The sequence below is a fragment of the Achromobacter sp. NFACC18-2 genome (assembly GCF_900108985.1).
GTDB lineage: Bacteria > Pseudomonadota > Gammaproteobacteria > Burkholderiales > Burkholderiaceae_B > Achromobacter.
Map to the genome: position 1 here is coordinate 172,524 of NZ_FNYM01000011.1, position 56,573 is coordinate 229,096.

51 protein-coding genes, 1 tRNA gene and 1 other RNA gene are annotated in these 56,573 nt (G+C 66.1%); 18 read left to right on the forward strand and 35 right to left on the reverse strand.

Translation table 11 applies throughout. The annotated features are described in order from the left end of the window. Positions 1-581: 581 nt before the first annotated feature. The 11 genes from BMW75_RS17965 to BMW75_RS18020 all read left to right on the forward strand — a co-directional run bounded on the left by BMW75_RS17965 (position 582) and on the right by BMW75_RS18020 (position 6,107). The gene (locus BMW75_RS17965) at positions 582-818 is read left to right on the forward strand and encodes a DUF7249 family protein (RefSeq protein WP_092581260.1); all 237 of its coding nucleotides are present in this window, start codon (positions 582-584) and stop codon (positions 816-818) included. Between the two features lie 90 nt (positions 819-908). Continuing rightward, a complete protein-coding gene (locus BMW75_RS17970) occupies positions 909-1,295 on the forward strand; it encodes a phage protein NinX family protein (protein ID WP_217646952.1) in 387 nt (128 codons plus the stop codon). Positions 1,296-1,535: 240 nt separating this feature from the next. After that, positions 1,536-1,832, forward strand: coding sequence for a hypothetical protein (locus tag BMW75_RS17975; protein WP_092581261.1), 297 nt, complete (start codon positions 1,536-1,538; stop codon positions 1,830-1,832). Further along, the gene (locus BMW75_RS17980; RefSeq protein ID WP_092581262.1) at positions 1,829-2,023 is read left to right on the forward strand and encodes a hypothetical protein; all 195 of its coding nucleotides are present in this window, start codon (positions 1,829-1,831) and stop codon (positions 2,021-2,023) included. The genes BMW75_RS17975 and BMW75_RS17980 overlap by 4 nt, the downstream gene beginning before the upstream one ends. 37 nt (positions 2,024-2,060) lie before the next feature. Then, on the forward strand, positions 2,061-2,372 hold the full coding sequence (locus tag BMW75_RS17985) for a hypothetical protein (RefSeq protein WP_217646953.1): 312 nt from the start codon (positions 2,061-2,063) through the stop codon (positions 2,370-2,372). 1 nt (position 2,373) lies between these two features. After that, on the forward strand, positions 2,374-2,598 hold the full coding sequence (locus BMW75_RS17990) for a hypothetical protein (RefSeq protein WP_092581264.1): 225 nt from the start codon (positions 2,374-2,376) through the stop codon (positions 2,596-2,598). 75 nt (positions 2,599-2,673) lie between these two features. Continuing rightward, the gene (locus tag BMW75_RS17995; RefSeq protein WP_092581265.1) at positions 2,674-3,027 is read left to right on the forward strand and encodes a hypothetical protein; all 354 of its coding nucleotides are present in this window, start codon (positions 2,674-2,676) and stop codon (positions 3,025-3,027) included. A 191-nt stretch (positions 3,028-3,218) separates the two neighbouring features. Next, positions 3,219-3,458, forward strand: coding sequence for a hypothetical protein (locus BMW75_RS18000; RefSeq protein ID WP_092581266.1), 240 nt, complete (start codon positions 3,219-3,221; stop codon positions 3,456-3,458). A 681-nt stretch (positions 3,459-4,139) separates the two neighbouring features. Beyond that, the gene (locus BMW75_RS29985; RefSeq protein ID WP_371467322.1) at positions 4,140-4,460 is read left to right on the forward strand and encodes a helix-turn-helix domain-containing protein; all 321 of its coding nucleotides are present in this window, start codon (positions 4,140-4,142) and stop codon (positions 4,458-4,460) included. Beyond that, on the forward strand, positions 4,396-4,725 hold the full coding sequence (locus BMW75_RS18015) for a hypothetical protein (protein WP_175493206.1): 330 nt from the start codon (positions 4,396-4,398) through the stop codon (positions 4,723-4,725). Before BMW75_RS29985 ends, BMW75_RS18015 begins: the two co-directional genes overlap by 65 nt. 131 nt (positions 4,726-4,856) lie before the next feature. After that, positions 4,857-6,107 carry a tyrosine-type recombinase/integrase gene (locus tag BMW75_RS18020; RefSeq protein WP_092581270.1) on the forward strand — a complete coding sequence of 417 codons (1,251 nt, stop codon included), beginning with the start codon at positions 4,857-4,859 and terminating at the stop codon, positions 6,105-6,107. 33 nt (positions 6,108-6,140) lie between these two features. Here BMW75_RS18020 and BMW75_RS18025 read toward each other — a convergent pair. From BMW75_RS18025 to mnmC, 6 genes are all read right to left on the reverse strand, one after another. Further along, positions 6,141-6,216 (reverse strand) — tRNA-Lys (locus BMW75_RS18025). A gap of 144 nt (positions 6,217-6,360) precedes the next feature. Then, entirely contained in the window at positions 6,361-7,158 is a 798-nt protein-coding gene (locus BMW75_RS18030) for a MetQ/NlpA family ABC transporter substrate-binding protein (protein WP_076518877.1), read from the reverse strand. 56 nt (positions 7,159-7,214) lie between these two features. After that, positions 7,215-7,868, reverse strand: coding sequence for a methionine ABC transporter permease (locus tag BMW75_RS18035; protein ID WP_076518876.1), 654 nt, complete (start codon positions 7,866-7,868; stop codon positions 7,215-7,217). Next, positions 7,825-8,913 (reverse strand): methionine ABC transporter ATP-binding protein, encoded by a 1,089-nt coding sequence (locus BMW75_RS18040; protein ID WP_092581271.1) that lies wholly within the window; start codon positions 8,911-8,913, stop codon positions 7,825-7,827. The genes BMW75_RS18035 and BMW75_RS18040 overlap by 44 nt, the downstream gene beginning before the upstream one ends. Before the next feature lie 186 nt (positions 8,914-9,099). Next, complete coding sequence (locus tag BMW75_RS18045) at positions 9,100-11,325, reverse strand: glycoside hydrolase family 31 protein (RefSeq protein WP_092581272.1); 2,226 nt, start codon at positions 11,323-11,325, stop codon at positions 9,100-9,102. Between the two features lie 279 nt (positions 11,326-11,604). Next, positions 11,605-13,443, reverse strand: coding sequence for a bifunctional tRNA (5-methylaminomethyl-2-thiouridine)(34)-methyltransferase MnmC2/FAD-dependent 5-carboxymethylaminomethyl-2-thiouridine(34) oxidoreductase MnmC1 (gene mnmC / locus BMW75_RS18050; RefSeq protein ID WP_092581273.1), 1,839 nt, complete (start codon positions 13,441-13,443; stop codon positions 11,605-11,607). A gap of 171 nt (positions 13,444-13,614) precedes the next feature. On the opposite strand from mnmC, the gene BMW75_RS18055 reads away from it, so the two are divergent. Next, on the forward strand, positions 13,615-14,490 hold the full coding sequence (locus BMW75_RS18055) for an inositol monophosphatase family protein (RefSeq protein ID WP_076518872.1): 876 nt from the start codon (positions 13,615-13,617) through the stop codon (positions 14,488-14,490). Positions 14,491-14,515: 25 nt separating this feature from the next. Here the strand turns inward: BMW75_RS18055 and BMW75_RS18060 are convergent, their stop codons facing one another. Continuing rightward, a complete protein-coding gene (locus tag BMW75_RS18060; RefSeq protein WP_175493218.1) occupies positions 14,516-16,228 on the reverse strand; it encodes an AMP-binding protein in 1,713 nt (570 codons plus the stop codon). Positions 16,229-16,305: 77 nt separating this feature from the next. Between BMW75_RS18060 and BMW75_RS18065 the strand changes: the two genes are divergently transcribed. After that, positions 16,306-17,502 (forward strand): M20 aminoacylase family protein, encoded by a 1,197-nt coding sequence (locus tag BMW75_RS18065; protein WP_092581275.1) that lies wholly within the window; start codon positions 16,306-16,308, stop codon positions 17,500-17,502. 4 nt (positions 17,503-17,506) lie between these two features. Here the strand turns inward: BMW75_RS18065 and BMW75_RS18070 are convergent, their stop codons facing one another. Next, positions 17,507-18,400 carry a LysR family transcriptional regulator gene (locus BMW75_RS18070; protein ID WP_076518869.1) on the reverse strand — a complete coding sequence of 298 codons (894 nt, stop codon included), beginning with the start codon at positions 18,398-18,400 and terminating at the stop codon, positions 17,507-17,509. A 114-nt stretch (positions 18,401-18,514) separates the two neighbouring features. Here BMW75_RS18070 and BMW75_RS18075 point away from each other — a divergent pair, with 114 nt between their 5' ends. The 3 genes from BMW75_RS18075 to mgtE all read left to right on the forward strand — a co-directional run bounded on the left by BMW75_RS18075 (position 18,515) and on the right by mgtE (position 21,600). Beyond that, entirely contained in the window at positions 18,515-19,609 is a 1,095-nt protein-coding gene (locus tag BMW75_RS18075; RefSeq protein WP_254792057.1) for a YeiH family protein, read from the forward strand. Positions 19,610-19,706: 97 nt separating this feature from the next. Next, positions 19,707-20,117 carry an acyl-CoA thioesterase gene (locus BMW75_RS18080; RefSeq protein WP_092581276.1) on the forward strand — a complete coding sequence of 137 codons (411 nt, stop codon included), beginning with the start codon at positions 19,707-19,709 and terminating at the stop codon, positions 20,115-20,117. A 10-nt stretch (positions 20,118-20,127) separates the two neighbouring features. Further along, the gene (gene mgtE / locus BMW75_RS18085; RefSeq protein WP_076518867.1) at positions 20,128-21,600 is read left to right on the forward strand and encodes a magnesium transporter; all 1,473 of its coding nucleotides are present in this window, start codon (positions 20,128-20,130) and stop codon (positions 21,598-21,600) included. 44 nt (positions 21,601-21,644) lie between these two features. Here the strand turns inward: mgtE and BMW75_RS18090 are convergent, their stop codons facing one another. The 9 genes from BMW75_RS18090 to BMW75_RS18130 all read right to left on the reverse strand — a co-directional run bounded on the left by BMW75_RS18090 (position 21,645) and on the right by BMW75_RS18130 (position 32,232). Next, entirely contained in the window at positions 21,645-22,256 is a 612-nt protein-coding gene (locus BMW75_RS18090; protein WP_076518866.1) for a gamma-glutamylcyclotransferase, read from the reverse strand. Between the two features lie 161 nt (positions 22,257-22,417). Beyond that, positions 22,418-22,876 (reverse strand): Lrp/AsnC family transcriptional regulator, encoded by a 459-nt coding sequence (locus BMW75_RS18095; RefSeq protein WP_076518865.1) that lies wholly within the window; start codon positions 22,874-22,876, stop codon positions 22,418-22,420. A gap of 17 nt (positions 22,877-22,893) precedes the next feature. Beyond that, positions 22,894-23,673 carry an SDR family oxidoreductase gene (locus tag BMW75_RS18100; RefSeq protein ID WP_076518864.1) on the reverse strand — a complete coding sequence of 260 codons (780 nt, stop codon included), beginning with the start codon at positions 23,671-23,673 and terminating at the stop codon, positions 22,894-22,896. 190 nt (positions 23,674-23,863) lie between these two features. Next, complete coding sequence (locus tag BMW75_RS18105) at positions 23,864-25,558, reverse strand: thiamine pyrophosphate-binding protein (RefSeq protein ID WP_076518863.1); 1,695 nt, start codon at positions 25,556-25,558, stop codon at positions 23,864-23,866. A 66-nt stretch (positions 25,559-25,624) separates the two neighbouring features. Further along, positions 25,625-26,611 carry a tripartite tricarboxylate transporter substrate binding protein gene (locus tag BMW75_RS18110; protein WP_083714250.1) on the reverse strand — a complete coding sequence of 329 codons (987 nt, stop codon included), beginning with the start codon at positions 26,609-26,611 and terminating at the stop codon, positions 25,625-25,627. Beyond that, positions 26,611-27,372 carry a GntR family transcriptional regulator gene (locus BMW75_RS18115; protein ID WP_092581278.1) on the reverse strand — a complete coding sequence of 254 codons (762 nt, stop codon included), beginning with the start codon at positions 27,370-27,372 and terminating at the stop codon, positions 26,611-26,613. The genes BMW75_RS18110 and BMW75_RS18115 overlap by 1 nt, the downstream gene beginning before the upstream one ends. 221 nt (positions 27,373-27,593) lie before the next feature. After that, entirely contained in the window at positions 27,594-28,313 is a 720-nt protein-coding gene (locus tag BMW75_RS18120; RefSeq protein ID WP_092581279.1) for a VOC family protein, read from the reverse strand. 18 nt (positions 28,314-28,331) lie between these two features. Continuing rightward, on the reverse strand, positions 28,332-31,067 hold the full coding sequence (gene secA, locus BMW75_RS18125; RefSeq protein WP_092581280.1) for a preprotein translocase subunit SecA: 2,736 nt from the start codon (positions 31,065-31,067) through the stop codon (positions 28,332-28,334). A 190-nt stretch (positions 31,068-31,257) separates the two neighbouring features. Next, positions 31,258-32,232, reverse strand: coding sequence for a M23 family metallopeptidase (locus tag BMW75_RS18130; protein ID WP_092581281.1), 975 nt, complete (start codon positions 32,230-32,232; stop codon positions 31,258-31,260). A 129-nt stretch (positions 32,233-32,361) separates the two neighbouring features. On the opposite strand from BMW75_RS18130, the gene BMW75_RS18135 reads away from it, so the two are divergent. Beyond that, the gene (locus BMW75_RS18135) at positions 32,362-32,769 is read left to right on the forward strand and encodes a DciA family protein (protein WP_083714249.1); all 408 of its coding nucleotides are present in this window, start codon (positions 32,362-32,364) and stop codon (positions 32,767-32,769) included. Positions 32,770-32,984: 215 nt separating this feature from the next. On the opposite strand, the gene lpxC is transcribed toward BMW75_RS18135, so the two are convergent. The 16 genes from lpxC to rnpB form a co-directional block, all read right to left on the reverse strand. Then, on the reverse strand, positions 32,985-33,908 hold the full coding sequence (gene lpxC / locus BMW75_RS18140) for a UDP-3-O-acyl-N-acetylglucosamine deacetylase (RefSeq protein ID WP_056320776.1): 924 nt from the start codon (positions 33,906-33,908) through the stop codon (positions 32,985-32,987). A 240-nt stretch (positions 33,909-34,148) separates the two neighbouring features. Continuing rightward, positions 34,149-35,333 (reverse strand): cell division protein FtsZ, encoded by a 1,185-nt coding sequence (ftsZ, locus tag BMW75_RS18145; RefSeq protein ID WP_076518858.1) that lies wholly within the window; start codon positions 35,331-35,333, stop codon positions 34,149-34,151. Between the two features lie 187 nt (positions 35,334-35,520). Continuing rightward, positions 35,521-36,747 (reverse strand): cell division protein FtsA, encoded by a 1,227-nt coding sequence (gene ftsA / locus BMW75_RS18150; RefSeq protein ID WP_006217473.1) that lies wholly within the window; start codon positions 36,745-36,747, stop codon positions 35,521-35,523. Between the two features lie 4 nt (positions 36,748-36,751). Beyond that, the gene (locus tag BMW75_RS18155; RefSeq protein WP_092581282.1) at positions 36,752-37,576 is read right to left on the reverse strand and encodes a cell division protein FtsQ/DivIB; all 825 of its coding nucleotides are present in this window, start codon (positions 37,574-37,576) and stop codon (positions 36,752-36,754) included. A 12-nt stretch (positions 37,577-37,588) separates the two neighbouring features. After that, entirely contained in the window at positions 37,589-38,539 is a 951-nt protein-coding gene (locus tag BMW75_RS18160; RefSeq protein ID WP_092581283.1) for a D-alanine--D-alanine ligase, read from the reverse strand. Beyond that, on the reverse strand, positions 38,536-39,942 hold the full coding sequence (gene murC / locus BMW75_RS18165) for a UDP-N-acetylmuramate--L-alanine ligase (RefSeq protein WP_076518855.1): 1,407 nt from the start codon (positions 39,940-39,942) through the stop codon (positions 38,536-38,538). Before murC ends, BMW75_RS18160 begins: the two co-directional genes overlap by 4 nt. Next, complete coding sequence (gene murG, locus BMW75_RS18170) at positions 39,939-41,015, reverse strand: undecaprenyldiphospho-muramoylpentapeptide beta-N-acetylglucosaminyltransferase (RefSeq protein WP_076518854.1); 1,077 nt, start codon at positions 41,013-41,015, stop codon at positions 39,939-39,941. Before murG ends, murC begins: the two co-directional genes overlap by 4 nt. Continuing rightward, positions 41,012-42,205 carry a putative lipid II flippase FtsW gene (gene ftsW, locus BMW75_RS18175; protein ID WP_076518853.1) on the reverse strand — a complete coding sequence of 398 codons (1,194 nt, stop codon included), beginning with the start codon at positions 42,203-42,205 and terminating at the stop codon, positions 41,012-41,014. The genes murG and ftsW overlap by 4 nt, the downstream gene beginning before the upstream one ends. 55 nt (positions 42,206-42,260) lie before the next feature. Continuing rightward, on the reverse strand, positions 42,261-43,793 hold the full coding sequence (gene murD, locus BMW75_RS18180; RefSeq protein WP_092581284.1) for a UDP-N-acetylmuramoyl-L-alanine--D-glutamate ligase: 1,533 nt from the start codon (positions 43,791-43,793) through the stop codon (positions 42,261-42,263). Beyond that, on the reverse strand, positions 43,790-44,959 hold the full coding sequence (gene mraY / locus BMW75_RS18185; RefSeq protein WP_076518851.1) for a phospho-N-acetylmuramoyl-pentapeptide-transferase: 1,170 nt from the start codon (positions 44,957-44,959) through the stop codon (positions 43,790-43,792). Before mraY ends, murD begins: the two co-directional genes overlap by 4 nt. After that, on the reverse strand, positions 44,949-47,804 hold the full coding sequence (gene murF / locus BMW75_RS18190) for a bifunctional UDP-N-acetylmuramoyl-L-alanyl-D-glutamate--2,6-diaminopimelate ligase MurE/UDP-N-acetylmuramoyl-tripeptide--D-alanyl-D-alanine ligase MurF (RefSeq protein ID WP_092581285.1): 2,856 nt from the start codon (positions 47,802-47,804) through the stop codon (positions 44,949-44,951). The genes mraY and murF overlap by 11 nt, the downstream gene beginning before the upstream one ends. Then, on the reverse strand, positions 47,801-49,531 hold the full coding sequence (locus tag BMW75_RS18195; protein ID WP_092581286.1) for a peptidoglycan D,D-transpeptidase FtsI family protein: 1,731 nt from the start codon (positions 49,529-49,531) through the stop codon (positions 47,801-47,803). Before BMW75_RS18195 ends, murF begins: the two co-directional genes overlap by 4 nt. Next, on the reverse strand, positions 49,528-49,818 hold the full coding sequence (gene ftsL / locus BMW75_RS18200) for a cell division protein FtsL (RefSeq protein WP_076518848.1): 291 nt from the start codon (positions 49,816-49,818) through the stop codon (positions 49,528-49,530). Before ftsL ends, BMW75_RS18195 begins: the two co-directional genes overlap by 4 nt. Continuing rightward, complete coding sequence (gene rsmH, locus BMW75_RS18205; protein WP_092581287.1) at positions 49,818-50,912, reverse strand: 16S rRNA (cytosine(1402)-N(4))-methyltransferase RsmH; 1,095 nt, start codon at positions 50,910-50,912, stop codon at positions 49,818-49,820. Before rsmH ends, ftsL begins: the two co-directional genes overlap by 1 nt. 7 nt (positions 50,913-50,919) lie before the next feature. Continuing rightward, entirely contained in the window at positions 50,920-51,348 is a 429-nt protein-coding gene (gene mraZ, locus BMW75_RS18210) for a division/cell wall cluster transcriptional repressor MraZ (protein WP_056322651.1), read from the reverse strand. A 353-nt stretch (positions 51,349-51,701) separates the two neighbouring features. Further along, an RNA gene (rnpB, locus tag BMW75_RS18215) (RNase P RNA component class A) lies at positions 51,702-52,107 on the reverse strand. Between the two features lie 126 nt (positions 52,108-52,233). Here rnpB and BMW75_RS18220 point away from each other — a divergent pair. Beyond that, a complete protein-coding gene (locus BMW75_RS18220) occupies positions 52,234-54,060 on the forward strand; it encodes an ATP-binding cassette domain-containing protein (RefSeq protein ID WP_092581288.1) in 1,827 nt (608 codons plus the stop codon). Between the two features lie 118 nt (positions 54,061-54,178). Here BMW75_RS18220 and pyrC read toward each other — a convergent pair whose 3' ends face one another. Together pyrC and BMW75_RS18230 are read right to left on the reverse strand one after the other, a co-directional pair. Beyond that, a complete protein-coding gene (pyrC, locus tag BMW75_RS18225) occupies positions 54,179-55,258 on the reverse strand; it encodes a dihydroorotase (RefSeq protein WP_092581299.1) in 1,080 nt (359 codons plus the stop codon). Next, positions 55,254-56,447, reverse strand: coding sequence for a M20 aminoacylase family protein (locus tag BMW75_RS18230; protein WP_076518845.1), 1,194 nt, complete (start codon positions 56,445-56,447; stop codon positions 55,254-55,256). The genes pyrC and BMW75_RS18230 overlap by 5 nt, the downstream gene beginning before the upstream one ends. Between the last annotated feature and the right edge of the window lie 126 nt (positions 56,448-56,573).

Consider the following 56,573-nt stretch of genomic DNA (forward strand, 5'->3'; position numbering starts at 1 on the left):
TGGTGATCGTGGGGCCGTCCTAGTGCGTCCTGACCCGTCCTATGCCTATCCCGGGATACGTGGTGAGCGTGGGGCGGCCTGTCGCCTTGCCGCCATCGGATTTAAAAAGTAGCTTGACAAAACCTAATCAACTCATGCTACTATTCGTCTCACTGATGCAGCGAACACCTTTAGCCAAACGGCACGGTTAGTACACTTCAGTACAGCAAGGCCCGATTGACCCGCTCTTTAACAACTCGAACTAGCATGCTTCACCTACGCTAACTCCGTGTACATACGCGGTTAGCGCCGGGTGTTTCCCTAGCCGCATTCAATGCGAGTGCTGCTAGGGAAGCGTCCGGATAGGTGGATTCTCAGGCGGCATTCATTGAGTGCTGCCCGTCAATCCAACCTGACAAGGAATTCTATGCAACCCGAATACATGCGCAGCTATCGCGCCCTGTTCATCAACGGCCAGCAAGTTGCCGTCGCGCCTCGTGGCACTAAGACACTAGGGGCGGCGCTGGATTGGTATCACTCCGGCGTCCGCACTGAGTGCGACGGCTCCGCCGTTTTTTCCCCGAACGCTTAAGGACAGCACCATGACTTCCCGCACCTACAACGGTCATAAGAACTGGAATCACTGGAACGTGTCGCTGTGGATCAACAACGACGAAGGCCTATATCACATGGCCCGCGACTACGTGCGCCGCTGCAAAACGAAGGACGAAGCTGCACAGCAAATGCTGGAAGCGCTCCGCGAATGTAGCGCGACCAAAACGCCGGACGACGCGCCGTACAGCTTTAGCTCCGTCCGGGCCGCTTTGCGCGACCTGTAGTAGCACGAGACACCCGCGAAAGAATCAGCTATAGCCCGCGCCACCGTGGGCTATGTCGGGCGCTGTTGCCCGTTCCACAAGGGAACACCTATGACGATTATCAAAACGACGGCCCTGACTGGTGCCGCGCTGGATTGGGCGGTGGCGCAGGCGGCCGGCGTATCGGTCGATATCTGCACCATGCCGGAGGCGGTCCACATCCTGCGCAACCCCTTGGGATCGGGCCGCTGGAGGCCGTCCGCCGACTGGTCGCAGGGCGGCCCGATCATCGAGCGCGAGGGCTTGAACGTTCAGGTGAATTTGGCGCAAGGGGGTTGGCATGCGATGCGTGCCCGTCCTACGCCCGGCCGTATTAAGGGCTTTAGTGGGCGATTCGGGGCCACGCCCCTTATTGCCGCCATGCGCTGCTACGTGGCGTCAAAGCTGGGCGATTCCGTGGACGTCCCGGACTCGCTGAGTACCAGGGCCACCGCATGACGCCCCTAGCCGTCCTAGTCCTCCCCGCCGCCGCGCTGGCCGTCATTGCCCTAGGCGCGGCCTGCCGCTGGATATCCACGCGCTACCGGGTCCACGCGATCCGGCGTAGCGCTCGCAAGGGTTGCCCGGTGTCCCGGGAAGTCCTGCGCATCGCGTCCCTCTGATAGCTACAGCTTTAGCCCTTGCCGCGTAGGCCGGGCTAAGTCGGTCGCTATTGACCGTTACCCGCAAGGAATCCCCATGCAAAAGACATTCAAGGTGGACACGGCGTCCGGCCCGGTGGAGGCCGCGCAGCACGCCACGTTCGCGCACTACATCCAGGGCGTGCAATTTCGCTTCGTCGTTACGCAAATGCCGGGCGAACACCTGCCCAGCGTGACGCATCGCGCCAGCGGGAAGCGCGTCACGTCCATAACGGTCGGTGACCTGTCCGCCGCCCTCAATGACCACAAGCTGGCCGGAAAGGCCGCGCTTGAGGCTGTTATCCGTCGCGCAGGCGAGGCCCGGGTCCGTAGCGTTTTGGCGGCAGCAGAATGACCCGCCGCACCGCAGGCCAACGCCTGGACGAATCCCGGCTCGAAGCCGCCCTATCCAACCTAGCCCGCCGCATCGAAGCGGGCGAAGAGTTCCCCGACGCGTGTTGGCTCGAATCGACGCGCAGCAACGTCCCTTACGAGGCGCTGCAAAACGCCTACGACCGCGCCTGCGAGGCCGGGACACTTCACTGACAGCACCAGCTAAAGCCCTCGCCGCGTAGGCGGGGCTTTGACGGGCGCTGTTGCCCTGTACCGCAAGGATCACCAATTGAACGCCGCACGCCGCAAGCAAATCGCCGCGATCCGCGAAGCCCTGGACGCGATTCGTCCGCAACTCGAAGCCGTCCGCGATGACGTGGAGACCGTCAAGGACGATGAGCAAGACGCCTTTGACAACATGCCCGAGTCGCTGCAAGAGGGCGAGCGCGGCCAGCGCTGTCAAGACGCCGTAGACCATCTGGAATCGGCCTATAGCGGTCTGGACGACCTCGTGTCGTCCCTAGATGACGTGCTGACGACGCTCGAAGACGCGGAGGCCTGACATGCGCACCATCGACATTACGCCGACGTGGGGCGAATGGGCGAACGTCTACGCCTCGTTTGCTGCAAGTGGTGAGCGCAAGGCCTGCGCCTCACTCCGCGCAGACCTCGCCAAGATGGCCGCCGCCGCACAGGCGCTGAACGAGATTCGCGCCGACCTCCCGGAACACCTGCAAGACCGCGTGGCCCGCTGCCTCGTCACGGAACTGGGCAAGCAAGGATTCTGACAACGCCAGCTAAAGCCCTTGCCGCGTAGGCCGGGCTTTGGCGGTCGCTGTTGACCGCATTACCGACGGACCACCATGACCCAAGACACCCCGGAAATCGCCAAGCTCCGCAAGGCCCTTGAAGCCGCGAAGGCAAAGAACGAGGCGCTTCGCCGCGAGCGTGATGACGCCATTGAAGGCCGCGACTTCGCACGTCGCTGCGCGAACGATTGGAAGCAGCAGGCAGCGCAGGAGCGCCGCGAAAGCAGTAGCGCTAAGGCGCTGCTCCGCAAGGCCCTGGACGGACGCAAGGAGGCCGAGGACGCGCTTGATAACGCGGAGACCGTACTGGATCTCATGCGACGCAACGTGCAGGACTGGAAGAACCTCTACGACTCCATGTGGGCCGAGCGCAACCGCCTGTACCTGCTGGTCCGCCGCGCCGCCTGACCGCATCCCTGGGCCACCGGCCCGTCGCAGTTCTCCCCATCCCTTTTTCGTCCCGCTTCACGTCGAAGCGGATTCACCCTGTCCGCAAGGAGCTTCTATGCAACTCGTTTTGCTCGCCGTCCTTTGGGGCGGCCTGGGTCTGGTCGCCCTCGCGGCGCTCTCTGGCCCTCGTGGCCTGTAAAGGAGGTCTCATGCCCAACACGCCCAATGAAACCGTCATCGAATCGGCCCGCGAAGCCGCCAAGATTGAATTCATGTACCGGGACGACGACCGCGCCCCGCTGCCCGTTGCGTCCGTCGAGAAGCGCGATGGTCGCTGGGTCGCCGTCATGCCGTTCGGGGGCTACACCTACCGCGTAGCCGATGAGGCGCAGGCCAATCTGTTCAAGGAGGTCTTCGACGCGCACGTCGCTGAATTGTGCGGGGGCTGACGGATGATTATCGTCCCGAACCTCAAGTGCCCCGCCAGCGGCCAGGACTTCTTCGCCTACACCGGGACCACGCGCCCCGACGTAGACGGCAGGACGGCCTGCCCCGTCTGCGGCAAGCCTGTGAAGCTCCGGCCCGACTCGTTGGGCCTCCGGCGTTTCATCCCTAACCACCACGCGCCGAGGCCCGTGATTGATTGACGAATCAAGTGTTGCCCCGAGACAACCCGGCTCGTCCGGGCTGTCTTCTTGTGACGGAATCGTCACACGCCCTCGTTGCCGCGATAAATGCCCGGAGGTTAAGGTCCAGGACTCTCTTAGTATTCATAGAGATACACGGAACTCCCCTCTATTCACCGTAATACACCACGACGTTCTCGCTTAAACTACTGTGTACATATCCAGTAGTTCTGCTGTAAGCTGTCCCTCATATGAAAGGGATAGTTTCAACCTATCACGCAGTTCACAAGGACCTTCCGGTGAGTCCCGAGACTCACCAGAGCGCCCCTGAAGTGGCGGTTGTCCCTCCCGACAAACATAGCGGAATTTGCCGAATGGCCTTATTGCCCCGTAGCACAAGACACTCACGTAGCGTCAGCCGTGGTATAACTCGCCCTCGCATGTCCCGACTAACTCTCATAAGGCTTCACCATGTCCGTTCCCGTGTCAAACACCGCCAAGATCATGCGCAAGAGATTTGGTGCATGGCTAAAGGAGGCCCGCGAAGCTGCTGGCCTGACGCAATTGGACCTAGCCGCAACGCTGGATTACGCATACCCAACGACAGTGAGTCAGATAGAACGCGGAGCTTCCGCGCTTCCAACTGGCGAACTTGCACGGTGGGCTGAAGCAATAAACGTCTCCCCTAAGAAACTGGCGGACAAGTATCTCTATTTCATCGAGCCATTCCTATACATGGCCCTTCACGGAAAAGACCCTTATGCAGTCGAAAATCTCCCCCGACCCGAACCCGTCCTCATGCGCCGTAAGGCACGAGGCGACTAAGCGCTTGCTTTCTGAGTTGAGCGGGGCCTACCCGGCCTACGAGGTCGATGATGGAACGGACGATGAGAGCGTCCCCTGGTTCGCACTGACGAACCCCCAGGACTATGCCCTGGTGTTCAACTGCCTGCCCACGGGGCTGCAAGTTGAGACCCTTCAGCGAGTGACGCTATTGGCGCAACGCTGGGAAGATTATTCGCAAGATGCCGTCATCGCGTGGTTCGACGCGGTGGCCGGAAACGCTGCGGCCCACTCGGTGCCGCAATAAGCAGACGCACCCGGGCGCTTCAGCGCACACCGGGACGCTGACCAGACAGCCGGGGACACCACTCGCGTGTCCCCTGGGCTTCCCCTTCACCGGGGCCAATCCTTTTCGCTCTACCCATTGGAGGCACACTCGTGACCGTCTTCAAACGCGCCAACTCGTCCGTTTGGCAATGCAAGTTCACCCTCGAAGGCGTGACAGTCCGGGAATCCACCGGCTGCACGTCGAAGATCGAGGCCCAGGCCTGGGAGGTCCAGCGCCGCGCCCAGGTTCAAAGCGACCTCGAAGCCAAACGCCTGGGTCACAAGCACATGACCCTCTACGGTCTCGCGGAGTCCTGGCTGTCGGTGTCCGAACTGACGCACCGCGACCACCGCAACAACGTCTCCCGCGTGCGCAAGCTGTTCGGGGATGAGCTGCGGCAGGTTCGGGGCCAGTGGCAGCTGACCGTAGGCTCCCGCTTCGGTATCCCGAAGGACCTCCCGGTCGAAGGACTGGTCCAGGAGCATCTGGTCCAACTGAAGTCCGCCCGGCTCCGCGAAGGCGTGTCTGCCGCCACCGTGAACCGTGAGATGTCGCTGGTCCAGACGCTGATGGGCTACGCCAAGTCGCTGTCCGTCGTGACGCCAAACCCGCCGCTGATCTTCTCGCACGGTCGGAACAAAGCCGCCTCGCTGAAGATGAAGGAGAAGAAGGGCAAGCTGCGCTGGCTCACGCCCCGCGAAGAACAGATGCTCTTGCTCAGTCTCGCGTCAGAAGCAGCGCGACGCGGGAACGATCGGTCGGCGGGCGATGCCCATGACCTCACCCTGTTCCTGCTGGATACCGGGGCGCGATACAACGAGGTCGCCGCGATTCGCTGGGCACAGATCGACCTCGAAGGCGGCACGATCTCCCTGTACCGCTCGAAGGTGCAGAACGAGTCCATGCTGCGCCTGCCCCAGCGGACCCTTTCGATGCTCAAGCGTCGCAAGGTCGCCATGGGTTCCGCGTACTCCTACGTCTTCCCGGCGATCAAGGGACGGCGATGGGCAGGCGTAGACGCGCCGCGAGGTCATGCGACCGCCGCGATCCAGAATCATATCGAGAAGTGCGGATTGAACGCGGACCCGCAGGCCGACAAGGTGACGCCACACACGTTCCGCGATACGTTCGCGGCGCGGCTGGTTCAATCGGGGGTTTCGCTGCTGAAGGTGTCGAAGCTGCTGGGTCACACGAATGTGCTGATGACCCAGAAGTACGCCCATTTGTCGCCGGAGGCGACTGGCGCAGAGGCTGCTGCGGTGCTGGATAAGCTGCACACCATTAAATGCCCGGAGGGTGACAACCCTATCGCGCCGGACACATTTCAGGACGCAGTAGCACAGGTCACACACGTCGATTAGTCGGTTTCGGCGGTGCTTCCCATAGGGAGAAATTGGTGGGTTGTGCGAGACTCGAACTCGCGACCAACGGATTAAAAGTCCGCTGCTCTACCGACTGAGCTAACAACCCGACCGAAGCCCGAAATTATGGCGGATTTGGAAGGGCTTGTCAAAAAATGACGGGCAATGGGTTGCCCGCCCCGCCCTGACCCAAAGAAATCGGCCGCCTTGCGGCGGCCGAACTCAACGCGGGCGGTGCAACCCTAGACCGGGATTACCAGGCCGCCACCACGGCGCCCTTGAACTTGGTCTGGATGAATTCCTTCACGGCCGGGCTGTGATAGATCGAGACCAGCTTGGCGAATTCGGGACGGTCCTTGTCCTTTTCACGCACGACCAGCACGTTGGCGTACGGCGAATCCGGCGATTCCTGGGCGATGGCGTCCTTCGTGGGGTTCAGGCCGGCTTCCAGCGCGAAGTTGGTGTTCACCGCCGAGGCGTCGGTGTCGTCCAGCGAACGCGGCAACTGGGCGGCGTCCAGCTCGATGAAGCGCAGCTTCTTGGGGTTCTCGATCACGTCGATCGGCGTGGCCTTCAGGCCGGCTTCCGGACGCAGCTTGATCAGCCCATTGGCCTGCAGCAGCAACAGGGCGCGGCCGCCGTTGGTCGGGTCGTTGGGCAGCGCGATGCGGGCGCCTTCCTTCAGCTCCGACAGCGACTTGATCTTCTTGCTGTAGATGCCGATCGGGAAGATCACGGTCTTGGCGATGCTGACCAGCTTGTAGCCCCGGTCGGCATTGGCGTTGTCCAGATAGGGCTGGTGCTGATAGCTGTTCAGGTCCAGGTCGCCCGCGGCCAGCGCCACATTGGGCTGCACGTAGTCGGAGAACTCGATGACCTGGATGTTCAGTCCCTGCTTGGCGGCCTCGGCCTTCACCACATCAAAGATCTGGGCGTGCGGACCGGCAGTGACGCCGACCTTCAGCGGCTTGTCCTGCGCCAGCGCGGGTTGGGCAAAAACGGCGGCGCCCAGGGCGAACGCGGCCAGCGACTTCAAAACCTTGATGCTCATGTTGCGATATCCCGAAATAACGGAAGTAGGAAAAGATGGAATCTGCGCCAGGACGATCAGCGATGCGACATGCGGCGCACGAAGCGGTCGCCGAGGCTCTGGATTGCCTGGACCAAAACGATCAGCACGATCACGACCGCGGCCATGACGTCCGACTGAAAGCGCTGGTAGCCGTAGCGGATCGCCAGGTCGCCCAGGCCGCCGCCGCCGATGGCGCCGGCCATGGCCGAATAGCCGATCAGGCTGACGACGGTGACGATGGTGGCCGCGATGAGGCCGGGCAAGGCTTCGGGCAGCAGCACCTTCATGATGATCTGCATCGGCGACGCGCCCATGGCGCGCGCCGCGGTGATCAGGCCCGGATCGACTTCGCGCATGGCGTTTTCGGCAATGCGGGCCATGAAGGGAATGGCGGCGACCGACAAGGGCACGATGGCGGCGGTGGTGCCGATGGAGGTCTGCGCCACCAGGCGGGTGAACGGAATGATCGCGACCATCAGGATCACGAACGGCACCGAGCGGGTGGCGTTGATGATCGCGCCCAGCACGTGATTCACGGGCTGGTTCTCGAGCATGTTGCCGCGCGCGGTCACGGTCAGCGTCACGCCCAGCGGAATGCCGACGATCACCGCGATGGCGCTGGCCACGCCCACCATCAGCAGGGTGTCAAGCAGCGACGTAATAAGCAGGTCGATCAGTTGCGGACTCATGAGCTATTTCTTCAACGGTAATGTCACGGGCGTTCAAGGCGGCGATCGCGTCCTTGAGCGCGGCGGGCGCGCCCTGGGCCAGCACGAACATCGTGCCCACGGCCACGCCCTGGATGTCTTCGACGCGCGCCTGCACCAGGCCGATGTCCAGGCCATACTGCCTGGACAGGTCGGACAGGAACGCGCCCGACGCGTCGGTGCCGGTCAGCGACAGGCGCAAGAGGCGCACGGCCTGGCCGGGATTGGCGGCGGCGAGCGCCTGGATGCGTTCCTTGACGGCGGCCAGCGTGGCGTCGGTCAGGTCGGAGGCCGTGGCCGCCGACACCATGTTGCGCGTCACGTCGTGGCGCGGCTGGGCGAACACTTCACGCGTGCTGCCGATTTCGACGACCTCGCCCTGCGACAGCACGGCGACGCGGTCGCAGACCTCGCGCACGACTTCCATCTGGTGCGTGATCATGACCACGGTCACGCCCGTCTTGCGGTTGATGTCGCGCAGCAGCGCCAGGATGTTGTGCGTGGTTTCCGGATCCAGCGCGGACGTCGCCTCGTCGCTCAAGAGGACGTCCGGATTGTTGGCCAGGGCGCGGGCGATGCCCACGCGCTGCTTCTGGCCGCCGCTGATCTGGCTGGGATAGCGGTCGCGCAGATGTTCCAGTCCCACCAGCGCCAGCAGGCGCTCGACGCGGGCGGGAATCTCAGCCTTGGACACGCCTGCGATTTCCAGCGGGAGAGCGACATTGCCGTACACGGTGCGGCGCGACAGCAGGTTGAAGCCCTGGAAGACCATGCCAATGCGGCGGCGCTGTTCGCGAAGCTGCGCTTCGCTCAGCCCGGTGAGGGCCTGGCCGCCGATGGAGATCTTGCCTTCGTTGGGGCGTTCCAGCAGGTTGATGCACTGGACCAGCGTGCTTTTGCCGGCCCCGCTGGGGCCGATGATGCCGAAGACCTCGCCCTGCTCAATGTGCAGGTTGATGCCGCGCAGCGCCTGGAATTCCCCGTGCGGCGTGGCGTAGGTCTTGGATAGGTTCTCGATGTGAATCATGGCAAGCGATTTTGTATCTTTTCTCTTCTAAAGAGAACGACCGTTTTTATCATTTTTAATAACTACAAGTTATATAAATTGCGGGTGCGGAACCGCGGCACGGCAAAGACACAAAGGGCAGCCGGGAAGGAAAGCCTTCCTGACTGCCCTTTTGTCGTAGACGGCCGGCCAGTGGCCGCACCGCGTTCAGCGTGCGCGCGAAATGCGGACTTCCGCTCCTCGCCGCTTCACTTCCAGGCCTTCGGACGGCGAAATCCGCAGTCCTTCCAGGCCCTTGATGTAGCTGGAGCCCTGCATCTGCATCACGCGGATCTTGTTGCGCATGACGACCGGGTTGTGCACCGGCATGCCGAACATCCAGACCTCGTCCAGGATGCGGGCCGAATTGAACTCGCCCGTATGCTGCGCGGCGGGGCCAAGACAGAGCATGTGCCCTTCGCGGCCGAAGACCGGGAACTGGCCCAGCTCGCAGTCGATGGTCCAGGTGGTGCCGCCTTCGTACCGATGGCCGGTGTTCAGATCCCACCACGCCTCGCCCTTGGGCAGGTACACGCGCACCTGGTTGCCCGGCTCGGTGATGGGCGCGACCAGCAGGGCCGGGCCCAGCAGGTATTGCAGGTCCCATTCGTGGGCATGCGGATCGTTCGGGAACGAGAGGGCCATGGACCGCTGGACCGGCAGGCCGGTGCGGGCCGAGTCCTCGATGGCGCCCAGCACATAAGGCACCAGGCGATAGCGCCACTGCATCCAGGTCTTGGCGTGCGTCAGCACGTCGTCGCCGAAATCCCAGGGCATCAGGCCGTCCACGCCCTGGAAGGCGAAGTTGGCCGAGAAGATGCCGGCCGTCAACCAGCGCAGGTACAGCTCGGACGTCATGCCCGAGCGGTCGCGCGCGGCCGAACCGATGTTGTGCACCTGAACCGGCACCCCGCTGGCGCCGATCGACAGGGACGTGCGCAGCGAGTGCCGCAGGCCTTCCCAGGTGTTGTCGACCTGCGGCCCCACCTGCCACGGCAGGCGCTGGGCGGCGGGGAAGAGGTCGGCGCTGGGCACCACGCCCTCGGGCGGCACCTTCAGCCCGGCCACCGCGTCGAACAGCGCGCGGCGCACGAGCAAGGGGTACATGGTGCGCAGGGCCGGCCCGGTCTCGCCGTTGCGGGCGGTCACACCATCGGGGATGGCGATCTGGGCATCGCACGCGGGCGCGTCCAGGCCGTCTTCCACCAGTTGGCGATGGCGCTCGACCCACAGGTTGTAGATGTCGCGATAGGTCAGGTCGAGCAGGCCGTAAGGCTGGCCGGAGGTGGCGGCATTGCCGTCGAACACCTGCGCCGAGCCGTCGTCCTTGGTCAGCAGCCAGCCGCGGTCTTCCAGTTCTTCAAAGAGCGGGCTGGTCTTGATGACGCCCGGAAAACCGGAGGCCGCCACATGCACGTTGTGCTTGTGAAAGAGGGCCAGCATCTGCTTGGCATCGGGAAACCGCTGGGCGTCCCATTCGAATACCGTCTTGTCCGCCTGGAAGCCCCACGCGGCCGGCTGGGCCAGCGTCACGGCGTCCACGGGAATCTGGTTTTCGCGCATGCGCGCCACCAGCGCGACCGTCTGCGTCGGCATCTCGCCGGCGGCCTGCTGCAACCACGCCCCCATCGCCCACAGCACCGGTTGCCCGGCGCGGCCGGTCAGCGCGCTGTATTGGTTCAGGATTTCAGTGGGTTCGCCCGCGAAGAGGAACAGGTCCAGGACGGCGTCGTCCACGGTCAGCACATAGGCGGAGTCGGCCGGCGCGACGCCCACCGAATGCTCCACGCGCCGCATCGTGTTGACGTAAAGCCCCCATCCGCGGGGGCTCCATGCCAATGGCAGGGCGCGATGCTCGGGATCGTCGGAAACCACCGATTCCTCGCGGCGGTTCAGGTCCCCGGGCGTCTCGCCCAGCCCGAAAACGCGCTCATGGGCGGCCAGCGTGAAGCCGGCCGTCCAGACGGCATCCTCGGCCTGGTCCAGCGCGTTGTGCCCGAAAGCGGGCGCATGCGCGGAAACCTCGGACTCGAAGACCAGGTCTTCGTGGCGGTACAGGGCCACGCGCACGGGATTGGTCAGGATCTCGAGGGCAACTTCGCCCTGGGTGATCCGCCAGCCGTCCCCGCTTTCGCGAGGCGCGAGGGCGGCTTCGCCCACCGCCTCCTGGCGCGCGAGCAGCATTTCGGCCACGGCGCGCGCACGCGCGCTGGGCTTGTCATCATTGAAGTGGTTCGCCTCGCCGCAGCGCAGGCGAAAAACTCCCGGCGCATGCGCCTCGACTACCAGGTGCAACCCATCGCCCGCGTCGAAATCGATGCGACTGGGGCGGGACGTCAGCAACTCGACGGAGTCGAGCTGGGTAGTATGGGCAAAGTCGAACTTGGGCGGCACAGAGCATCCCCCGGCTTAAGCCAAAAACCATCAAAAGACGCTATTTTGACGGATTTGAGCTTTGAAATAAACTCGATCCCTCTTTTGGACGGTCATTTCATCCAAAAAAGGGGCATAAAGCCCTTGGTCTGCGCCTGGCCGCGCCGACGCTGCCAATTCGCCGCCAAGTCCCCGAATTGCCGGCCCGAAGGTCAATTGCGGCCTATTGGCGTCAAATTCCGGCAATTTTTACAATTCTACGCTAGCCGGCCGCGGCGCCCGGCGCGCCATCAACTTTTTTCATCGTGGTGAAACAAGCTGGGCCAGATCGGTCTCCAGCGGCAGCGGTTCGCCCATCAGACGGGCCGCGATCAGGTCGCCCATCAGCGCCGACCAGGACAGGCCTCGCGAGGCGTACCCGGTTGCCAGCCACAGGCCGGGCGCGTGCGGCAGTTCGCCGACGGCCGGCAGACGGCCCGGCAGGACAGCGCGCCACCCCGCCCAGCCCGGCAAGCTGCCGGCGACCAGGGCGTCGTAGGCTGGAAAGTGACCGCCCAGCAAGCCTGCCGCCTTGTCCAACGTGACGCGCTGGCCCTCGGCGCCTACCTTGGCCTCGGCAGCCCCGTGCACATAGGTGCTGCCGACCACGCAACCCGCGCCGACGTCGGGCAGCAGATACCCTTCGCCACCCACGATGCAGCGCGGACCGCCGTCGAGCGCCGACGCGGGCACCAGCGTGACCTCGCCGGCCAGCGCATGCATCTGCGCAACGCGCGCAAGCGGGTCCAGCAGGCCGCTGGCCGCCAGCACGTCGCGCGCGCCGGCGGCGTTGGCCAGGATCACGGTATCGGCCCGGGCCAGTTCGGTCCCCGAGGCGTCCTGCACGCGCCAGCCCTGCCCCGCGGGCGACACGCGCTCCGCCCGGCCGGGCAGCACGGCCGCGCCGGACGCGGCCAGGAGCGCCTCGATCAACAAGCCGGGCTGCACCAGCATGCCCTGCGAAAAGAACACCCCGCCGCGCGCCACCGGCAGGCCGGCCAATGCGCTGGCCTCTTCGCGCGACACCTGGCGCACCCAATCCTCCGGAAACGCCAGTGCCGCCAGCGTGCCGGCCAGCGCCGCCGACCGCCCCGCGTCGCGCTCGACCTGGACCGTGCCGCACACCCGGGGCGCCGCCCCCGCCGGCAGACCCTGCCAACGGGCCCACGCCCGCTCGCTGCCCGCCCGCGACAGGCGAGCGCGCGCGTTGTCATCGCGCGCCAGCACCGGCGTGAGCGCCGCCGCCACGTGGCCCGCGTGCGCCGGCGCGCCCAGCATCCGGCCAGCGTCGATCACGGTGACGCGCCAGCCGCGGCCGGCCAGCGCCTGCGCAATGCCCGCGCCGGCCAGTCCCGCGCCCACGATCACCGCATGGCGCTCGGACGACACGGCGGCCGGCGCCACCGCGCGGCCCGCCTCCCGGACCTGCCCTACCGTCATGTGCCATTTGCCCCCGTAACCGGGCGCGCGCCGCACCTCGAACCCGGCATCATCCAGATTCCTGCGCAGTTCCCCGGTGCAGGCCCACGTGGCGACGGTGGCGCCCGGCGCCGCCAGCCCGGCCAGGGCGCGCAGCAGCGGCGGCGCCCACATCTGCGGATTGCGCTCGGGCGCAAAGCCGTCCAGGAAAAATGCGTCCACCCGCGCGCCCAGGCGTGGAGCCAGGACCTGCGCATCGCCAAAACCCAGCGTCAGCGTGACCGCGCCATTCTCGAATTCCAGCCGGTGCAGTCCCGGCAGCAGCGCCGGCCATTGCGCGGCCAGCGCGGGCGCCAGGCCGGACAGCGGCTCGGGCGCATGGCGCGCCAGCAGCGCGCCCACGTCGTCGCGCGAAAAAGGGTGCCGCTCCATCGCCACGACGTGCAGGGCCGCGGGCCGTTGCGGATCGTCGCGCCAGGCCTTCCAGAGCGCCAGGAAGTTCAGGCCCAATCCGAACCCGGTCTCGCAAACCGTGAACGACGCGCGCCCGCGCCAGCGCTCGGGCAGGCCGTTGCCGCGCAGGAACACGTGCTCGGCCTGGCCCATGGCCCCGGAGGGCGAGTGGTATACGTCCCCATAGACGGAACTGACCAGTTTTCCGTCGGCGTCGAATTCAAGCATTGCAGGAGTCAGGGGAACGTAAGACACAGCCTTCTAGTCCAATAGATACAAACATGGCGAAACGCGGATTATCCCGCCTCATCCCTTGTCGCGTTGGATGCGTACCACGCGGGGCGGCGGATTAGTCTGATTGCCACGGGTTTGACGCATACCTGGGCTTACACTGATTTCATGGATACCTACGATCAGCCCCAATCGCTGGCTTCGCCCATTGACCTGTGCGCCGCGATCGACGCGGCCGTCACCGCCGCGCATGCGGGTGCAGCCATCCTGCAATCCTACGCGCACCACCGCGCCGATCTCGTGATCGACCGCAAGGCGCGCAACGATCTCGTGTCCCAGGCGGACCGCGAGGCGGAAGCCTCGATCATCCAGGAACTGAAGGCCCGTACCCCCAAATTCGGCATCGTCGCCGAAGAAACGGGCGGCAAGGCGCAAGGCGCGGCCACCTGGTACATCGACCCGCTGGACGGCACCACCAATTTCCTGCACGACATCCCGCATTACGCCGTTTCGATCGCCCTGATCGCGCACGCGGGCACGTCGATGTCCGCTAACCAGACGCTGACGCAAGACACGCCCGTCATCGGCGTGGTCTACGACCCCAGCCGCGAAGAGCTGTTCACCGCGGTCTACGGCGTGGGCGCCTGGCTAAACGGCCGCCGCATCTCGTGCTCGCGCACACAGACGATCGAAGACGCCGTGCTGGCCACCGGCTTTCCGTTCCGCGATTTCTCCTTCGCAGCGCAATACATGCCCATGCTGCACGACGCGATCAACCGCGCGCGCGGGGTGCGCCGCATGGGCGCGGCCGCGCTGGACCTGGCCTGGACGGCCTGCGGCCGCTACGACGGCTACTGGGAAATGGGACTGGCGCCCTGGGACGTGGCCGCGGGCACCCTGATCCTGCGCGAGGCGGGCGGCGTGTGTTCGGACATGCACAAGCAGGATCCCTGGCCGATCGGCGGGCGCGTCGTGGCGGGCAATCCCGCCATCGAGCGCGCACTGCACGAGATGATCGCGCCGCACCTGGCCAAGCCAGGCTGAGGCCGCGCGGGCGGCCCCGGCCGGGCTAGGCGGACGTCTTGGCGGACGTCTTGTCGGAAGGGGCGGCCTGGGCGCCGGGCCGCAATTCCCGGCGCAGGATCTTGCCCACATTGCTCTTGGGCAATTCATCACGGAACTCCACGAAGCGCGGACGCTTGTAGCCGGTCAGCTTCTCCTTGCACCACTCCTGCACCTGCGCCTCGGTCAGCGACGGGTCCTGCTTCACGATGAACACCTTGACCGCTTCGCCGGAGTGCTCATCCGGCACACCGATCGCCGCACATTCCAGCACGCCGGGATGCTGCGCCACCGCCGCTTCGACCTCGTTCGGATAGACCTTGAAGCCGGACACCGCGATCATGTCCTTCTTGCGGTCCACGATGCGCGTGTAGCCCTGCTCGTCCATGATGCCGATATCGCCGGTGCGGAAGAACCCGTCGGCGGTCATCGAGTCGCGCGTCTCGTCGGGCTTCTGCCAATACCCCAGCATGACCTGCGGCCCGCGGATGCCGACTTCGCCGCGCTCGCCCAGCGGCACCTCAACGCCGGCATCGTCCAGGATCGCCACGTCGGTCGACGGCAGGGGCAGCCCGATCGAGCCGGAATACGCCGTCGCGTTGGTGGGATTCACGGTCGCGACCGGCGACGTTTCGGACAGGCCATACCCTTCGATCAGGGGCCGCCCGGTGATCTTCAGCCAGCGTTCGGCCACCTGCTGCTGCACGGCCATCCCGCCCCCGAGCGTCAGCCGCAGCCCGGAAAAGTCCAGGCGGGCAAAGTCCTCGTTGTGCGCCAGCGCGTTGAACAGCGTGTTGACGCCCGGAAATATGTTGACCGGCGTCTTGCGCCACGCATTGATCAGCGACGGCTGGTCGCGCGGGTTGATGATGAGCACGTTGCGCATCCCGGCGTGCATGGCATACAGGCCGCAGACCGTCATGGCGAACACGTGATAGAGCGGCAGCGCGCTGATGATGGTGAGCTGCTGGTCACCCAGGTCGTGGAGGACCGGCTGCGCCACCGCTTCGGTCTGCAGCACGTTGGCCACCAGGTTGCGGTGCGACAGCATGGCGCCCTTCGGCACGCCAGTGGTCCCGCCCGTGTATTGCAGCACCGCCACGTCGTCCATCGAGATGGCCGGGGGGTTGAACGGCAGGTTCGCGCCTTCGTGCAGCAGCTTGGTCAGCGGCCGGGCGCCGTCGATCTGCCATGGCGGAACGATCTTCTTGATGTAGCGCGCCACCAGGTTGACCAGCGGTGCCTTCAGGCCGCCGAGCAGGTCGCCCGGCCCGGTCACGACGATATGCTTCAGCGGGCCGCGGTTGGAGACCTGCTGCAGCGTGTGCGCAAAGTTCTCCAGGATGACGATGACCGACGCGCCGCTGTCCAGAACCTGCCGCTGCAGCTCGTCGGCGGTATAAAGCGGATTGACGTTCACGACCGTCATGCCCGCTCGCAGCGACCCCAGCATGCACACCAGATAGGCCGGCACGTTGGGCATCATCAGCGCCACCCGCGCGCCTTTATCCAGGCCCAGGCTTTGCAGCCAGCCCGCAAACGCGCGCGCATGGGCATCGAGCTGGCCATAGGTGATATCGCTGCCCATCGCGGTGCACGCGATGCGCGCCGCATTCCGCTTGCAGGCCCGGTCCAGCAAGTCGGTCAGCGAGGAATAATCCTCGGTGGAGATCTCCGCCGGAACGCCTTGGGGATAATGCGCAAGCCACGGACGCGTCATGGTATTTGTCTCCATTAAACTGGTTTTTGAATGATGATACCCTTTGTGCGTTCCCCCTATTTCACCCGAGTTCCCTCATGAAACTCCTAGAACCCATCGTTGCCTGGCACCAGGATATTTCCAAGATCCGACGCGACATCCACGCGCATCCCGAACTGGCCTTCGAAGAGTTCCGCACCGCCGACGTGGTCGCGGCCAAGCTCCAGGAATGGGGCATCGAAATCGATCGCGGATTGGGCGGCACGGGCGTCGTGGGCATCATCCGGGGCAACCAGCCCGGCGACCGCGCCGTCGGCCTGCGCGCGGACATGGACGCGCTGCCCATGCAGGAGGCCAACAGCTTCGAGCACGCCAGCAAGCATGACGGCAAAATGCACGCCTGCGGCCACGACGGCCACACCGCGATGCTGCTGGCCGCGGCGCAGTATCTGGCCCAGCACCGGGACTTCGCGGGCACCGTGTACGTGATCTTCCAGCCCGCCGAGGAAGGCGGCGGCGGCGCCAAGCGCATGATCGACGACGGGCTGTTCACGCGCTTCCCGATGGAAGCGGTGTTCGGCATGCACAACTGGCCCGGCATGAAGCCCGGCCAGTTCGGCCTGACGCCCGGCCCCATCATGGCGTCCAGCAACGAATTCTCGATCGTCATCAAGGGCAAGGGCACGCACGCCGGCATGCCCAACCTGGGCATCGACCCGGTCATGGCGGCGGTGCAGATGGCCCAATCGCTGCAGACCATCATCACGCGCAACCGCAACCCGCTCGACGCGGCCGTGCTCAGCATCACCCAGATCCACGCGGGCAGCGCCGACAATGTGGTGCCCAACCACGCGGAACTGCGCGGCACCGTGCGCACCTTCACGCTGGATGTGCTGGACCTGATCGAACGCCGTATGGAAGAAATCGCGCGCCACACCTGCGCGGCGATGGACTGCGAAGTGGAATTCAAGTTCCAGCGCAACTACCCGCCCACCATCAACCATGCGGACGAAGCGGCATTCTGCGCCGAGGTATTGCGCGACATCGTCGGCGAAGACAACGTCAACGCCAACGTGCAGCCGACCATGGGCGCCGAAGACTTCGCCTTCATGCTGCAGGAGCTGCCGGGCTGCTACGTCTGGATCGGCAACGGCACCGGCGAACACCGCGACAGCGGCCATGGCCTGGGCCCCTGCATGCTGCACAACGGCAGCTACGACTTCAACGACGATCTGCTGCCCCTGGGCGGCACCTACTGGGTGCAACTGGCGCTCAAGCGGCTGGCCAAGCCCTGATCGTCTACCCGCCGTCCTGCCCGCCGACCGCCAGGCACATCGCCAGGAAGCGTTCGGCGGCGCGGGCGGCGGCATCGGCGTGCGGCACCAGGATGCTCAGCGTCCGCGTAAGCGGCCTGGGCGACAGCCGCAGCGCCGCCAGCGCCCCGTCTTCGTGGCGCATCGACATCACCGACACAAAGCCCACGCCCAGTCCGGCGCGCACCGCCTGCTTCACGCCTTCCACCCCGGCCAGCTCCAGACCGACCGACGGCGCAAGCCCGGCGTCGGCGAACGCCCGCTCGACCAGCCTGCGCACGCCGGAACCGGGTTCGCGCATGACCAGCGGCGACGCCGCCAGGTCCCGCAGCGTCGCGCCCCCGCCGCCCGCCAGGGGATGGTCCGCCCGAACGACCGCCACCACTTCGTCTTGCCGCCACGCATGCACCGCGGTGTCGGCGGGCAATCCGGCGGGAACGTCCCCTTCGATGAACGCCATGTCCAGCGCGGGCAGGCGATTCACGATCTCGCGCGTGTTGCCGTCCGACAGGTGCAGGCTCACCGCCGGGTAGGCCTGGCGAAAATCCGCCACCAGCCGCGGCAGCAGATAGCTGGCGGGCGTGGTGCTGGCGCCCAGGCGCAGCGCGCCGGTTTCCAGGCCACGCCAGGATTCCCGCACGGCCTGCGCCTGCCGGTATACCTGGCGCAGTTGCCGCGCCTGCTCGGCCAGGCGTTCACCCGCCTCGGTCAGCGCGATGCCGTGCCCGCTGCGGCGGTACAGCGGTTCGCCGAACCATTCCTGCAAGGCGCGTAGCTGGCCCGACACCGCCGGCTGCGACAGATGCAGCGCCTGTGCGGTGCGGCTGATGTTGCCGGTGTCGGCGACTGCGGCGAAGGTGAGGAGTTGATCCGGCGTCATAGGCCTTCGATATCAGATTTTCTGATATTCAATATTTACATTGAAGATTTTTCAAATAATACGGCCGGATCTAATATTTCGTCTAGTTATGTAGTTATGCCGGAAAGGCCAGTAATGAACACCTCCACCACGTCCGCCGTCCCCCTCCCCGCCAGCCCGGCCGCCCCGGCCTCCGCTGCGCCCTCCCCCTCGGTCACGCCCTGGCGCGACAAGCTCAACGGCGTGCTGTTCGTAGGCTTGATGGCGGGCGCGGTGATGCAGCTTGCGGATCTGCCTTTCATCCGCCAGTTGGGTTTTTCGCCGCTCGTCGTGGGCATCGTCTGCGGCATGCTGTACGGGAATTTCCTGCGCGGCACCATGCCGGCCGACTGGGGCGTGGGCGTCAATTTCACGGCGCGCCGCCTGCTGCGGATCGCCGTCGCGTTCTATGGCCTGAACATCAGCATCCAGCAGATCGCGGCCGTGGGCCTGCCCGGCCTGGCGGTGTCGGTGGCGGTGGTGCTGGGGACCCTGCTGATCGGCACGGTGGTCGGCCAGCGCCTGCTGGGCCTGGACCGCGACACGGCCATGCTGACCGCCGCCGGCAGCGCGATCTGCGGCGCGGCCGCCGTGCTGGCGTTCGAACCCACGCTGCGCGCCGCGCCCCACAAGAGCGCCGTGGCCGTGGCGACCGTCGTGCTGTTCGGCACGCTGTCCATGTTCCTGTATCCGATCTTCTATCATGCGGGCTGGCTGAATTTCGACACCCAGGCGCTGGGCATCTATATTGGCGGCACCATCCACGAGGTGGCGCAGGTGGTGGGCGCGGCCAGCAACATCGACCCCGCCACCACCGAGGTCGCCACCATCGTCAAGATGACGCGCGTGGCCCTGCTCGTGCCCGTGCTGCTGGTGCTGGGCATGTACCTGCGCAGCGCCGCCACCCAGGCGGGCGGCCACGGCAAGAACGCCAAGCTCCCCATTCCCTGGTTCGCGGTCGGGTTCCTGGTGCTGGCCATCATCAACTCACTGAATGTCATTCCGGCCGATGTCGTCACGGCCATCCGCCGGCTCGACGTCTTCGCCCTGACCATGGCCATGACCGCGCTGGGCATCGAGACGCGCTTCGCCCAGATCCGCAAGGCCGGGCCGCGGGTGATGGCCCTGGGGCTGATCCTCTACGTCTGGCTGTTGGTTGGCGGCTACGGGATCGTGAAGCTGGCAAGCTGATCGCCCCGGCGTCCCGGGCGGCGCGCGTCCGTCGCGCACGCCGCCGTCTCGTTTTTCCTGCATAATCGGCTGGTTCCCTAGCATTGGAGTCGGCCGCATGACCTCCAGCACCAAAACCCCGTTCACGACTCTGCCTGCCCATCGCGACGCGGTGTTGCGCGTCATGCCGATGCCGGCCGACGCGAACATCCACGGGGACGTTTTTGGCGGCTGGATCATGTCCCAGGTGGACATCGCCGGATCCATCCCCGCTGCCCGCCGCGCGGCCGGCCGCGTGGCCACCGTGGCGGTCAATGCCTTCCAGTTCAAAGAGCCCGTGTTCGTGGGCGACCTGCTCAGTTTCTACGCCGCCATCACCAAGACCGGCACCACGTCGATCACGGTGTCCGTCGAGGTCTACGCGGAACGCCAGCGGCTGGACGCCGAAGTCGTCAAGGTCACCGAAGCCACGCTGACCTACGTCGCCACCGACGAAGCGCGGCGCAGCCGCCCTCTCCCCACTCTTTGAGCCGTATCGCATGACGCAGTCCGCCGCCGCGCAGAAACCGCCCGCGACGCCCCGCCGCCTCGACCCGGAAGACGCCCAGACCGCCCTCGCGGAAGTCCAGGAGCGCTTGCGCCGTCAGCAGCTCGTCGAGGACCTGGTGCACCGCCAGGAAGAAGGCGACGCCAAGGCGACGCTCGTCGAAGACCTGGTGCATCGCCAGCACGAGGCCGAGCTCAAGACGCTGGTCGACGGCCTGCACCCGGCCGATATCGCCTTCATCCTGGAGTCGCTGCCCAAGGACGAACGCCAAGCCATCTGGAAACTGGTCAGCCCCGAGCACGACGCGGACGTCCTGCTGGAAGTCGAAGACTGGGTCCGCGAGTCGCTGATCGAGGCGATGGACCGCCAGGACCTGGTGGCCGCGACCGAAAGCATGGACGCGGACGAGCTGGCGGACCTGGCGCCCGACCTGCCCCCGGACGTGGTGGCGGAAGTCCAGAAGGGCCTGACCGAAGAAGAACGCGCGCAGCTCTTGGAAGCCATGGGCTATCCGGAAGACAGCGTGGGCGCCATCATGGACTTCGAGATGGTGCGCGTGCGCGAGGACGTCACGCTCGAGGTCGTGCTGCGCTACCTGCGCCGGCTGCACGAACTGCCCGACCACACCGACCAGATCTTCGTCGTCGACCGCCAGGACAAACTGCAAGGCATCCTGCCGCTGTCGCGCCTGCTGGTCAGCGAGCCCGAAACCGAAGTGCGCGCGGTCATGGATTCGGACTTCCTGACGCTGAACCCGCTGGATTCGGACGCCGACGCCGCCGGCGCCTTCGAACGCTATGACCTGGTGTCCGCCCCCGTGATGGACGACCAGGGCCGCCTCATCGGCCGTGTCACCATCGCCGACGTGGTGGACGTGATGCGCGAAGACTCGCAGGAGCAGGCGCTGTCGCGCGCGGGCCTGCAGGAAGAGGACATCTTCGCCCCCGTCACCACGGCGCTGCGCAACCGCGCACCGTGGCTGCTGTTCAACCTCTGTACCGCCGCCACGGCCTCGTTCGTGGCCTCGCAGTTCGAGGGCACGGTCAGCCACATCGTCATCCTGGCCTTCCTGATGTCCATCGTGGCGGGCATCGGCGGCAACTCCGGCAACCAGACCATGACGCTCATCATCCGGGCGCTGGCCATGGGCCGCATCACCGGGCGCAACCTGTGGCAGCTCGTCAAGCGCGAGCTCTTCGTCACCTTGCTGGTGGGGTTGTGCGGCAGCGTGGTCGCCGCGCTGTTCGCGTGGGTGATATCGCGATCGGTGTCCATCGCGCTGGTCATGATGGCCGCGATGATCTGCAACATGCTGGTGGGCGCCTCGGTCGGCGTGCTGGTGCCCATGTTGCGGGCGCGTTTCGGCAAGGATCCGGCGATGGGCTCGTCGGTGCTGCTCACCTTTGCCACCGATTCGCTCGGGTTTTTCATCTTCCTGGGACTGGCCACGATCTTTCTGCTGTAGCCCGCCAGCCGGGCGCGGACCAGGGACGGCCCGGCGCCGCGCCCTCAGAACGCGTGGCCCAGCTTGCGGACCAGGTCTCCCAGGCGCCAATCGTCGATGCCATGCGCGCGCAACGCGCGCGCCGTTTCCACCACATAGTCCAGGCACGGGCCGGAATGCCCGACCGCATTGCGCACCGACGCCAGCAGGCGGTCGTCGCAGAGATCGGCCGCGTACTCGCGGCAGGCCCGGTTCAACAGGAACACCAGCCCGCGCACCGGCGCGGCCTCGGTGTGGCAGGTCAGCCAGCGCGGACAGTAGGCGCCCGTGACCATCTCCCGGCGCCACAACGCCTGGAAAACCTCGGGCACATCGCAGGCCGCGATCTGGAAGGCAACCCCGCGGCAGCAGCCGCCGCGGTCCAGCCCGAACACCAGGCCGGGATTGTCCGGCGACCCGCGATGGTCATGCGACCACAGGCACAGGGACCGGTGATAGCCCCGCACGGTGGCCAGCCGCCGCTCGCGCCACGCAAATCCGGGATGCCAGATCAGGGAACCGTAGGCGAACACCCACAGGTCATCGACGCCATTCCAGCCGGCCAGCAGATCATCCACCGACGCCGCTCGCCGCGATTTTTCCAATCCGCCGCAGCCGGCGGGCACTGCCAACGACATAGGGTCCTCTGATATCCCGATTCACTCCAAGACAGGAGTGAGCGATATCCTACGCCGCCGCCCAAGCAAAAGCATTGCCAGATTGGGCCCGCGCAACACGCAGAAAGAAAATTGCATCCGCGGCGGCACGGGCGCCAGGAAAAAATTTGCGCGCCCCGCGCCTACCCCGCGCCCAGCGGCAGTTCCGTGGTGCTTTTGATCACTTCCATCGAGAAACTGGCGCTGACGTCCAGCAGGTCCACCGCCCCGATCAGCCGGCGATAGAAGCGGTCATAGGCCGCCATGTCCTCGACCACGACCTTCAGCAGATAGTCGACGTCGCCGGCCATGCGGTGGAACTCCACCACATTGGGCAAGGCCATGACGGCGTTGATCAGGCTCTGGGTCCATTTCTCGTTGTGCTGGCTGGTGCGGATGGACACGAACACCGTCAGGTTCAGCCCGAGCGCGCGCGGATCCAGCAGGATGGCGTTGCGCGCGATGACGCCGTCGTCCTTGAGTTTCTGGATGCGGCGCCAGCAGGGCGTCACGGAAAGGTTCACCTGTTCGGCGACTTCGGCGACCGAACAGGTGGCGTCCTTCTGCAGCAGCGCCAGTATCTTGAGGTCCGTCTGGTCCATGGGATTCCCTGGCGCAATCAATAGGTCCCGGGGTAGCCGCCCCCGTCGATCAGCAGATTCTGCGCCGTCATGTAGCCCGCGTGCGCGGAACAGACGTAGGCGCACAGGGCGCCCAGCTCCTCGGGCTGGCCATAGCGGCCGGCGGGATTGCTGCGCGCCCGCTCGTCCCACAGCTGCTCGAACGTCTTGCCGCCCGGCTGCACCATGCCCTGGATGTGCCGGGTCTGCGCATCGGTCGCAAAGGCGCCTGGCAGCAGATTGTTGATGGTGACGTTGTGGCGCACGGTCTGGCGCGCCAGTCCGCCCACGAAGCCGATCAGGCCCGAGCGCGCGCCGTTGGACAGCCCCAGCTCGGCATGCGGCGCCTTCACGCTGCGCGACACGATATTGACGATACGGCCGAACCGCCGCTCGACCATGCCATCCACCACGCGGCGGATCATGTCGATCGGGCCCAGCATCATGGCGTCCAGCGCCGCGATCCAGTCCTCGCGCGACCAGTCGCGAAAGTCCCCGGGCAGCGGCCCGTCGGCATTGTTGATCAGGATGTCGGGATGCGGACAGGCGGCGATGGCGGCGTCGCGCCCCTGCGGCTGGGTCAGGTCGGCCGACACCCACCCCACCCCGATGCCGGTTTCGCGCGATATCTCGGCGGCGGCCTGCTCCAGCGTTTGCGGGTTGCGGGCCGCGATGGTCACGGCCACACCCTCCCGCGCAAGCTGCAGCGCGCACGCGCGGCCCATGCCGCGGCTGCCGCCAAACACCAGTGCCTTCTTGCCGCCGATCCCCAGATCCATGCCTGCCCTCTCTGCTGTCGCGTTGACGGCGCCGGGCGCCCGCGGCCCGCCGCTCCGAAGCGGTCCAGTATAGGAGCCGGCCCGCCGGCGTGGAATTATTTTCTGATCCGGCGGGCGCCGGTCCCGCCGCCCGAAAAAAATGGGGCCCCGCGAAGGGCCCCATCGGTGATGGCGGAAAGCGGCTGGCGCCTCAGCCCATCCACTGGCTCACGGGCGCCGCCGCATCCTGCAGCGGCTGCGTCACCACGTCGATCAGCGCCGGGCCGTCGTGTTCCATGGCGGCCTTGATCGCGGCGTCCAGCTTGGACGGATCTTCGACGCGCCAGGCTTTCACGCCGTAGGCTTCGGCGATGCGCGCATGGTCGGTGCGGTTGAAGTCCACGCTGTAATAGCGCTTGTCGTAGCCGGCCTTCTGGCTGGCCTTGATCCACCCGTAGACCGAATTCGAGAACACCACCATCAGCAGCGGCGCCTTGTGGCGCACGATGGTTTCAAGTTCACCCACCGTGAAGCCGAAGCTGCCGTCGCCCATCACCGACACGCACTTGGCGTTCGGACGGCCGACCCAGGCGCCCATCGCCGCCGACATCGAAAAGCCCAGCGCGCCGTGGGCGCGGTTGGTGATGAAATGGCGGCCGGGGCGCGAGACATCGTAGTAGGCCGAGAAATACGGGCACGGCGTGCCGGGGTCGGCGCAGACCACCGCGTCGTCGGGCAACAGGCGGTTCAGCGACTGCACCACGCGCTCGGGAAGAATGGGTGCATCCAGGCTGGCGGCCAGCGGCTCGAGCTGCGCGCGGCGCGCCTGTTTGGCGCGGCCGGCCAGCACGGCGCCGTCCGTGGCATCCGACGGACGGTGCTTGAGCCGCGCCTGCACCTCGGCGCCCAGCGCCTCCAGCGCGAGCTTGGCGTCGCCGACCAGGCCGACTTCGGTCAGGTAATTGGCGCCGATCACCATCGGGTCGATGTCCACGTGCAGGATCGGTACGTTGCGGTTGGGGAAACGCCAGTGCTCGGTCGAGGTCGACCCCGCGCGGCAGCCCACGAACAGCACCACGTCGGCGGCGGCCACCACATCGCGCGTGGCCATCACGCCGCCGTTGGAGCCCACCACGCCGGCATTCAGCGGATGGGTGTCGGCCAGGCTGCCCTGCCCGCTCACGGTCACGCACACCGCGGCCTTCAGGGCCTCGGCCAGTTCCTGCAGCGCGGCGCTCGCGCCGGCGATGACCACGCCGCCGCCGCAGATGATCACCGGCGAGCGGGCGGCCACCAGGCGCTGCGCGGCGCGCGCCACGTCGGCCGGGTCCGGCGCGAAGCGCATGGCCGGGAAGCTGCCGTGCTCGGGCTGGGCCCACACATCGGACGCGTCCACCTGCTGCTTCATCACGTCATAAGGAAAGCACAGGTGCGCCGAGCCGGGCTTGCCGGTGGTCATGGCGCGGAAGGCCGCCCGCACCATGCCCGGGATCTGGTCCGCGCGGTCGATGGTGCGATTCCACTTGGTCAGCGGGCGGTACAGCGCCTCCTGGTCCAGTTCGGTCAGCGGGTATTTGCCGCGCGAACCGACCGCCACGTCCGAGGTGATGCCCAGCACCGGGATCGACGATTCGTTGGCTTCCACCAGTCCCGGCAGCAGATAGGTCGCGCCGCCGCCGCTCGGGCCTTCGCACACGCCGACCTTGCCCGTCACCCGGGCGTAGGCGTCCGCCATGTAGCCCGCGCTGCGCTCGTCGCGCGTCAGGATGTGCTGCATGCCGTGGTCCAGGCGGTACAGCGCATCGTAAAGCGGCAAGGTGGTGTCGCCGCACAGGCCAAAGATATGTTTGACGCCGTTGTGTTGCAGCATCCGCACCATGGCTTCGGCGCCGTTCATGTGTTCCATGTCATCTCCACGTATTTCAAGGGCCGCGCCCGGGCGGCGGCCTGCCGCCCCCCGGGACGACGGCGCTCAGTTTTCCAGATTGATGTTGTTGCGCTTGATGAAGGCGTCCCAGCGCTCGTATTCCGACTTCACGTACGCATCCAGCGCCGGGCCATCGGAGGCCACGATCTCGAAGCCCGCTTCCGAGACCTTCTTCTTGATGTCCGGGTCGGCCAGCACCGCCTGGAAGTCCGCCGTCAGCTTCTTGACGGTGGCTTCGGGCGTGCCCTTCGGGGCGAACATGCCGCTCCACGAATACGCGACAAAACCGGGGAAGCCGGACTCGGCCACCGTCGGCACGTTGGGCAGGTCGGGCAGGCGCTTGTCGCCGGCGACCGCCAGCGGCTTGATCTTGCCGGCCTGGATCTGGCCGCGCAGGGCCGCAAAGCTCAGCCACGTCATGTTGGCCTGGCCGCCGACCACGGCCTGGATGGCCGGCCCGCCGCCGCCGTAGGGCACGTGCAGCAACTCGACCTTGGACAGGCGCTTGAGCTCTTCGGGCGCCAGGTGGTTCAGCGAACCGACGCCCGTGGACGCGTAGTTGAACTTGTTGGGCGGCTGCTTGGCGGCGGCCTCCAGGAATTCCTTCAGGTTGTTCCCGGGCACGCTCGGGTTCGCGCCGATCACGAGCGGAAAGCGCACGGTCTGCCCGATCGCCACGAAGTCCTTGAACGTGTCATAGGGCAGCTTGGGCTTCACGGCCGGATTGATGCCGTGGTTGTCGAAGCTGACCAGCAGCGTGTTGCCGTCAGGTTCGGCCCGCGCCACGAACGCCGTGGCGATCTGGCTGGCCGCGCCCGGCCGGTTCTCGACGACCACCGCGCGGCCGCCCATCTGCTGCGACAGGCGCGGCTGGAGGATACGCGCCAGGATATCGGTGCTGCCGCCCGGCGGATACGGCACGACAAGCACCAGCGGCCGTTCTTCGGCCACCGCCGGCGTGGCGACAAAAGCGCCCCCGGCCGCGGCCAGCGTGCATACCGCCGCCAGCGCCCGCTTGATCGTTTTATTCATCAGTTTTCCCCTGCTGTTGTGGTGTTGGCCGGCACTACCGAGGCGGGTTCGGCCTGGTCCCGCATGTAAATCGTTGAAAAGCCCGTGCGTATCACGTCCGTAATCTGGTCCAGCCGCCGGCCGATGTGCGCGCTGATGAGGCCCGGCAAAGCGTCGGCGTCGCGCCGCTGCAGCGCGTCCACGATGCGCAGGTGTTCGCCCTGCGTGTGGCTGCGGCGCCCCTGCTGCATGTCGATCCAGCGCACGAAGTGGATGCGCGCGTTGACGCTTTCCAGCGCCCGCACGAATTCGTCGTTGCGCGAGTAGCGCGCCAGCGCCAGGTGAAAGGCTTCGTCCAGTTCGAGCAGCCGCGTCGCATCGCTGTCGTCGGGTTCGTCGCGCGAGCGTTCGACGAACGCGCGCAGGCTGGCCAATTCTTCGTCGGTGGCGCGCTCGCAGGCCGCGCGCACGATCCCGGCTTCCAGCACCGCGCGATATTCGTAAAGGCTGTGGATCTGCTTGGCGTCCAGCAGGCGGGCAATGAAGCCGCGATTGACCGAGCGCGTGAGAAAGCCTTCCACCATCAGCTGGTTGAGCACCTCGCGCAGCGGCGTGCGGCTGACATTCAGGCGGCGCGCAAGCTCGACTTCGTTGATGCGCTCGCCCGGCTTGAATTCAAAACGCACCGCCATGGCCTTGACGGCGCCATACAGCTCGGCCTGCGCGGCCGAGGTGCGGGCCGCGCGGGCAATGGGTCTGGTGGCAGTGTGGGGCAGCGTCATACCGGATCGCCTGTGGCTGGTTCCCTATGGGTTGAAGTGCATACTAAAGTGCATACACTTTGACGGGCAACTCGGGTTTGCCCGAAGGCGGTATGCGGGGCAGGCGTGGGCGTAGGCCTGGGCGGGAAAAAAATAACCCGCCTCGAGGGCGGGTCTGCCAGTGTGCGGAATTGCCGGTGACGCCGGTGACCGGATCCAGATGTCAGATCTGGGATTCCAGCTTACAGCCCGGTGTCCAGGGTGTAATGCGCACCATCCCGGTTCTCCAGGGTCAGCGCGGACAGGACGGGATTCGTGGCGGCATCGTCCTGCTGCACATGGATGCGCAGGTTCGCCAGCGGCACGTCCCACCCGCCGTTGGCGGCTTCGGCGGTCACGCCCGCCACCAGCGCCAGGCGCTCCGCCACGCCGCGGGCATCCGCCGCGCGCGCGTCGATGCGGTGCAGGCTGCGCGCGCCATTGGGATGCGACATCAGCGCCGGCGACCAGACGCACTCCGGCGTCAGGTGACGGCAGAAGTACATGCGGATGCCGGGCAAGGGTTGCTCGGCAAAGCGCACGGTATGGAAACGGGCCTGGACCTCCTGGCCGTCCAGCATGGCGGGACGGGTCAGTTCCTGAACGGGATTCACGGCAAAGCCCGCGTCGCGCAGCCGCGTGTAGGTGCCTTCGGCGTCATAGGTGCGGAACACCAGCGCCTCCAGGCCGAACGGCGAATCGGCGATCTCCTTGCGCGCGGGCGGCGCGCCGGGGGGCCAGCCCAGCAACTCGACATAGGTGCCTTCCAGCACGATCAGGCGGTTGCACGAACCCAGGTTGTGCACCGCCTTGTCGCTCAGGTGAAAACCCTGGCGCTCGTAATGCGGCGCCAGCGCATCCAGCCGGTCACGCACCATGACGACGGCATGGTCGAATTCAGTGCGGCCGACGGAATGCAGCATGATGGCTTTCCCCTGTGATCAGACCAGCTTGCCGTGGCACTGCTTGTACTTCTTGCCGCTGCCGCACGGGCACGGGTCGTTGCGGCCGACCTTGGGCACGGCATTGCGCACGGGCTGGGCGCCCGTTTCCTGCGCGTCGGACGCCAGCGCCTCGTCGTAGTCGGAGTGGTGGTACTGCACGTTCTGCACATGCGGTTGCGCCGCTTCGGCCTCGGCCTGCTCGACCTGCTCGGACGACTGCACGCGCACCGTCATCAGCACGCGCACCACGTCGTCGCGGACCCGTTCCAGCATGCCCGAGAACAGTTCGAAGGCTTCGCGCTTGTATTCCTGCTTGGGATTCTTCTGCGCATAGCCGCGCAGATGGATGCCCTGGCGCAGGTAATCCAGCGCCGACAGGTGCTCGCGCCAATGCGTGTCGATCGCCTGCAGCATGATCGAACGCTCGAACTGCGACCACGATTCCTCGCCCACCTGGTCCACCTTGGCCTGGTAGGCGTCGCGGGCCGCGGCCACCACGCGCTCGCGCAGTTCCTCGTCGTTCAGGTTGGGTTCCTTTTCCAGCATCTCGGTCAACGGCAGATGCAGGTGCCAGTCGGCTTCCAGCGCCTTTTGCAGCGCGGGGATGTCCCACTGCTCTTCGACCGATTCCGGCGGCACATAGGTATTGAACAGCTCCGTCACGGCCGCGTCGCGCAGGTTGTGCACGGTGGCGCCGACGCTGGCGGCTTCCAGCACGTCATTACGCTGCGAGTACAGCACCTTACGCTGGTCGTTGGCGACGTCGTCATACTCCAGCAATTGCTTGCGGATGTCGAAGTTGCGGCCTTCCACCTTGCGCTGCGCGGTCTCGATCGAACGCGTGACCATGCCGGCCTCGATGGGCTCGCCCTCGGGCAGCTTCAAGCGCTCCATGATGGCGCGCACGCGGTCGCCCGCGAAAATGCGCATCAGCGAGTCTTCCAGCGACAGGTAGAAGCGGGACGAGCCCGGATCGCCCTGGCGGCCGGCGCGGCCGCGAAGCTGGTTGTCGATGCGGCGCGATTCGTGGCGCTCGGTACCGATGATGCGCAGGCCGCCTGCGGCCTTGACCTGCTCGTTCAGCGGCTTCCAGTCGGCGCGGACCTTATCGATGCGCGCCGTCTTTTCGGCTTCGGACAGCGATTCGTCGGCGCGGATCAGGTCGACCTGCTTGTCGACGCTGCCGCCCAGCACGATGTCGGTGCCGCGGCCGGCCATGTTGGTGGCGATGGTGATGTGGCCGGGCTTGCCGGCTTCGGCCACGATCTCGGCTTCGCGGGCGTGCTGCTTGGCGTTCAGGACCTCGTGCGGCAGCTTGGCCTTCTTCAGCAGGCCCGACAGCAGCTCGGAGTTTTCGATGCTGGTGGTGCCGACCAGCACGGGCTGGCCGCGCTCGTGGCAATCGCGGATGTCTTCCAGGATGGCGTTGTACTTTTCGCCGTCGGTCTTGAAGACCTGGTCGTTCTGGTCCTTGCGGACCATGGGCTTGTTGGTCGGGATGATGACCGTTTCAAGCCCGTAGATTTCCTGGAATTCGTACGCTTCCGTGTCCGCCGTACCGGTCATGCCGGACAGCTTTTCGTACATGCGGAAGTAGTTCTGGAAGGTGATCGAGGCCAGCGTCTGGTTTTCGTGCTGGATCTTCACGCCTTCCTTGGCCTCGACGGCCTGGTGCAGGCCATCGGACCAGCGGCGGCCCACCATGAGGCGGCCCGTGAATTCGTCCACGATGACCACTTCGCCGTCCTGCACGACGTACTGCTGGTCGCGGAAGAACAGGGTGTTGGCGCGCAGGGCCACCATCAGGTGGTGCATCAGCGCGATATGGCGGGGATCGTACAGCGACTCGCCTTCGGGCAGGATGCCCAGGCGGGCGAGGATGCCCTCGGCGTTCTCGTGGCCGGCTTCCGACAGGTAGACCTGCTGGCTCTTTTCGTCGACCCAGTAGTCGCCTTCGGGTTCCGGCTCCTGCGGCTTGGGCTCGCTGGCCATGCGCTTGAGCAACGGCGGCACCGCGTTCATGCGGACGTACAGCTCGGTGTGGTCTTCGGCCTGGCCGGAGATGATCAGCGGCGTGCGGGCCTCGTCGATCAGGATCGAGTCCACTTCGTCGACGATGGCATAGAACAGCGCGCGCTGGCGCCGGTCTTCAACACGGAATTCCATGTTGTCGCGCAGGTAATCGAAGCCGAATTCGTTATTGGTGCCGTACGTGATGTCGGCGGCGTACGCGGCTTTCTTTTCTTCGTTGGGCTGCTGCGGCACCACCACGCCGGTGGACAGGCCCAGGAAGCGGTACAGGCGACCCATCCATTCGGCGTCGCGGCGGGCCAGGTAGTCGTTCACCGTGACCACGTGCACACCCTTGCCGGCGATGGCGTTCAGGTAGACGGGCAGCGTGGCCATGAGCGTCTTGCCTTCGCCCGTGCGCATTTCGGCGATCTTGCCGTTATGCAGGGCGATGCCGCCCAGCATCTGCACGTCGAAATGGCGCATGCCGAACACCCGCTTGCCGGCTTCGCGCACGACGGCGAAGGCTTCGGGCAGCAGATCGTCCAGGGACGTGCCCTGGGCGTGGCGGGAACGGAATTCTTCGGTCTTGGCCGCCAGCTCCGCGTCGGAGAGCGCGGAGATCTTGGGTTCGAGCCCATTGATCTGGGTTACCAGCTTGCGATACTGCTTAAGCAGCCGATCGTTGCGGCTACCTATGAGTTTTTTGAGCAGAGAAACCATGCGTATGTCGGCCGCACGAGCCACGCCGCACCCGAAAACGCTTGGGCAGCGTCACCCGTGACTTGATGTTATTGGTTGAGCGGGGGTCCGCTGGGAAACGAACCAGTTTAACGCACCTGGAGCGTAATAGCCTGGACCTATGACCAGGGTAGCACTGTTGGCCGGTTTGACCGGCCAACGCGGCCAGGGTTCACGGCGCGGCGGCCTGGGCCACGGCGGGCGGCGCGTGTTGATGCTGCGGCCCGAGGAAGAGACGCGGATCCAGCGGCTGGCCGGCAAGGCGCACCTCGAAATGCAGATGCGGGCCGGTGGACCGGCCGGAGCTCCCGACGCGGGCCACCTGCTGGCCGCGCTCGACCAGGTCGCCTTGCTTGACGAGCAGCGAGGAAGCATGGGCATAGCGGGTGATGAGGCCATCGCCATGATCGATTTCGACCATGTTGCCAAATCCCGGCTGCCACTTCGCCTCCAGGACCACGCCGCCGGACGCGGCCACGATGGGCGTGCCCGACGGGGCGGCGAAATCCAGCCCCTCGTGCATGGCCGAGCGGCCCGTCACCGGATTGCGGCGCCAGCCATAGGACGACGACAGATAGGGATAATCGGTGATCGGCATGGCGGTCGGCATGCGCGCCTGATCCGCCGAACGTTTGGTCAGGGCCGCATCCAGCAGCTTCAGGTTGTCGGTCTGCTGCGACAGCCTCGCCTGGATCTCGTCGAGCTGGCGGCCCAGGGCTTCGGCGGACGCGGCGCTGGGCGGCGGATGATCGGTGAAAAGGTCGTCCATCACCTGCGTGGCCTCGGGGTGGGCCGGCGCCTCGGCCTGGACCGACGCCAGTTGCTGGGCCAGTTCCGGATCGGTGTAGGCCACCCCCGCCACCTTGGCCACACGCTGGCCCAGGCCGTCGATGCTGACCAGCTTGGCCTGCAGCGACCCCACCTTGGCGGCCAGCAGATTCATGTTTTCACGCAGGAAATCGGCGTCGCGTCCGGGCTGCTCCGACAGCGGCCAGCCCATGGTGTGCACAGCGGGCAGGATGGGAGTGATGTATCGTTGAAGCGCCGCGCCGAAAATGGCGGCGGTAATCAGGGCGCCCCCCAGAAACAACGCCAGACGCGCGCCTCCCAGGGTGAAATGCCCGTCCTGGCCGTCGCGGGCGTGCATAATCACGATTTTCAAGGTTTGCTTCCTAAGTCTTTTAAAGCCGGCATGAATAGACCCTCTTCATACCGCCAACGTTCCGGTTCCAGCCGGCGAGTGGAAAATACCGCCCTGGGATGGCTGGGTCATGACATGCGAGGCGCCGGCGTATTGGCGACTGCCCGCAAGCATCTGCAAATTCAGTATGCGGTGGCGGCGGTGTTGCCCGCCCCGCTGGGTGCTGTGTGCCAGGTCGGCAAGCTGGAAAACCAATGCCTGCACCTGGTGGTGCCCACCGCCGCGCACGCGGCCAAAATGCGTCAATTGGCGCCGCGCGTCGCGCGGTCGCTGGCGGACCAAGGCTGGAACCTTAACGAAATTGCCATCAAGGTACAAGCGGGTTTGCCCAAACCCGGCGCCCGTCAGCCGCGCCCTCCCAAAGAGGCGCAACCCCTGGGCGACAAGGCCCTGGGCGCGTTCGAAACGCTGCATGACACGTTGCGGCCCGGTCCGCTGGCCGATGCCGTGGCCAAGCTCTTGAGGCACCACAAGCGTAGCTGAGGCACCCGGCTTTGTCAGGCAAGTCGCCTGGGTCGGAAACGTAGCGAAACCAACTTTTCAGACCAATGGCCATCGGATGGCCTACCGGTTTGCGACGATTGCACTAGCGGATGGCAACCTTCGCCATCCTTGGGCAGGAACCCCGCGCAGGGTTCGGGGTCAGGCCCCGTGCGCAGGTTCGTCCAGGAAGCCTGCCGCCGGGGGAAAGCCGCCGGTCAGGCCAGCTTCCATTCGTGGCGAAACGCCTGGGGCGCTTCGGCCTGCGATTCGTAGGTGACGATTTCCCAGGCATCGCGCTGCTCCAGCAGCGCGCGGGCAAGCTGGTTGTTCAAGCCGTGGCCCGACTTGCACGCCACATAGCGCGCGACCAGCGGCTTGCCAAGCAGATACAGGTCACCGATGGCGTCCAGGATCTTGTGCTTCACGAATTCGTCGTCGTAACGCAGCCCGTCGCTGTTCAGCACACGGTACTCGTCCATGACAATGGCGTTGTCCAGGCTGCCGCCGCGGGCCAGGCCCATCGACCGCAAGGCCTCGACCTCATTGACGAAACCGAAGGTGCGCGCCCGCGCGATCTCGCGCACGTACGAGTGCGTCGCGAAATCGATTTCTGCAAAATTGGCCGTCGAGTCGATGGCGGGATGGCGGAAGTCGATCGAGAAGGCCAACGCGTACCCTTCGTGGGGTTCGAGGCGGGCCCATTTCTCGTTGCGTCCTTCGCCTTCACGCACTTCCACCGGCTTCAGAACCCGGATGAACTGTTTGGGCGCGTTCTGCTCGACGATGCCGGCCGAGCGCAACAAATAAACAAAGGTCGCCGCGCTGCCGTCCATGATGGGGACTTCTTCGGCAGTGAGGTCGACGTGCAGGTTGTCGATGCCCAGGCCGGCCAGCGCCGACATGAGATGCTCCACCGTCGACACGCGCACATTGCCTTGCTGCAGCACGGACGCCATGCGCGTATCGCCCACGCCAGTGGCTTGGGCGGGCAGGTCCACGACCTGCGGCAAATCCACGCGGTGAAAGACGATGCCCGTGTTCGGCTGTGCCGGGCGCAGGGTGAGCTCCACCCGCCGTCCTGAGTGGACGCCGACGCCTGTCGTGCGGACGAGATTCTGGATGCTGCGCTGTCGGAACATGGGACTTGGGAATTTGAATCAGGAAGCCGGCAAGATGACGAGCAGATTGCCGGCGTAACCGATGTATTGTAACGCTGTCCGATCCATGTCGCCATCTGGCTGGCGTACGGATCGACCTATACCTCCGTCCCTTTTTTAACGTGCAAGGGAAACACGGACCGCTCTGCCTCCGGCTCGCCCGTGGGGACAGGCCAGCCGGAGATGAGGGAGTGCAGTTAGAGCCGGAGACCGGCTCCAGGTTCAGTCCGCCTGCTTGCGCAGGAACGCCGGGATGTCGAAGTGATCCATGCCCGAGCTTTCCAGCGCACGCACCTGGGCCGACGCCTGGCTGCGCGGATTGCGCATGACCGACGGCATGTCCAGGTTGCGATAGTCACCGCCTTGACCGGCCGGCATCGTGCCCATGGGCATGTTGTCGGTGCCGGTGCGCAGCATTTCAGCGGTGTTCTGCACCAGTTGCGGACGGGCTTGCGCACGGCCCAGGCCGGTTGCAACCACCGTGACGCGCAGGTTTTCGCCCATGGACTCGTCGTAGGCGGTGCCGAAGATCACGGTCGCGTCGTCCGAAGCGTAGCTGCGGATCGTTTCCATGATTTCGCGCGTTTCGCGCATCTTCAGCGAGCGGCTGGCGGTGATGTTGACCAGCACGCCGCGCGCGCCGTTCAGATCCACGCCTTCCAGCAGCGGGCAGGCAATGGCGTGCTCGGCGGCCACGCGAGCGCGGTCCGCGCCCGACGCCGACGCCGTGCCCATCATGGCCTGGCCCTGCTCGCCCATGATCGTCTTCACGTCTTCGAAGTCGACGTTGACGTTGCCTTCGACGTTGATGATTTCGGCGATACCCGCGCAGGCGTTGTGCAGGATGTCGTCGGCGGAACGGAAGCAGTCTTCCTGCGTCGCGTCCTCGTCCATCAGTTCATAGAGGTTCTCGTTGAGCACCACGATGAGCGAATGCACGTGCTTGGCCAGTTCGGCAATGCCGTCTTCGGCCATCTTCAGGCGCTTGTTGCCTTCAAACGAAAAAGGCTTGGTGACCACGCCCACGGTCAGGATGCCCAGTTCCTTCGCCACTTCGGCCACGACCGGACCAGCACCGGTACCGGTGCCGCCGCCCATGCCCGCCGTGATGAAGACCATGTGCGCGCCGTTCAGCGCGGCACGGATCTCCTCGCGCGCGGTTTCCGCCGACGCGCGTCCCTGCTCGGGCTTGGCGCCCGCGCCCAGGCCGGTGCGGCCCAGACGAATCTGCACCGGCGCATTGGTAGCCGCCAGCGCTTGCGCATCGGTGTTGGCGCAGATGAAATCCACGCCGTGCACGCCGCTGCGAATCATGTGCGCGACGGCATTGCCGCCCGCACCGCCCACACCAACGACCTTGATTACGGTCCCTTTGGTGTTGTTCTCAAGCATCTCAAAGTTCATCATGATGACTCCCTCACAAGTCCGATTTTGCAAATCACAAAAATTCCCCGACAACCTATATTTTGTGAATCGCCTCAAAGCCGACGCCGACTACATAGGCCCGCCACGGGTTTGAGACGCCTCCTCTTTCTGGCGCTCCCCGCAAGACTGCCGCGGTTCGCGCCAAGGAGCAGGCCCCAACCTGCACCCTTTAATTCATGAACCACTCCTTCATGCGCGCAAGCAGGCTCTTGAAATTGCCCGTCTGCGCGGCCACCTTGCGACCCCGCACACGCTGCATGCGCGCCTCCTGCAGCAGCCCCATCACCGTCGAGAAGCGCGGATTGCGCATCACGTCGGCAAGGCTGCCTTCGTACTCGGGCACCGCCACGCGAACCGGCTTGAGGAACACGTCCTCGGCCAGTTCGATCATGCCGGGCAATTGCGCCGAACCGCCCGTCAAGACCACGCCGGAAGCCAGCAGGTCTTCGTAGCCGGAATCGCGCACCACCTGCTGCACCAGCGTGAACAGTTCTTCCACGCGCGGCTCGATCACCGCGCCCAGCGCCTGGCGCTTGACCTGGCGCGGGCCGCGGTCGCCCAGGCCCGGCACTTCCACGGACTCGTCCGGGCTGGCCAGCACCTGCTTGGCGACGCCGTAGCGCAGCTTGATTTCTTCGGCATCGGGCGTGGGCGTGCGCAGCATCGCCGCGATGTCGTTGGTGATCTGGTCGCCGGCGATGGGCAGCACGGCGGTGTGGCGGATCGCGCCGCCGGTGAAGATGGCCACGTCGGTGGTGCCGCCGCCGATGTCCACCAGCACGACGCCCAGCTCCTTCTCGTCGGCCGTCAGCACGGCCAGGCTGGAGGCGAGCGGCTGCAGGATCAGGTCCTGCACTTCCAGGCCGCAGCGGCGCACGCACTTGACGATGTTCTGGGCGGCGCTGACCGCGCCCGTCACGATGTGCACGCGCACTTCGAGGCGCAGGCCGCTCATGCCGATGGGCTCGCGGATGTCTTCCTGGCCGTCGACGATGAACTCCTGGGTCAGCACGTGCAATACCTGCTGGTCGGTCGGGATGTTCACCGCCTTGGCGGTTTCGATGACGCGGGCGACGTCGGTGGCGGTGACTTCCTTGTCCTTGACGGCGACCATGCCGCTGGAATTGAAGCTGCGGATATGGCTGCCGGCGATGCCGGTGTAGACGTCGCGAATCTTGCAATCTGCCATCAGCTCGGCTTCTTCAAGCGCGCGCTGGATGGAATTCACAGTGGTCTCGATATTGACGACCACGCCCTTGCGCATGCCGCGCGATTCGTGCTGGCCCAGGCCTAGCACCTCGAAGCGGCCTTCAGGCAGGATTTCAGCCACCACAGCCACCACCTTGCTGGTGCCGATATCGAGGGCGACGATAAGGTCCTTGATGTCACGGGTCATGGCGTTAGCGTTTCTTGGGAGGTTTCGGTGTGGATTTGGATTTGGTTTCCGACGCGGGCAACGGGGCCAGCGCCAGGGCGAAACCATTGGGATAGCGCAAGTCGGCCTGCGTGATGGTGCGCCCTTCCAGGCGCCCCGCCACGGCGGGCCACGCCTGCACAAAGCGTTGAATGCGAGCCGCGAACGGCAAGGCGCCGGGCAGGCCGTGCGGATCCGGCGCGTCCGCGCCCGGATCGCGCCCCAGGTCCAGCAGCATGCCGTTCGACAGCACGACGCGCCAGGCGTAGCGCGGGCTCAGTTCCAACCGCTCCACATGCATGTCCAGCGGCGCGAACCAGCGCGCCAGCTCGGCGTAGCGCTGCACGACGAGCGCCTCCGTGCCCTCGGGCCCGGAGAACTGCGGCAGCACCGTATCGTCGTCCACCTCGCCCGTGTTGGCCGTGAACGCCTCGCCCCAGGTGTTGATCATCTGGTTCTCGTTCCACAGCGCCAGGGGCTGCTGTTCCTCGATGCGCACGCGCAGCACATTGGGCCAGATCCGCCGCACGGTGGCATGCCGGACCCAGGGCACCGATTCGAAGATCTCGCGCGCCTCGTCCAGGTCCACCGTGAAGAAGTTGCCCTTGACGCGGCCCGCGATCGCCGAGCGCACGGCGCCCGTCGACACGTAGTGCAGCTCGGTGTCCGGCATCGATTCCAGCTCGATCGCCGCCAAGGTGAAGTACGGACGCTGCGCCACCCACACCACGCCCGCGACGAGCATGGCGCAGACCGCCAGCACGGCAAGCGTGTTGGCGATCAGGTTGGTAGTGCGAGCGTCGTTCCACACGGATTATCCAGGTCAAGCGTTGCGGGCGGGGCTGTGCACCTTGCACGAAGCCTCGGACAGGATGGCCACGCACAAATCGGCATAGCTGATCCCGACGGCCTTGGCCGCCATGGGGACCAGGGAATGGCCGGTCATGCCGGGCGACGTATTCATTTCGAGCAGCCAGGGCCGGTTGTCGCGGTCGAGGATGAAGTCCGCGCGCCCCCAGCCTTCGCAGCCCAGCGCCTGATAGGCCTTTACGGCAATCCGCGCGACGTCTTCAGCCACGTCCGCCGGCAGCGCGGCCGGGCAGAAGTACTGCGTGTCGTCGGAGAAATACTTGTGTTCGTAGTCGTAGTTGCCGCCCGGCGCCGCGATCTCGATCACCGGCAGCGCGCGCGCGGCCTTACCGGAACCCAGGACGGCCACGGTCAGCTCGCGACCGGTGATGAACTGCTCGGCCAGGACTTCGCTGTCAAAGCGCGCCGCCGCGGCATAGGCTTCCTTCATGTCGGAATAGCCCACGACCTTGGTGATGCCGACGGTCGAGCCCTCGTGCGGCGGCTTGATGATCAGCGGCAGTTGCAGGCGGTCGGGGACCAGACGCAGCTCCGTATCAGCGTCGAGCACTTCGAAGTCGGGCGTGGGCAGGCCATGCTGCAGCCAGATGCGCTTGGTCATGGTCTTGTCCATGGCCAGGGCCGATGCCATCGGGCCGCTTCCGGTATAGGGAATGCCCAGCAATTCCAGGGCGCCCTGGATCGTGCCGTCTTCGCCGTAGCGGCCGTGCAGCGCGATGAACACGCGTTCAAAGCCCTGCTGCGCCAGCTCGGCGAGGCTGCGTTCCCCGGTGTCGAACAGATGCGCGTCCACGCCGGCGCTGATCAGGGCCTCCTGAACGCCCTTGCCCGACATGAGCGACACTTCGCGCTCGGCGGACCGGCCGCCGTACAACACCCCAACTTTGCCGAATTGCTTGCTCATGCCAGTTCTCCCACCTGGGCGGGGACCTTGCTGATCGAACCCGCTCCCATCACGATGACGACGTCGCCATCGCGCACGAAATCCACGATTGCCTGCGGCAGCTCCGCCACGTCTTCCACGAATACCGGCTCGACCTTGCCCGCCACGCGCAGCGCGCGGGACAGGGCGCGTCCGTCGGCCGCCACCAGCGGCGGTTCGCCCGCGGCGTAGACCTCGGTCAGCAGCACCGCGTCGGCAGAGCCCAGCACGCGCACGAAATCCTCGAAGCAATCACGCGTGCGCGTGTAGCGGTGCGGCTGGAAGGCCAGCACGATGCGGCGATCCGGCCAGGCGCCGCGCGCGGCGGACAGCGTGGCGGCCATTTCCACCGGGTGATGGCCGTAGTCGTCGATCACCGTGAAGGTGCCGCCGCCATGGCTGGCGGGCACGGCGAATTCGCCCGTCTGCGTGAAACGGCGGCCCACGCCCTTGAACGACCCCAGCGCCTCGCAGATGGCGTCATCCGACACGCCCAGCTCGGTCGCCACGGCGATCGCGGCCAGCGCGTTGCGCACGTTGTGCAGCCCGGGCAGGTTCAACTCCACCTTCAGGGGAGGCAGCAGCGTGTCGCGGTGGGTGCGCTGCACGTTGAAGCGCATGCGCGTGCCGTCGGCCTGCACCTCATAGGCGCGCACCTGGGCCTCTTCGTTCAGGCCGTAGGTCGTGATCGGACGCGACACGAACGGCATGATCTCGCGCACATTGGCGTCGTCCGAGCACAGCACGGCGCTGCCGTAGAAAGGCAGGCGCTGCGTGAATTCAATGAAGGCGCTCTTTAAGCGCGCCACGTCGTGCCCGTAGGTATCCATGTGATCGGCATCGATATTGGTCACGATGGCCATCACCGGCAGCAGGTTCAGGAAGGATGCGTCCGACTCGTCGGCCTCGACCACGATGTAGTCGCCCTGCCCCAGCCGCGCATTGGCGCCGGCCGAATTGAGCCGCCCGCCGATGACGAAGGTCGGATCCAGGTCGCCGGCCGCAAGCACGCTGGCCACCAGGCTGGTCGTCGTGGTCTTGCCGTGCGTGCCGGCGACGGCGATGCCGCGCTTCAGGCGCATCAACTCGGCCAGCATGATGGCGCGCGGCACCACCGGGATGCGCGCCGCGCGCGCGGCGATCACTTCGGGATTGTCGCCCGCGACGGCGGTCGAGGTGACGATGGCGCTGGCGCCAGTGACGTTGCTGGCCGCGTGGCCGATGGCGATCTTCACGCCCAGGCCCGCCAGGCGGCGCGTCACGGCCGACTCGTTCAGGTCGGAGCCGCTGATGTCGTAGCCCAGGTTGAGCAGCACTTCGGCAATGCCGCTCATGCCCGAGCCGCCGATGCCTACGAAATGGATATGTTGAATTCTGTGTTTCATGATGAACGCCCCGCTGCTTGTTCACAGACGTCGGCGATATGGGCAGCCGCATCGGGACGCGCATGCTCGCGAGCCCGGACGGCGACACCCTGCAGTTCTTGTCGGGAGCGCTGGCCCAGCCAGTCCGCCAGCCACTCGGGCGTCATGGCGGTCTGCGGCTGCAGCCAGGCGGCCTGCGCGTCGCTCAGGAAGCGCGCGTTGGCGGTTTGATGGTCATCGATGGCGTGGGGGAATGGCACGAACAGCGCCGCAACCCCGGCGGCCGCCACTTCGGACACCGTCATGGCGCCGGCGCGGCAGATCAGCAGGTCGGCGTCGGCCATGGCGCCCGCCATGTCGTCGATGAAGGCGCGGCAGTCGGCCTGAACGCCAGCCTGGGCGTAGGCCTGCTGCAGCGCGGGCAGATGTTGTTCGCCAGCCTGATGCACGACCGTCGGCCGGCTTTCGAGCGGCATGCGGGCAAGCGCCTGCGGCACGGTGGTATTCAAGGCCTGCGCCCCCAGGCTGCCTCCCACCACCAGCACGCGCAGCGGGCCGGTGCGGCCGGCATAGCGCTCGGCCGGGTTTGGCAAGGCGCACAGATCGGCGCGCACCGGGTTGCCCATGGCCTCGCCCTTGGGCAGCACGCCGGGGAACCCGCTCAGCACGCGGCGCGACATCTTGGCCAGGCACTTGTTGGCGGTGCCGGCGACGGCGTTCTGTTCGTGCACGACCAGCGGCGTGCCGCGCAGCGCGGCGATCACGCCGCCCGGGAACGCCACATAGCCGCCCATGCCCAGCACCACGTCGGGGCGCACGTCGGACAGGCGCGACCAGGCTTGCGCGAATGCGCGCAGCAGCAGAAAGGGCAGTTTCAGCAGGGCCGACGCCCCCTTGCCGCGCACGCCCTGAAAGCGCAGCGGCACCAGCTCGATGCCGCGCGGCGGGACCAGCCGGCCTTCCATCTTTTCAGGGTTGCCCAGCCACAGCACGCGCCAGCCGCGCGCGCGCAGCACATCGGCCACGGCCAGCCCGGGCATGATGTGGCCGCCGGTGCCGCCGGCCATGATCAGGATGGTGCGCGAGGCGGTCATACGCGTCCTCCGCGCATCATGATGCGGTTTTCCACGTCGACCCGGATCAGCATCGCCAGCGCGCACAGGTTCATCACCACGCCCGAACCGCCGTAGCTCATCAGCGGCAGCGTCAGGCCCTTGGTAGGCAGCAGGCCGAGGCACACGCCCATGTTGATGAAGGACTGCACGCCGAACCACATCGCCACACCGTGCGCGACCAGGCCGGCAAACGTGCGCTCCATGGCGATGGCCTGGCGTCCGATGTCGAAACCGCGGTAGACGATGATGGCAAACAGCGTGATCACCAGCATCACGCCGGCGAATCCCAGTTCCTCGCCCACCACCGCCATCAGGAAGTCGGTGTGCGCTTCGGGCAGGTAATGCAGTTTTTCGACGCTGGCGCCCAGGCCCACGCCGAACCATTCGCCGCGACCCAGCGCGATCAACGAATGCGAAAGCTGATAGGCGCTGCCGTAGGCGTTGTCTTCGTTCCAGGGATCCAGGTACGCGAACAGGCGCGCGCGGCGCCAGGGCGACAGCCAGATCAGCATCAGGAAGGTGCCGACCAGCACGCCGAGCAGGCTGCTGAAGTACTTGCCGTTGATGCCGCCCAGGAACAGGATGCCGATCGCGATGGCCACGATCACCATGAACGCGCCCAGATCGGGTTCAAGCAGCAGCAGCATGCCCACGCCCGCCAGCGCAACGGCCATGGGCAGGAAGCCGCGGGCGAACGCCTGCATGTGTTCCTGCTTGCGCACGGTGTAGTCGGCCGCGTACAGCAGCGCGGCAAGCTTCATCAGTTCGGACGGCTGGAAATTCAGCGGACCCAGCGGAATCCAGCGATGCGCGCCGTTGACTTCGCGCCCGATCCCGGGAATCAGGACGGCGACCAGCAAGGTGATCGCCACCACGAAGAGCGGCACGGCAAGACGCTGCCAGACCCGGATGGGAATCGACAGCACGACGGCGGCCCCGACCAGGCCCGCGCTCACGAAGAGACCGTGGCGGATCACGAAGTAATAGCGGCCATAGGACGCATAGCGCGGGCCGTCGGCCAGCGCGATCGACGCCGAATACACCATCAGCAGGCCGAGCAGCAGCAACGTCGACGCCGCAATGACGAGCGGCAGGTCGAAGTTGCGCATGCGGGTACGGCCGGGCCGTACGGCATTGACGCTGGCGGTGAGGTCGGCGATCAGGCTCATTGGGAGGCCTCGGCGCGACGCACGACGGAATTCACCTGGGGAGCGGCGCTGCGGTTCATGCCACCTCCCCACGATCGCGGGCCAGGTCTTCGACCTCTTCCACGAATACCTGCCCGCGATGCGGGTAGTTGCGGAACATGTCCAGGCTGGCGCAAGCCGGCGACAGCAGCACCGCATCGCCCGGCTGCGCCAGGTCGGCCGCGGCGCGCACGGCGTCGCGCAGCGTTTCGACCGTCACGCACTGGACCCCGGTGGCGTGGAGCACGCGGCCGATCTCGGGGCCGTCGACGCCGATCAGCATCACGGCGCGCGCATGGCGCGAGACCACGGGGATCAGCGGCGAGAAGTCCTGCCCCTTGCCCTGGCCGCCCGCGATCAGCACGACGGGTTGCCCCAGGCCCTCCAGCGCGGCCACGGTGGCGCCCACGTTGGTGCCCTTGCTGTCATTGATGTAGTCGACGCCGCCGATCGTGCGCACAAACGCCGCGCGATGCGGTTCACCCGCGTACTCGCGCAACGCGCGCAGCATGGCGCCCCAGCCCAGATCCAGGCAGCGGGCCAGTTGCAGCGCCGCCAGCGCATTCAAGGCGTTGTGGATGCCGCGGATGCGCAAGGCGTCCACGGGCATCAGGCGGCTCATCCGGCCCTTGGCGCGCACCGGCTCGGGCGCATCCTTCTTGCGCCGCGTGGGCGGCGCGGGCTCGTCGAAATCGTTGGGTTCGCAAGACGCCAGCCAGGCAACGCCCTGTCCCAGATCCAGGCCCATGTCGCCCACCAGCTCCGGCACGTCGCGACCGAAGCTGCGCACGGTCATGGCATTGAGCGACGGCACCATATCGACGGTGAGCGGGTCGTCGCGATTCACGATCGCGACGCGCGCCATCTTCAAGAGGCGCGCCTTGGCCTGCGCGTAGGCTTGCATGCCGCCGTGCCAGTCCAGATGGTCCTGGGTCACGTTCAACACGACGGCCGCATCGGCCATCAGCGTACGCGTGGTTTCCAACTGGAAGCTGGACAGCTCCAGCACCCACACCTGCGGCAGCGATTCCGTGTCCAGCGCGTCCATCAGCGCGGACAGCGCCGCGGGGCTGATGTTGCCGGCCGCAAGCACCGTCAGGCCGCTGGCTTCGACGAGCTGGCGAGTCAGCGCGGTGACCGTGGTCTTGCCGTTGGTGCCCGTCACGGCGAGCAGGCGCGGGCGGTATTCGCGCGTCGCGGCCAGATCCGCCAACGCACGCGCGAACAGTTCGATCTCGCCGACGACTTCGATGCCGCGGGCCTCGGCCTCGCGCAGCACGTCGGCGGCGGGCGCCTGCGTGGGCGCCAATCCGGGACTGAGCACGACCTGCGTCACACCGTCCAGCAGGTCAGTCGCGAAGGAGTCCTCGCAACCCAGGCGGTATTCCACGTCGCTTTGCGCCAGCGCGTCGCGCAGCGCGGCAAGACCTCCCGGTTCGGCGCGCGTGTCGGCCACGCGCAAGCGGGCGCCTTGGCGGGCGCACCAGCGTGCGGCGGCGACACCCGTCTCACCCAATCCGAGGATCAGGACGAGCGGCGCGTCAGCGCGGGAGGTTTCCATCATCGTCATCGCAACTTCAAGGTAGAGAGGCCAATCAGCACCAGCATCATGCTGATGATCCAGAAACGCACGACGACCTGGGTTTCCTTCCAGCCACCGACTTCAAAGTGATGATGCAACGGCGCCATGCGGAAAATGCGTCGACCTGTTCCATAACGTCGCTTCGTGTACTTGAACCAGGTCACCTGGATCATCACCGAAAGGGTTTCGACGACGAACACGCCGCCCATGATGAACAGCACGATCTCCTGGCGCACGATGACCGCGATCGTGCCCAACGCGCCGCCCAACGCCAGCGCGCCGACGTCGCCCATGAATACCTGCGCCGGATACGCGTTGAACCATAAAAATGCGAGCCCCGCGCCGCCGATGGCCGCGCACAGCACCATCAATTCCGATGCGCCGGGAATGTACGGAAACAGCAGATACTTCGAATAGTCCACACGCCCGACCACGTAGGCGAAAATGCCCAGCGCGCTGCCGACCATCACGGTAGGCATGATGGCCAGGCCGTCCAGGCCGTCGGTGAGGTTCACCGCGTTGCTGGTGCCCACGATCACGGCCCACGTCAGCGCCACGAAACCGAGCACGCCGAGCGGATAGCTCACTGTCTTGAAGAACGGCACGATCAGGTCGGCGCGCGTCGGCAACGCCATCGTGAAGCCGCTGCCCACCCATGCCTTGAACAGGGGCCACAGTTCGGTATTGGCGGGCGCGGATACCGCAAACGCCAGGTACACGGCCGCCACGATGCCGATCGTGGCTTGCCAGAAGAACTTCTGCCGCGCGGGCATGCCTTCGGGATCGCGATAGACGACCTTGCGGTAGTCGTCCCGCCAGCCGATCCAGCCGAAGCCGAAGGTGACAAGCAGCACGACCCACACGAAGCGGTTCGTCCAGTCCGCCCACAGCAGGGTGCTGATGCCGATGGAAATCAGGATCAGCACGCCGCCCATGGTCGGTGTGCCGGTCTTGACCAGGTGCGTTTCGGGGCCGTAGCTGCGCACGGCCTGGCCGATCTTCATTTCCGTCAGTTTGCGGATGACGCGCGGCCCGGCCAGCAGGCCGATCACCAGCGCCGTCGCGCATGCCAGGACGGCGCGCAAGGTGATGTATTCGAACACGCCCAAGGCGCGCACATCGTCGGAAAGCAGCCGGGCGATCTCAAGCAGCATGCTGCTCTCCCTGCCCCGAGGCCGTCGTACCGTCATTCGAAGAAAAAGCCGTCACTACCCGCTCCATGCGCATAAAGCGCGATCCTTTTACCAATACGCAGGACGGGCGCAGGCCGCGCAAGGCGGCAACGACTTCGTCTACCGATGCGCAGGCGTGCGCGCCAGGGCCGAATGCGGCGGCGGCCGCCCGGCTGGCTTCGCCTAGCGTGATGAATGCGTCGAGCCCATGCTCGCGCGCGTAATGGCCCACCTCGGCATGCATGGCGGGGCCGTTGTCCCCGATTTCGCCCATGTCGCCCAGCACCAGGACGCGCTTGCCGGCCATGCGCGCAAGCACGTCGATGGCCGCGCGAACCGAGTCGGGGTTGGCATTGTAGGTGTCATCGATGAGCAACGTTCCGTCACCCATTCGCTTGTGCTGCATGCGGCCCGCCACCGGGCTGAATCCGGCCAGCGCGCGCACCGCGGTTTCCAGCGGCGCCCCCGCGGCGATCGCACTGGCGATGGCGGCCAGCGCGTTGCGCAGGTTGTGCAGTCCGGGCACCGGCAGCATCAGGTCCGCGACGCCGACGGGCGTCACGACGCGGCAGCGCGTCGCATCCACTTCCGCAATGATCTGTTCCGCATAGACGTCCAGGCCCGGCTGCAGCCCGAAACGCAGCACGCGTCGCGGCGCGGCCAGCGCGTCCCAGATGTCCGAGTAGGGTTCGTCGCCCGGATACACCGCGACGCCGTCTGCCGGCAGCGCGGCAATCGCCGCGCCGTTCTCGCGCGCGACCGCTTCGACGGTGTGCATGAATTCCTGGTGCTCGCGCTGCGCGTTGGTGACCAGCGCCACGGTGGGCGCCGCGATGGCGGCCAGTTGCGCGATCTCGCCAGGATGGTTCATGCCCAGCTCGAACACGGCGGCGCGGTGCTCGGCGCGCAGGCGCAGCAAGGTCAGCGGCACGCCAATGTCGTTGTTCAGGTTGCCGGCGGTGGCCAGGCGTCCCGCCTCGCCCTGCCATTGGGCGAGCATGGCGGAAATCATTTCCTTGGTGGTCGTCTTGCCGTTGCTGCCGGTCACCGCCACCACGGGCAGCGAAAAGCGCGCGCGCCAGGCGGCGCCGATGCGCGTCAGCGCAACCCGCGTGTCGCCCAGGACGAGCTGCGGCATTCCGGCATCGGGCACGCGATGCGCGACGACGGCGGCGCAGGCGCCGCGCGAAGCGGCCTGGTCCAGGTATTCGTGCGCGTCGAAGTTCTCGCCCACCAGGGCGACGAACAGCTCTCCCTCGCCGATGCGGCGCGTGTCGGTGGACACGCCCGGCACCTGCGGCAGCAGCAGCGCCAGGCGCGCCCATTCGCGATCGTCGAAAGGCAGCTTTTCGCCGCCGATATCCTGATAGGTCTCGTGGCCCTTGCCGGCCAGCAGCACCACGTCTTCCGGCGAAGCGGCCCAGATCGTCTGCATGATGGCGCGGGCGCGGTCGACTTCGACGTCCGCGCGCGCCGCTTCGGGAATGCCCGTCAGAATCTGCTGGACGATGGCCTCGGCCGACTCGGTGCGCGGATTGTCGCTGGACACCACCACGTGGTCGGCCAGCTCCGCAGCAATGGCGCCCATGACCGGGCGCTTGCCCGGATCGCGCTCGCCGCCGCAGCCGAACAGGCACACCAGGCGGCCGGAGCGCGCCGTGGCGACCGCCCGCAGCGCCAGCAACGCGCGGGACAGCGCATCCGGCGTGTGGGCGTAATCCACCACCACCAGCGGGCCGCGGACCGTATGCGACGGCGAATTCACCGCCGGCTCCACGGTCTGCAGGCGGCCGTCGACGGGGTCGGTCGCGGCAAGCTCGCGGGCAATCTGCGCAAACGGCAGGCCCAGCTTGTACAGCACGCCCGCCACCAGCAGCAGGTTCGATACATTGTGCGCGCCCAGCAGGCGCGTCACGATCTGGGCTTCGCCGTGCGGCGATACCAGCGTAAAGATCTGGCCCTGCGACGTCGCCTGCAGATCGCGCGCGCGCATCGCGGCGGGAATGGCGGGATCTTCGCTCAGGCTGTAGCCCATCGGCGATACGCCGTCCGGCAGGCTTGCCAGCATCCGCCGTCCCGCCTCGTCGTCGGCATTGATCACCGCGGCCGTCAGGCCGGGCCAGCGGAAGAGACGCGCCTTGGCTTCTTCGTAGCGCTCCATCGTGACGTGGTAGTCCAGATGGTCGCGCGTGAGGTTCGTAAAGGCGGCCAGCGCCACGCGCACGCCGTCCATGCGGCCCTGCTCGATGCCGATGGACGACGCTTCCATCGCCACGGCCTTCGCCCCGGCGTCGCGCATCGCGGCCAGCGTACGGTGCACGGTCAGGACATCGGGGGTCGTCAGGTCGCCGCCCAGCGTCTGCCCGTCGGGCAGCACGGCGCCCAGCGTGCCGATGGTGCCGCAAGCCTTGTCGTTGCGGCTCAGCGCGTGGGCAATCCACTGTACCGAGGACGTCTTGCCGTTGGTGCCGGTCACGGCCACTACCGCCAGCGCGGTCGACGGGCGGCCGTACCAGGTATCGCCCAGTTCGCCCAGCAGCGACCGCAATCCGGTCACGGGCAGCAAGGCCGCATCGCCCGCCCCCGCCGCCATCGCATCAGTGGCGGGCGCTTCGAACAGCACCGCGCTGGCGCCCAGCGCCAACGCCTTTTCTATATAGAGACGGCCGTCGCTCGACAGGCCCGGGCAGGCGACGAATACGTCGCCGGGCTCGATGTCGCGCGAATCCAGCTTGAGATGCGCGGTCAGCGACACGCGCGAATGCAACCACGCCACGATTTCAGCAACCGTGGCGACAGGAGCAGAGAGGAAGCCTTTGGCGCTCATCTGCCTGGCTCCTTGATACCAGCAACAATCGTGGATTCGAACGGCGCGTCGGGCCGCACCCCCATCAGCCTCAGGCTCCCCCCCACGATATGGGAGAACACGGGTGCGGCGATCGCGCCGCCGTAGTAACCGCCGACCGTCGGCTCGTCGATGGACACGGCCACCACGATCTTGGGCTCCGACACCGGGGCGAAGCCCACGTACGAGCTCCGGTACCGCTGGGTGCTGTACTTGCCGTCCACGATCTTGCGCGCCGTGCCGCTCTTGCCGGCCACGCGGTAGCCCTGCACCTGCGCCGCCTTCGTGCCCTCGGGGCCTGCGGCGGCCTCCAACATGGCGCGCACCATCGCGGTGGTCTTGGGCGTGTAGATCTTGACGCTGGTCGGATCGCTGTCGCGCTTGACCAGCGTCAGCGACACCATGTCGCCATTACGGGCGAACACGGTGTAGGCGCGCGCCACCTGCAGCAGCGACACCGACAGGCCGTAGCCATAAGCCATGGTGGCCTTCTCGATCAGGCGCCAGCGCTCCCAGGGACGCAACCGGCCGGGCGCTGCGCCAGGAAATCCGATCTGCGGCGCCTGGCCAAGCCCGAGCTCGGTGAAGCGATCCCACATTTCGCGGGATTCCAGCTTCTCGGAGATCATGGTCATGCCGATATTGCTGGACTTGCGCAGCACGCCCGCCACGTCCAGCGTGCCGTTGCGGCTCACGTCGCTGATCGTGCTGCCCTGATAGTTGAAGCGGCCATTGCCCGTCTCGAACAGCGTCGACGTGGTGATGCGGCCAAGATCCAGCGCCAACGCCGCGGTGAACGGCTTCATGATGGAGCCGGGTTCGAACGTGTCCGTGATGGCCTGGTTGCGCAGGTTGGCGCCATGGAAGGTATCGCGGTTGTTCGGGTCGAAGGTCGGCACGTTGGCCAGCGCGAGGATCTCGCCCGTGTGCACGTCCACGACCACGGCAGTTGCGCCCTTGGCCTGGTGCTTATCAACGGCGTCCTTCAATTCCTTGAAAACCAGGTACTGCAGGCGGGTATCGATGGACAGGCGCAGGTCGCGGCCGTCCACCGGCAAGGTCACGGCCTGCACGTCCTCGATGACGCGGCCCAGCCGGTCCTTGATGACGCGGCGGCTGCCGGGACGACCCGACAACTGCTGGTTGAACGTCAGTTCGACGCCTTCCTGGCCCTGGTCCTCGACGCTGTTGAAGCCCACCACGTGCGCCATCACGTCGCCGTCCGGATAGTAGCGGCGCGTCTCGGGCTGCTGGTGCACGCCAGGCAAGCCGAGCTGCTTGATCTTGTCGGCCACGTCCATCGAGACCTGGCGCTTCAGGTAGACGAAGTTCTTGTCCTCATCCACCAGGCGACGGCGCAGGTCGGCGGCCGGCGTGTCCAGCAGCTTGGCCAGCGCATCGATCTGCGAGGGCGTCGCCTGCTTCACGTCTTCGGGAATCGCCCAGATGGCGCGCGCCGGCACGCTCGAGGCCAGCACCGCGCCATTGCGGTCCAGGATCTTGCCGCGGGTGGCGGCCAGCGTCAGCGTGCGCTCATAGCGGCGTTCGCCCTGCTGCTGCAGGAACTCCGTCGACAGCCCCTGCAGGAACAGCGCGCGGCCGGCCAGCACGACGAATCCGCCGAACAGCAGGATCAGCACCAGGCGGGCGCGCCACGTGGGCAACTGTCCGCGCAGCACGGGATTGTCGAAGAAGGGCACGCGCTTCATTGCGCCCCTCCGGCGGCCGGCACGGGCGCCTGGTTCAGGTAGAGCGTGCGATCCGGGACGATGGAGATCATCTTCAGTCCGTCACGCGCAATTGCATCGACCCGCGCATTGCGGGCCAGTTCGGCGCGCTCGAGCTGCAAGCGCCGCCAGTTGGTTTCCAGGTCGCGAGCGTGCGCCTGATCGCGGCCCAGCTCAACAAAGAGCTGACGCGACTGATACCGGCTGGTGACCAGGGAAATGGCCGACAGCATCAGCAAAGCCGCAACGATCAGGTTGACGCGACCCATTACCGGCGCCCCCCCTTGCCACCGCGCCGCGGCGGGACGAGGTCGCTGCCGGGCAGCGAACCGGTCTTCACGAAAGCCAGGCCGCCTTCGGCTGGCAGCGGGGTTTCGGTGCGCTCGGCCGCACGCAGGATGGCCGAGCGGGCACGGGCGTTTGCCGAGACTTCAGCGTCTTCGGCAACGACCTTGCCCAGGGAACGCAGGACAGGCTGGGGCATTTCGCTTTCGCGCAGCGGCAGGCGTGCATGCGCGGCGGCCGGACGAGCCGCCGCCGCGATGCATTGCTTGACCATGCGGTCTTCGAGCGAATGAAAGCTGATCACCGCCAACCTCCCTCCCGGGGCAAGCAGGTCTAAAGCTGCCGCGAGGGTGCGCGCGAGCTCTTCGAGTTCCCGATTGATGTAAATCCGTAAAGCTTGAAAGGTGCGTGTGGCCGGATGTTGCCCCTTTTCGCGCGTGCGGACGGCGCTGGCGACGCACTCGGCAAGCTCGAGCGTGGTGCGCAGCGGCCTTGTTGCGCGGCGAGCAGCAATCGCCTTTGCAACCTGAAAAGCAAACCGTTCTTCGCCATAATCCGCTATGACCTCCCGCATCTCATCCACACTGGCTTGCGCCAGCCAATCCGCCACCGTGGGACCACGAGTGGTGTCCATCCGCATATCGAGCGGGCCGTCTCGCATGAACGAGAAGCCGCGCTCGGCATCGTCAATCTGAGGCGACGAAACGCCCAGATCCAGCATCACGCCATCGACCTTGTCGATGCCGCGCTGCTGCAATTCTTCCGCCATGGTGGCAAAGCCCCCATGCACGACCGTGACCCGCGGATCCTGTGCCGCCAACGCATCGGCGACCGCAATGGCCTGCGGGTCCTTATCAAACACGATCAGCCGCGCCTGCTTTCCCAGGCGGCTGAGTAGCTCGCGACTGTGGCCGCCGCGACCGAAAGTGCCGTCCACAAAGACGCCGCTTTCGATACGCGTGGCCACATCCAGCCCATCCTGCGGCTGCGACCGCGCCGCGCCCTTGCCCCCGAAGCCGGGAAGCAAAAGCGCGTCCACCGTCGGCGCCAGAAGAACGGGCCGATGTTCGAATTCCATAACTCTTTCAGAACGAAAACTGGTTCAACACATCCGGCATACCCTTGGCCAGGTCTTCAGCCTCGCGGCTGGCCAGGGTAGCGGCGTCCCACAGCTCGAAGTGCGAGCCCAGACCGAGCAGCATCACATCGCGCGTCATACCGGAAGCGTTGCGCAGCTCAGGAGCGATCAGAACCCGGCCGGAGCCGTCCAGTTCCACGTCCTGCGCGTTGCCCAGCAACAGCCGCTGCAGCGCGCGGGCCGTCATGGGAAAAGCGGCGATCTGTTCGCGCTTCTTTTCCCACTCGGGCCGCGGGTACACCAGCAGGCAGCCGTCGGGGTGGCGGGTCAGGGTCAGCCGGCCTTCGGCCTGCGACATGAGCGCGTCACGATGCCGGGTCGGAATGGAGATCCGTCCCTTGGCATCCAGCGTGAGCGCGCTGCTTCCCTGAAACACCACATTTACCCCACTTAATTGCACAATTTCCTACTATTTCCCACTCTACGGTATGGCAATGGGGCGGTCAAGCGCGTGGTTGCAATTTTTTCAATCACAACAAGGACTTAGATCAACATGTAAATGCGCAAAAAGAAAAACCTCCCAATAAATCAGGAGGTTGCGACATACTCTAAAAGTCCTACTTCAGAAGTAGCGGCTAATGGGGGCCGCCTACCGCCTTACGCCGGCCCGATCCTTCGGGCTCGCGCGGCCTGCCAGCGGGTTGGCACCCCGGGAGCGGGATTGAATTGGCGCGATCGGCGCCAAAAGGCCGCGCGCTGTCCTCGAGACCCGCGCGCGAACGGAATTCAATGCAAGACGGGTCTATAGGCCGGATTCTGTACACCAGGTTGCCCTGGCGGACGATCATTCCTCTGCGCGGATCATTGCTGAGCCGCTGTAGCCATCTACCCGCATGCTAGGACGGAGCCGCCCTTCACGGCCGTGAGGCCGCACGCATGCCTATTTGATGTTGCTCCGGATAGAGGTTGCCGCGTTTCACCCTGCGATGCCGCCGCCCGTTACCGGACGGCGCAATACGGAGGTGGCCGTATCAGTGCGCGCAAAACGCGCCCGCGCCGCAGTCTCGTCTCTGTGGTCCTATTCCTCAGCCGCGCCCGAAGACGCAACCGGACGGCCGTTAGCCGTTACCCTGCCCTGTGGAGTCCGGACCTTCCTCGACGGGCTTGCGCCCGCCGCGATCGTCCGACCCGCCTTGCAGCCCGTATTCTATTACAGCCGGCCGCCCCGTCCCCCACGACCGCCTGCGCCCGCGCAACCGGCCCGCCGGTTCCTGCGACAATACGCGTTGATCCGCTCCGTTGCCGCAGACACTCTCACTACATGGCCCTCGAAACTCTCATCACCTTGACCGACGTCCAACTCGCGTATGGGCACCATCCGCTGCTGGACCACGCTGACTTCGCCATCCAGGCCGGCGAGCGCATCGGCCTGATCGGCCGTAACGGCGCGGGCAAGTCCTCGCTGCTCAGGCTGCTCGACGGCCGCACCCAACCCGACGACGGCACCATCGCACGCAGTTCCGGCCTGCGCGTCGCCACCGTCGAACAGGAACCCGAACTGAACGACGACGCCACGGTGTTTGACGTCGTATGCAACGAGGAAGGCGACCACGAAGACTGGCAGCGCCCCTCGCGCGCGCGCGCCGTGCTCGAAAAGCTGGGTCTGCCGGCGGACGTCCAGATCGCCGGCCTGTCCGGTGGAACGCGCAAGCGCGTCGCCCTCGCGCGCGCCCTGGTCGACGAGCCCGATCTGCTGCTGCTCGACGAGCCCACCAACCATCTGGACTTCGAAGGCATCGCCTGGCTGGAAGAGATGCTGCGCACCTGGAAAGGCGCCGCGGTCATCATCACCCACGACCGCCGCTTCCTCGATGCCGTGACCACCCGCATTGTCGAACTCGACCGCGGCCGCCTGCTGAGCTTTCCGGGCAATTTTTCGCAATGGCAGGAACGCAAGGCCCAGTGGCTGGAATCCGAGCGGCTGGAGCAGGCGCGGTTCGACAAGCTGCTGGCGCAAGAGGAAGTCTGGATCCGCAAAGGCGTCGAAGCGCGCCGCACGCGCAACGAAGGCCGCGTGCGCCGCCTGGAAAGCCTGCGGGTGCAGCGGGCCGAACGCCGTGAGCGCGTCGGCAACGTGTCGCTCGCGCTGGCCGAAGGCCAACGTTCCGGCAAGCTCGTGGCCGAACTCGAACACGTCGGCAAGCGTTTCGGCGACAAGATCGTGGTGGACGACTACTCCACAACCCTCTTTCGCGGCGATCGCATCGGCATCATCGGTCCCAACGGCGCCGGCAAGACCACCCTGCTCAAACTGATCCTCGGCGAGCTGCAGCCCGACACCGGCACGACGCGCCTGGGCACCAACGTCGCGGTCGCCTACTTCGACCAGATGCGCGCGCAGCTCGACGATAACGCCTCCCTCGTCGACATCATCAGCCCGGGGAGCGAATGGGTCGAGATCGGCGGCGTGCGCAAGCATGTGATGACCTACCTGGGCGACTTCCTGTTCTCGCCCGCCCGAGCAGGCTCGCCGGTACGCAGCCTGTCCGGCGGGGAACGCGCCCGACTTTTGCTGGCGCGGCTGTTCGCGCGCCCGGCCAACGTGCTGGTGCTCGACGAGCCCACCAACGACCTGGACATCGAGACGCTGGAGTTGCTGGAAGAACTGCTGCAAGAATACGCGGGCACCGTACTGCTGGTCAGCCACGACCGGGCCTTCCTCAACAACGTGGTGACGCAGACCATCGCCTATGAGGGCGACGGCCACTGGAGCGACTACGTCGGGGGATACGATGATTGGGTCGCCCAGCGCCCGGCGCCTGCCGCCGCGCCAGCCGACGCCGACAAGGCGGCCAAGCCTGCCGACGACAGCGCCGCGCGCGCGAAGGTAGCGCGCCCCAAACCCGCCAAAGCGGGCAAGATCAACGCCTGGGACCTGCGCGAACTCGAAGGCCTGCCGGACGCCATCGCCGCGCTCGAGGCCCAGCAGGCCGAACTGGCGGGCAAGCTCGCGGACGGCAGCCTGTATCGCGACGCCCCGGCGGAAGTCGAGCGCATCAACAGCGAACTGGCCAAGCTGGAAGCCGAACTCGAAGAGAAGTTCGCGCGCTGGGAGCTCCTGGAAGCGCGGCGCGACGGCACGCTCTGAGATCGCCTCTATATAAATAGAACAACGCGACGCGATGAAAAAAGGGGTGACCGGCACAGCCGCTCACCCCTGTCTTTTTTCGCCGGCCGATTGCCCGCGTTCCCGCTCCGGTCTGCGTTCAGACGTGGGCGCGCCACCCCAGGGCCTCGCCGGCGGCCAACGGCACCAGCGTCGTATTGCCGAACGCCAATTCGTCGGGCACCAGGTAAGTCTCGCGCGACAGCGTCAACGTGCCGTCGTTGCGCGGCAGACCGTAGAAGTCCGGGCCGTGGAAGCTGGCAAAGCCTTCCAATTTGTCCAGCTTGCCCACCGCGTCGAACGCCGTGGCGTACAGCTCCATCGCGTGCAGCGCGGTGTAGCACCCCGCGCAACCGCAGGCATGCTCCTTCAGCCCACGCGCGTGCGGCGCGCTGTCCGTGCCAAGGAAAAACCGCGGGCTGCCGCTGGTTGCCGCCTCGACCAGCGCTAGGCGGTGGGTCTCACGCTTCAGGATCGGCAGGCAATACCAGTGAGGACGCACACCGCCCTGGAAGATCGCGTTGCGGTTGTACAGCAGATGCTGCGGCGTGATCGTGGCCGCAATCGGACCCTCCGCGTCGCGCACGTACTCGGCCCCTTCCTTCGTCGTGATGTGCTCGAACACGACCTTCAATGCCGGAAAGGCGCGGCGCAACGGCTTCATGACGCGTTCAACAAAAATCGCTTCGCGATCGAACACGTCGATCGACGGGTCCGTCACTTCGCCATGCACGAGCAACGGCATGCCGCATTCCTGCAGCGCTTCCAGCGCCTTCGTGCACTTGCCCAGCAGATCGGTCACGCCCGCGTCCGAATTGGTCGTCGCGCCCGCCGGGTACAGCTTGACCGCATAGACCTGGCCCGATTCATGCGCGCGCACGATCTCTTCCGCCGACGTGTTGTCGGTGAGGTAAAGCGTCATCAACGGCGTGAACGAGTCCGGATTGACGTCCGTCTTCGCAAGCGCCTCCAGAATGCGGCCGCGATAGGCCAGCGCCTGCTCGGTGGTCGTGACCGGCGGCTTCAGGTTGGGCATGATGATGGCCCGCGCGAACTGGCGCGCCGTATCCGCCACCACGGCTTCCAGCGCAGCGCCATCGCGCAGGTGCAGGTGCCAATCGTCGGGGCGGGTGATCGTAAGTTGAGTCGTGCTTTGAGTAGACATGGAAGGCTTCTTAATCTGCCAGCGGCATGCCCCGTTCAGCCAGCGCGCAGAACAGTGCGCTGCCAAGGGGAATGACGGCATCGTTGAAATCGAAATTCGGGTTGTGCAACAGGCAGCCGGAATCGGCCCCGCCCTGGCCCAGGCGGAAATAGGCGCCCGGCTTGGCCTGCAGCATGAACGAAAAATCCTCGGAACCCATCGAGGGTACCAGGTCGCGCACCACGTTCTCCTTGCCGATCATCTCGGTCGCGATGTCGGCTACCAGGTTGGCGTGCTGGGGCGTATTCAAGGTTGCGGGATAGATGCGCTCATACACGACTTCGGCAGTGCCGCCGAAAGCGCCGGCAATCGCGCTTACCAATTCGCGCATGCGCGTCTCGACCATTTCCTGGACCGACTTGCGAAACGTCCGCACGGTGCCGACCATCCGCGCTTCACGCGGGATGACGCTCATCGCGCCCGGATGCCCGGCCTGCACCGAACCGATCGACAGCACGGCCGAATCCAGCGGATTCACATTGCGCGACACGATGGTCTGTAGCGCAGTGATGATCTGCCCGGCAATGGTCACGGGGTCGATCGTCTGGTAGGGATGCGCGCCATGCCCGCCTCGACCGGTGATCAGTATCTCGAAGCGGTCGGCCGCAGCCATCATCGGCCCCGGATTGATGCCAATCGTGCCGGGCTTCAATCCCGGCCAGCTATGCAGCGCATAGATCGCATCGCACGGAAAGGTATCGAACAGGCCATCTTCCAGCATGGCGCGCGCGCCACCACGGCCCTCTTCCGCCGGCTGGAAAATCAACACCGCGGTGCCATCAAAATTTCGCGTCTGCGCCAGATACTTCGCCGCCCCTATCAACACCGCAGTATGGCCATCATGGCCGCAGCCATGCATCAGACCGGGCTTGGTGGACTTGTGCCCGAACGTGTTGTCCTCGGTCATCGGCAATGCGTCCATATCGGCGCGCAGACCAATCATGCGCCCGCTATCGCAACGCTTGCCGCGAATGACGCCCACCACCCCGGTCTTACCGATCCCGCGATGCACCTCGATGCCCAGCGCCTGCAGCGAGCCCGCGACAATGCCCGAGGTGCGGACTTCTTCAAAGCCAAGCTCGGGATGGGCATGCAAATCGCGCCGCAGCGCCGTCAATTCGTCATGAAAAAGCCGAATCGATTCCAACGGAGATCGTGCGTACATAGGACGTTACAGAATGACGTGATAGAGGGGACGGTCTGCGCATTTTAGTTGCTACAGAGGATAAATGCCTTTGTCTTTAGGGGAGAGACACGTTATGCTCCGGCCGCAGGACAATTTTTCCAACAG

What these genes read in the sequence shown, in the direction of transcription:
- BMW75_RS17965 (WP_092581260.1), top strand. Translation starts at nt 582, where the DNA reads ATGACTTCCCGCACCTACAACGGTCATAAGAACTGGAATCACTGGAAC.
- BMW75_RS17970 (WP_217646952.1), top strand. Translation starts at nt 909, where the DNA reads ATGACGATTATCAAAACGACGGCCCTGACTGGTGCCGCGCTGGATTGG.
- BMW75_RS17975 (WP_092581261.1), top strand. Translation starts at nt 1,536, where the DNA reads ATGCAAAAGACATTCAAGGTGGACACGGCGTCCGGCCCGGTGGAGGCC.
- BMW75_RS17980 (WP_092581262.1), top strand. Translation starts at nt 1,829, where the DNA reads ATGACCCGCCGCACCGCAGGCCAACGCCTGGACGAATCCCGGCTCGAA.
- BMW75_RS17990 (WP_092581264.1), top strand. Translation starts at nt 2,374, where the DNA reads ATGCGCACCATCGACATTACGCCGACGTGGGGCGAATGGGCGAACGTC.
- BMW75_RS17995 (WP_092581265.1), top strand. Translation starts at nt 2,674, where the DNA reads ATGACCCAAGACACCCCGGAAATCGCCAAGCTCCGCAAGGCCCTTGAA.
- BMW75_RS18000 (WP_092581266.1), top strand. Translation starts at nt 3,219, where the DNA reads ATGCCCAACACGCCCAATGAAACCGTCATCGAATCGGCCCGCGAAGCC.
- BMW75_RS29985 (WP_371467322.1), top strand. Translation starts at nt 4,140, where the DNA reads ATGCGCAAGAGATTTGGTGCATGGCTAAAGGAGGCCCGCGAAGCTGCT.
- BMW75_RS18015 (WP_175493206.1), top strand. Translation starts at nt 4,396, where the DNA reads ATGCAGTCGAAAATCTCCCCCGACCCGAACCCGTCCTCATGCGCCGTA.
- BMW75_RS18030 (WP_076518877.1), bottom strand. Translation starts at nt 7,158, where the DNA reads ATGAGCATCAAGGTTTTGAAGTCGCTGGCCGCGTTCGCCCTGGGCGCC.
- BMW75_RS18035 (WP_076518876.1), bottom strand. Translation starts at nt 7,868, where the DNA reads ATGAGTCCGCAACTGATCGACCTGCTTATTACGTCGCTGCTTGACACC.
- BMW75_RS18040 (WP_092581271.1), bottom strand. Translation starts at nt 8,913, where the DNA reads ATGATTCACATCGAGAACCTATCCAAGACCTACGCCACGCCGCACGGG.
- mnmC (WP_092581273.1), bottom strand. Translation starts at nt 13,443, where the DNA reads ATGCTTGAATTCGACGCCGACGGAAAACTGGTCAGTTCCGTCTATGGG.
- BMW75_RS18055 (WP_076518872.1), top strand. Translation starts at nt 13,615, where the DNA reads ATGGATACCTACGATCAGCCCCAATCGCTGGCTTCGCCCATTGACCTG.
- BMW75_RS18060 (WP_175493218.1), bottom strand. Translation starts at nt 16,228, where the DNA reads ATGACGCGTCCGTGGCTTGCGCATTATCCCCAAGGCGTTCCGGCGGAG.
- BMW75_RS18065 (WP_092581275.1), top strand. Translation starts at nt 16,306, where the DNA reads ATGAAACTCCTAGAACCCATCGTTGCCTGGCACCAGGATATTTCCAAG.
- BMW75_RS18070 (WP_076518869.1), bottom strand. Translation starts at nt 18,400, where the DNA reads ATGACGCCGGATCAACTCCTCACCTTCGCCGCAGTCGCCGACACCGGC.
- BMW75_RS18075 (WP_254792057.1), top strand. Translation starts at nt 18,515, where the DNA reads ATGAACACCTCCACCACGTCCGCCGTCCCCCTCCCCGCCAGCCCGGCC.
- BMW75_RS18080 (WP_092581276.1), top strand. Translation starts at nt 19,707, where the DNA reads ATGACCTCCAGCACCAAAACCCCGTTCACGACTCTGCCTGCCCATCGC.
- mgtE (WP_076518867.1), top strand. Translation starts at nt 20,128, where the DNA reads ATGACGCAGTCCGCCGCCGCGCAGAAACCGCCCGCGACGCCCCGCCGC.
- BMW75_RS18090 (WP_076518866.1), bottom strand. Translation starts at nt 22,256, where the DNA reads ATGTCGTTGGCAGTGCCCGCCGGCTGCGGCGGATTGGAAAAATCGCGG.
- BMW75_RS18095 (WP_076518865.1), bottom strand. Translation starts at nt 22,876, where the DNA reads ATGGACCAGACGGACCTCAAGATACTGGCGCTGCTGCAGAAGGACGCC.
- BMW75_RS18100 (WP_076518864.1), bottom strand. Translation starts at nt 23,673, where the DNA reads ATGGATCTGGGGATCGGCGGCAAGAAGGCACTGGTGTTTGGCGGCAGC.
- BMW75_RS18105 (WP_076518863.1), bottom strand. Translation starts at nt 25,558, where the DNA reads ATGGAACACATGAACGGCGCCGAAGCCATGGTGCGGATGCTGCAACAC.
- BMW75_RS18110 (WP_083714250.1), bottom strand. Translation starts at nt 26,611, where the DNA reads ATGAATAAAACGATCAAGCGGGCGCTGGCGGCGGTATGCACGCTGGCC.
- BMW75_RS18115 (WP_092581278.1), bottom strand. Translation starts at nt 27,372, where the DNA reads ATGACGCTGCCCCACACTGCCACCAGACCCATTGCCCGCGCGGCCCGC.
- BMW75_RS18120 (WP_092581279.1), bottom strand. Translation starts at nt 28,313, where the DNA reads ATGCTGCATTCCGTCGGCCGCACTGAATTCGACCATGCCGTCGTCATG.
- secA (WP_092581280.1), bottom strand. Translation starts at nt 31,067, where the DNA reads ATGGTTTCTCTGCTCAAAAAACTCATAGGTAGCCGCAACGATCGGCTG.
- BMW75_RS18130 (WP_092581281.1), bottom strand. Translation starts at nt 32,232, where the DNA reads ATGCACGCCCGCGACGGCCAGGACGGGCATTTCACCCTGGGAGGCGCG.
- BMW75_RS18135 (WP_083714249.1), top strand. Translation starts at nt 32,362, where the DNA reads ATGCGAGGCGCCGGCGTATTGGCGACTGCCCGCAAGCATCTGCAAATT.
- lpxC (WP_056320776.1), bottom strand. Translation starts at nt 33,908, where the DNA reads ATGTTCCGACAGCGCAGCATCCAGAATCTCGTCCGCACGACAGGCGTC.
- ftsZ (WP_076518858.1), bottom strand. Translation starts at nt 35,333, where the DNA reads ATGATGAACTTTGAGATGCTTGAGAACAACACCAAAGGGACCGTAATC.
- ftsA (WP_006217473.1), bottom strand. Translation starts at nt 36,747, where the DNA reads ATGACCCGTGACATCAAGGACCTTATCGTCGCCCTCGATATCGGCACC.
- BMW75_RS18160 (WP_092581283.1), bottom strand. Translation starts at nt 38,539, where the DNA reads ATGAGCAAGCAATTCGGCAAAGTTGGGGTGTTGTACGGCGGCCGGTCC.
- murC (WP_076518855.1), bottom strand. Translation starts at nt 39,942, where the DNA reads ATGAAACACAGAATTCAACATATCCATTTCGTAGGCATCGGCGGCTCG.
- murG (WP_076518854.1), bottom strand. Translation starts at nt 41,015, where the DNA reads ATGACCGCCTCGCGCACCATCCTGATCATGGCCGGCGGCACCGGCGGC.
- ftsW (WP_076518853.1), bottom strand. Translation starts at nt 42,205, where the DNA reads ATGAGCCTGATCGCCGACCTCACCGCCAGCGTCAATGCCGTACGGCCC.
- murD (WP_092581284.1), bottom strand. Translation starts at nt 43,793, where the DNA reads ATGACGATGATGGAAACCTCCCGCGCTGACGCGCCGCTCGTCCTGATC.
- mraY (WP_076518851.1), bottom strand. Translation starts at nt 44,959, where the DNA reads ATGCTGCTTGAGATCGCCCGGCTGCTTTCCGACGATGTGCGCGCCTTG.
- murF (WP_092581285.1), bottom strand. Translation starts at nt 47,804, where the DNA reads ATGAGCGCCAAAGGCTTCCTCTCTGCTCCTGTCGCCACGGTTGCTGAA.
- BMW75_RS18195 (WP_092581286.1), bottom strand. Translation starts at nt 49,531, where the DNA reads ATGAAGCGCGTGCCCTTCTTCGACAATCCCGTGCTGCGCGGACAGTTG.
- ftsL (WP_076518848.1), bottom strand. Translation starts at nt 49,818, where the DNA reads ATGGGTCGCGTCAACCTGATCGTTGCGGCTTTGCTGATGCTGTCGGCC.
- rsmH (WP_092581287.1), bottom strand. Translation starts at nt 50,912, where the DNA reads ATGGAATTCGAACATCGGCCCGTTCTTCTGGCGCCGACGGTGGACGCG.
- BMW75_RS18220 (WP_092581288.1), top strand. Translation starts at nt 52,234, where the DNA reads ATGGCCCTCGAAACTCTCATCACCTTGACCGACGTCCAACTCGCGTAT.
- BMW75_RS18230 (WP_076518845.1), bottom strand. Translation starts at nt 56,447, where the DNA reads ATGTACGCACGATCTCCGTTGGAATCGATTCGGCTTTTTCATGACGAA.